This is a genomic window from Candidatus Glomeribacter gigasporarum BEG34 (genome assembly GCF_000227585.1).
Lineage (GTDB): Bacteria > Pseudomonadota > Gammaproteobacteria > Burkholderiales > Burkholderiaceae > Glomeribacter > Glomeribacter gigasporarum_B.
Genome location: NZ_CAFB01000045.1, coordinates 1 through 44,320, shown reverse-complemented (window position 1 = coordinate 44,320; position 44,320 = coordinate 1). Strand labels below are relative to the sequence as shown.

Genomic DNA, 44,320 nt, shown 5'->3' with positions numbered 1-44,320 from the left:
GGCTTTGCCGCTTGCAGATACTGATGAAGATTTTCTTCCGCTGCATCCGGGCGGTTCTGTTCGATATGAATGCGCGCCAGTCCCATCAGCGGCGCTGGATCATTGGGGCTTTGAATATGCAGCGCCTGAAATTCTCGCAGTGCATCATCCAGTTGCCGGTTGGCAAGATAGATTTGCGCGAGCGCCAGGCGCGCCGCGCGTCCGGAATGCGGAGCGTCGCGGCACCAAACGCGCGCCGCGGCAAGGGCATCGGAAGGACTGCGCGCGTAAAGGGCAATTTCCGCTGCGCGCTGCGCCATGCGGGGGTCATGCGTTTCGCGCGCCAGCATCAGATAGGTTTGGTAAGCCGGCGCGAACAGATTGCGTTGCACCGCAATCTCGGCAGCCAGAACGCGAAATACGATCTGGCTGGTAAGCGCAAGCGGCGGCAAACTGTCGCGCTCTGTATCGTGATTCCCGCCCGACTCTGCTGAAACCTGTGCGCGATCTGGCTGCGCGACCGCGGCGCAGCCATTGACCCATAAGGCCAATATGAACGCTGCCGACGGCGGAACGACGCAGTACAAGCCACTGAAAAATGCTCTAATATGTCGAGCCAAAGAAGAACATGGACAGAAAGAGAAAGAACCAGACATTGCGAAGATGAGAGCCAAATGAACAAACAACGCTTGTTAACCGAAGACGAAATCCTGAAAATGGATGATAAAGAGTATATGAACAAGCGGCAGCTTGCCTTCTTCAAGCATCGCCTTGAACAGTTGCAGAATGAATTGCTCAACAATGCGGGCCAGACCGCTGAGCACTTGCGCGCAAACTCGATTGTGCCAGACCCGACAGACCGGGCCACGATAGAGGAAGAGCACGCGCTTGAGTTACGCACCCGCGACCGGGAACGCAAATTGCTGAAAAAAGTCCAGCAGGCGCTGGCGCGAATTGAATCCGGGGAATATGGCTGGTGCGAAGAAACGGGCGAGACAATCGGCATTGCGCGCCTTCTCGCGCGACCCACTGCGACGCTTTCGCTTGAAGCCCAGAAGCGGCGCGAGTTGCGTCAGAAACTGTTCGGCGATTGAGTCACTCTAAACGCTTTAACGGTACGCTGGGAAACGGCGCGTTAACTCCCCCACCTGTTCGCGCACCCGTTTAAGCGTGACCGAATCGTCAGGCGCATCCAGAATATCCGCAATCAGATGCGCAACGCGCTCGGTTTCAAAAGTTTTAAAGCCGCGCGTGGTGATGGCAGGCGAACCCAGACGGATGCCGCTGGTCACAAATGGACTTTCCGGGTCGTTTGGGATGGCGTTTTTGTTCACTGTAATCTGCGCAGCGCCTAGCGCAGCTTCAGCCGCTTTTCCAGTGATCTGCTTCGGGCGCAGATCAATCAGCATCAAATGGCTTTCCGTGCGTCCTGAGACCACGCGCAATCCCCGTTTGGCGAGCGTTTCCGCCAGAATGCGCGCGTTATCCAGCACCTGTTGCTGATAAGTCTTGAATTCAGGCGTGAGCGCTTCCTTGAATGCGACCGCCTTGGCTGCAATCACATGCATCAGCGGGCCGCCCTGAATTCCGGGAAAAATGGCCGAATTGATCGCTTTCTCGTATTTGGATTTCATTAGAATCACGCCGCCGCGCGGCCCGCGCAGACTTTTGTGCGTTGTTGTCGTGACAAAATCCGCGTGCGGCACAGGATTCGGATAGACGCCAGCGGCGATGAGTCCTGCATAATGCGCCATATCCACCATCAACAAGGCGCCCACCGACTGCGCGATGCGCGCCAGACGCTCAAAATCGATTCGTAGAGAAAAGGCCGATGCGCCGGCAATGATCAATTTTGGCGCGCGCTTTCTGGCAATTTGTTCAGCAGCCTCATAATCGAGGTCCTCTGCTTCATTCAGTCCATAAGGAACGATGTTGAACCATTTGCCCGACAGATTGACCGGGGAGCCATGCGTTAAATGTCCGCCATGCGCAAGGCTCATCCCCATGATTGTATCGCCGGGTTTGAGCATCGCGAAAAATACGCCCTGATTCGCTTGTGAACCGGAATGAGGCTGCACGTTTGCCGCCTCCGCGCCATAGAGCGCGCAAACGCGCTCTATCGCAAGTCGCTCAACCACATCGACGAACTCGCAGCCCCCATAATACCGTTTGCCGGGATAGCCTTCCGCGTATTTATTCGTGCATTGCGAACCCTGCGCCGCCATCACTGCAGGACTGGCGTAATTTTCCGAAGCAATCAACTCAATATGCGCTTCCTGCCGCCGTTCCTCCTGTTGAATCGCGCTCCATACTTCAGGATCGGCTTGCGTGATGGCGGATGGGTTTTTGTCAAACATAAGGCGTCGTTTTTCAGGTGAGCGTGGCAGCTTCTGCGTATTGCGCCGCTTGCCGGCTGCGTCTGAATAGTACGCACGTCGCAGCCAGGCCGCAAGCCGCCGCGCACGACATCCACAGGCCCGGCGCTGCCTTGTTGCCGCTGACGTGCACCAGCCAGGTCGCAATTGCAGGCGTAAAGCCGCCAAAAAGCGCGGTAGCCAGACTGTATGCCAGCGAAAAGCCTGTGGTTCGTATCTTGGCTGGCATGATTTCGGTCAGCGCAACAATCATCGCGCCGGTATAGCCGCCAAACAGGAAAGAGAACCAGAGCAGCACACTCAGCATGCGCGCGAAAGAAGGGGCGGCGACCAGCCAGGACATCGCTGGATAAGCCGTCAGTATGGCCAGAACTGTAAATGCGAGCAGGAGCGGGCGGCGACCGACCCGGTCCGACAGAGCGCCCATCACAGGCAGCCAGAACAGGTTTGAAGCGCCAACGCACAGGGTGACGATCAGCGAATCCAGGGAAGAAAGCTGCAAAACCTGTTTGCCAAAGGTTGGGGTATAGGCGGTAATGGTGTAAAACGTCACCGTCGTCATCATAATGAGCAATGTACTCGTCAGAATAAGACGCCAATTTTGGAAGATGGATGTCAGGATTTCGCCAATGCTTGGATGGTGTTTGTTAGCCTGAAAAGCCTCCGTTTCGCGCAATGAGCGGCGAATTACAAAAATGAACGGCACGATCAGACACCCAATCACAAATGGAATGCGCCACGCCCACGCGTCAATATCCAATGGAAATAATTGGTGTATCACCACGCCAATCAAAGCGGTAAACATCACCGCGACCTGTTGGCTGCCCGATTGCCAGGCGCAGTAAAACCCCTTGTTCCCCGGCGTTGCAATTTCGCTTAAATAGACGGATACATTTCCAAGCTCAGCGCCCGCAGAGAAACCCTGCAACAGGCGTCCGAGCAAGACAATACAGGGCGCAGCCAATCCAATCGCGGCATAGCCTGGGGTCACGGTAATCGACAGTATGCCAAGCGCCATCAGAGCAAGAGTCAGAATCAATCCTTTGCGGCGGCCATAACGGTCTGTATATGCGCCCAGCACAATGGCCCCAAGCGGGCGCATCAGAAAACCGGCGCCGAATACGGACAGTGACAGCATCAACGAGGTATATGCATCCTGAGTCGGAAAAAAAGTATGGGTAATCGCTGCAGCATAATAACCGTACAGAATAAAATCGTACATCTCAAGGAAATTACCGGTGACAACCTTGAAAATGCGACGAGTTTTCGATTCATCAGATGAAAGAGTAGTTGGCATAAATCCCTCCAATCCGGCAAGCGCAATTTCTTGCTTTCTTGCAATGGACGTTAGATGTTGATAACCTCTCTGTGAGAGGCGACTGCAGCATTTCAAAAAAATCCATTCTCTGGTAGGAGCTTGAGCTTAATGCTGAGTAAGAACGCTCTTTCTTAGAACCTGTTCACGATCTTTCTGCGCGCCCGTGGCCTGTGTCGGGAGGTCACAGGAATCCTCACATATATCCAATATGCTCCGGTTCCTGAGCTCCGTCCTTCCCTGTCTGACGGGCGCTCGTGGCAGATCGTAGTTAGGCGGGTGAGTCGCCATCTCACATCATCAAATCGGAACCGAATCGGTATCCAGCGCTACCGGTTGTGCGGTTTTGTCCAACGTCTGTTTCATCTGATTGCGATCCAGCTGCTTCTCCCAGGCCGAGATGACGATAGTGGCGACGCCATTGCCGATAAAATTGGAGATCGCGCGCCCATCGGCCATAAAACGGTCGATGCCAAGCAACAATACCATTCCGGAGAGGGGTACGGTCGGTACGACCGACAAGGTGGCGGCCAATGTGATAAAGCCCGCGCCCGCCACGCCGCTTGCGCCTTTGGAGGTGAGCATGGCCACTGCCAGGAGCGTCAGTTGCTGCATGAGCGTTAGATCAGTATTTGTCGCCTGTGCAATGAACAGCACGGCCATTGTCATATAGAGGTTCGTTCCGTCGAGATTGCATGAATACCCAGCAGGCACGACTAGGCCCACGACTGAACGCGAGCAGCCCAGGCGTTCCAGTTTGTTCATCAACGCAGGCAGCGCCGCTTCAGAGGAAGAGGTGCTGAACACAATCAGCAATTCATCCTTAATATGCGCGATAAAGCGAAGCAGGCTAAAGCCAGCGATACGGGCGACCCCGCCGAGTACGATGGTGATGAACAACAGTAAGCTCAGGTAAAAAACGCCGATCAGTTTGAGTTGTGGCAGAAGGGAGGCCAGACCGTAGTGGCCGATCGAAAAGGCGATTGCGCCAAATGCGCCTATCGGTGCGACTTTCGTAATGATGCGCATGATGCCGAAAAAGACGCGGGAGAGCGCATTGATCAGCGTGAACACCGGCTGGCCGCGTTCGCCTGCCAGGGAAAGCGCATATCCGAACAACACGGCAATCAGCAGGATTTGCAACATGTCCCCGCGCGTAAACGCGCTCACTAGCGTATCGGGAATGATGTGCAGTAAGAAACTAGAGATCGTCTGGCCTTGCGCTTTCTGTGCATAGGACGATACGATGTTCGCATCGAGCGTGGAAGGATCGACATTAAAGCTTGCGCCGGGCTTAAGCAGATGCGCCGCGCCGAGTCCAATCAGCAACGCAAGCGTTGAGATCGTCTCAAAATACAATAATGCCTTGCCGCTGACACGCCCTACCTGCTTCATATTCTGCATGCCCGCAATCCCTGAGACGACCGTACAGAACACCACCGGCCCAATCACCATTTTGATCAGCTTGATAAAGGCGTCTCCCAACGGTTTCATCTGCACCGCAAACTCTGGCGCAGCGGTGCCCAATGCGATGCCTGCTGCAATGGCGAAGAGCACCTGTATGTATAAAGGTTTGAGCCAGTTTTTCATGACTTCTCTTGAAAGGCAGTCATTGCGTGTTTTCACATAAAGGTATGGTGACTGAATCCGCAGCGATGGGTTTCTGACCAGCCGCGTGCCCGGTATATCCCTTCCGGTTTCCAGCGCTTCCTGGATGGCTTTTTTATCCGGCGGGGGGGTTCAGGCTGGCGCATGAATTGGGCTGGAATCTGCCGTGCGTCATCGATCTGCACGGCGGCGGGTGATTGCGAATCGCAATGTTGAAATACGGACATTCCACCTTCTGACGCCCCGCATGGCGCATGTTGTCGAACAGGTATTGCTTAATGCGCGTCACACGGTTCTCGATGGCTTTGCGGCGTTTAGCCATGTTCATTTTTTGAGCATGTTGAGAAAAGACCGGACATAGACCTAATCGGGATCATTGTAAACGATATGCGATAAATATCAATCATCTGGATGAACGCATCCGCGGATGGACACAGCAGAATTTTTGCTATGCCATCCGACCAAGCAAAAGCTGAATTTGCAGAAAGATTGAAATTTGCGCTCAGGCGAAGCTCAACGCTAGTGAAAGGCGCAACGGATTTGGCGCGGCTTTTCAACTTGCGGCATCACACCGCTTCGGATACGGATACCGGTATTTCAGTCCAGAGTACGCATAAATGGCTCACGGGTCGCTCGATTCCAAAGCCCGACAAAATTGAAACGCTTGCAACGTGGCTGGACGTGAGCGCGCATTGGCTGCATTACGGTTCCCCTCCTGCAGACCCATTCAAAAACCAGGATGAAGAGGACAAGCCACTCAAATATTCTCCGTCTCCAGAAGCGCTGACACTGGCGAAGAAGATTGACACATTGCCGGAGCATCAGAAATATTTGATTGCGGAATTAGTGACCCAGTTTTACGGAAAGAAACCGAAATAGCGCATTTTTCAGTGATTTTCCCTGCGTCACTTCGCGCTCGCGCCAGTGGCAGATCGGCTGAAAAATGCGCTAGCGCTATGTTTCTGGAGGGCGTTCAAAAATCTCGCGCAATGCAATCTGGAGTTTCGCGTGAATCCGGACAAACCAGCGCCACAGAACCAGAAGCAGGAGCGCTGCGCAACTGAGCGCGATGATCAAGAGTTCAACCGGCGGAAGAATGCCGCTGCTTAATGCCGCAACCATTAAAAATATCCCGATCATCGCCGTTGCGGGCACCAGTTCGGCGAGCGCGCGACGGATCGATGCGGTGAACTTTCCCGTGGCGGCTGGCTGTACGCTGATCTCAGCCAGCAATAGCGCGAGAGATTTGAGCTTGCGGTAGACCGCGACCAGAAAGGGTAGAGAGATCGCAAGCGCTGCGCTCCACAGCAGGACGCTGCGCACGGGCGGCCTCAGCGTCCAAGTGATGAGCCATGAATGCGCGTATTTTGCAAAGTAGGTGACGCTGACAAAAATGGCGGCCACAAAGGCAAGGTTGATGGCGATTTGCGTCAGGATATTGCGTATCAATTTAAGCACGGCTGCGCGATCGCCGCTCGGCTGCAAACTGGAAAGCCATTGGGTATAGCTGGAAAATAGGCTGACCAATGCGGGGGAAAGCGCGGTGGCAATCCGCCGGGTCAGCGGGTCCGCGGCGCGAATCAGATACGGCGTGAAGAATGTGGTCAGCGCGGATACAGCCACTGCGATGGGATAAAGAAAACCGCTCGTGACGCGCAAAGACTGACCCAACGAAGCGATAATGAACGAGAATTCGCCAATCTGCGCCAGGCTCATCCCGATGCGCATCGATGTGCGGCCATCCTGCCCGGCGGTGAAAGCGCCCAGACCGCAGGAAAGAATTTTTCCGAATACGACCACTGCGGTAATGATAGCGATCGGCCCCGCATAGTCCACCAGAACATGCCAATCCAGCATCAGCCCGATCGCAATGAAAAAGATCGCGCTGAACATATCGCGCAGCGAGACCATCAGCCGCTCGATCGCGTGCCGCGCGCGCGATTCGGCCATAATGGCGCCAATCAGGAAAGCGCCGAGCGCGATGCTATAGCCCAGCTTGACCACCAGCAGACAAAAGCCGAAGCACACGCCGAGAATCGTCACGAGCAGGATTTCATCGCGTCTGAAGCGCGCAACCGTGTGCAGCAGACGCGGCACTGTCATCAGGCCGATAATCAATGAAACGGTCATAAACAGCAGCAGACGCGCAAGCGTGGTGAAGGCATGCGTTGTTTCCACCGCGCCGCTGCTCGCGACGCCTGAGAGCAACGCAATCATCGCAATCGCGAGAATGTCTTCCACAATTAAGATGCCGAATACCACTTGCGCAAAACGTTCGCGTTTCAGTCCCAGTTCGTCGAGCGCCTTGACAATGATGGTCGTCGATGAAATCGCCAGCATCGCGCCCAGAAAAAGCGCATCCATCGTTTTCCAGCCGAAACTGCGCCCGATTTCATAGCCCAGCCATAACATCAATATGATTTCCGCCAGCGCTGCAACAATCGCGGTCGTGCCGACTCTCGCCAGTTTGCGCAGACTGAATTCAAGACCGAGCCAGAACATCAGAAAAATGACGCCAAGCTCTCCCAGGGTACTAATCGTCGCTTCATCATGAATCAGTTCAAAAGGGGGGGTATAAGGGCCGATAATGACGCCCGTCACAATATATCCAAGCACAACGGGCTGTTTAAAACGATGAAAAATCACGGTGACGATGCCCGCGATTAACATAATGACCGCCAGGTCCTGAATAAAGCCGATCGTGTGTGGCATAAAAAGCGCAAAGGAATAAAAGGAGTGCTAATGAATAACAATATCTCTATCGTTAACGTTCGCTGCCTGCTTGCAATATTAGGAATATTAAGCCTGATGAGCCTGGGCGGCGCACTGTATCTGCAATTTGTTCATCATCAGGACCCGTGTCCGCTATGCATTTTGCAGCGCTACGCCTATGTATGGATTGCGGTATGTGCATTTCGAGGCGCATTCACGCGCCGCCCGCGCGTGCGCTGCATTGCCGCAACCGGGATATTGATTGCGGCGGCGGGCGGGCTTGCAACGGCTGCGCGCCAACTCTGGCTGCTTCAGCACCCCACATTTCATTGCGGCTTCGACGCATTGCAGCCTATTGTGGATCATTTTCCGCTCGCGCATTTGTGGCCGTCGGCATTTAAAGTCGCTGGATTCTGCGAGACCGTCTATCCGCCTATTCTGGGACTTTCGCTGCCCGCGTGGTCACTGGTCGCGCTTTTATTGATTTTTGCAGCCGCGGCCTTTGCACTGTGGCGTAGTGTGAGCCAGTTGCGGCAATGAGGCGCTGCGCCGACCCGCGCGGCTGTGCGAAACGCCTGTCAGTGTCTAAAATGCCGCACGCCGGTAAACACCATCGCAATTTGATGTTCATCCGCGGCGGCAATGATTTCATCGTCGCGAATCGACCCTCCCGGTTGAATCACACAGCGCGCGCCTGCGGCCGCAACAACATCCAGGCCATCCCGGAACGGGAAAAAGGCATCCGATGCGACCGCAAAGCCCGTTTCCTTTGAGCCTGTATACTGCGCTTTGCCGCCAGCGATACGCGCTGCATCGAGGCGGCTCATTTGACCCGCGCCAATTCCATAGGTCATGCCGCGCGCACCAAAGACAACGGCGTTGGATTTCACGAACTTCGCGATCTGCCATACAAAGCGCAGGTCGTCCATTTCCTGCGGGCCTGGATGCCGTTTTGTCACGACGCGCCATTCGTCCGGCTGCGCCTGGCAGGTATCGAAGCTTTGCACGAGCAAGCCGCCGCCGACTCGTTTGAGGTCGACAGCCTGGCTTTGACTGTCCACGCCGGCGAGTGGAATTTCAAGCGCGCGCAGATGCTGTTTGGCAGCAAGCCATTGTCTTGCTTCGTCGCTGAATGCGGGCGCGATCAGCACTTCAACAAAATGGGACGCGAGCGCGCGGGCGGCGTCGGCGTTCATTTCCCGGTTAAACGCGATAATTCCGCCAAAGGCGGCAGCCGGATCCGTCTGCAATGCTTTGGCAAACGCCTCCGCAGGCGACTCAGCCAGCGCCGCGCCGCACGGATTGGCGTGCTTGACAATCACGCACGCGCAAGCATTCAGCGTCTTCACGCATTCCCATGCCGCATCAGCATCGGCCAGATTGTTGTACGACAGCGCTTTGCCTTGCCATTGGCGGTAGGTTGAGAGCGCACCAGCAGGCATGTTTAGATCGCGGTAGAACGCGGCCTGTTGATGCGGATTTTCTCCGTATCGTAGATCCTGCACTTTTTCAAAGCTCAGATTCAGTATCGCTGGATAGGCGCAGCAAGACGCATGCGGCGGCGCTTCATCTAAACAGGTCAAATAATTTGTAATCGCGCCGTCATATTGCGCGGTATGCGCAAAGGCTTTGGCCGCAAGCCGGAAACGGGTCTGACTGCTGACTGCATTGCCGTTTGCGCGTATTTCGGCCAATAGGGTTTCATAGTCATCCGGATCGGTCACGACAGTGACATCCCGATAATTCTTCGCGGCAGCGCGCAACATCGCCGGCCCGCCGATATCGATCTGTTCAAGCGCGTTTTCAAGCGTGCAATCCGCCTGCGCAATGGTCTGCGTAAATGGATAAAGATTGACCGCCAGCAGATCAATCCTGCCAATGCCATGTTCTTCCAGCGTGCGGCAATGCGCGTCCGAATCGCGCCGCGCGAGCAGCGCGCCATGAACCTTGGGATGCAGCGTTTTGATGCGCCCGTCCAGTATCTCAGGAAAACCCGTGTAATCCGCAATGCCGGTGACAGGAATACCCGCGCGCGCTAAATATTGCGCGGTGCCGCCTGTAGAGAGGAGCGCAATGCCCCGCGCTGCGAGCGCGCGGGCAAACTCGACGATTCCCGTTTTATTGGAAACGGACAGAAGCGCTTGTTGAATCATTGTGGAATTATTTAAGCAGCCCGTACAGTTGCAGCTTTTTGCGTAGCGTGTTGCGGTTGATGCCTAAAGATTCAGCGGCTTGCGACTGATTGCCCTGCGCCCGTTCAAGCAGATATTCGAGCATCGGCTTCTCAACGCACGCAACGATCATTTTATAAATATCGTGCGGACGCGAGCCATTCAGATCCAGGAAATATTGATCCAGACTGCTGCGCACGCATTGTTCAAGCTGATGTTTACTCATGCTCCAGAGAATCAATGATCACATCATGCGCGCCAAAACTCTTCCGGTAAATTTCAAGCTTTTTATAAAAGCGGTAGAACTGCGGATCGCGTTTATAGACGTCCGCCTCGATGAGCGCAGCCTGCGCATCGCCTTCCCCTTTGAGCCTCTGCGCCTGCCGGTACGCCTGCGCAAGATGCGCTTCCCTTTCTTTCTGCGCAGAAGCGCGAATGTCCGCCGCTTCCAGCGCGCCGGCTGAACGGAGCCGATTCGCCGCCTGTTGATACTGCGCTTCCATATGCGCGGAGACGTCTGTATCCTCCATATGCGCATTCAGCCTGATGACGCGCGCATCCGTAATCTCAATTCCGAGCTTGCGCGCCTCTACCATAGCACGCTCACGGATTGCGCGGCCCATTGGATCATTTTCAGCCATCAATTGAGCGGCGGAGCGCCGGGAAATGAATGCGCGCGCCGCCGCATCAGCGTATTCGGAAAGTTGTAATTCAGCGCGCCTGAGATCGTTGCCAAAGCGGCGGATATACAGGCGAGGCTCCATGATGCGCCATTGAATCCCCCATTGGATGCCCATCTCCTTTTGATCTGCGCAGCGCGCGCGCAAAACATCCGCGCGATTCAGCGCCCGCATCCGTTTGTCCAGAGTTAAAACCTGCGCAAAGGGAAACGGCCATTTGAAATACAGGCCCGGCGTATGAATCAAACGCGGTTGCGCCTTTCCCAGGGTGGAAACAATGGCATAGGTGCGCTGGTCAACGATCAACACCGTCGAAGCGATCCATATGAGGATCAGCGCAATCAGAGTCATCACGCCTGTGATCAATCGGTTCATTTCACTCACTCAACCCCTGCGTTTCTGCGCCTGCGCTTGAGAAACGCTTCCCACCGCACTGGCGCTTTGTCTAGGGATATTTCTTTTGTCTGGGCGGATTTTTCAGCAGAGGGGGCAACGGATTTTTCCGCGCTTTGTGTTTTTTGTGAGGATGCGTTCTGCTCAGACTGTTTTTCAAGCGGAAGAACGAACATCTGTTGAGCCGCTTTGCCGTTCGCCAGAACCTTGCGTGAGTGCGCATACATTTCCCGCAGGGTCTCTAAATACAGGCGGGTGCGGGTGAGCTCCGGCATCTGCGCATAGGCGGCGAGCACCTGCTTGAAGCGCTCGCTTTCACCGTGCGCGGTCGAGATGAGATGTGCTTTATACAGTCCGGCTTCATCGACCATCTGCTTTTCTTCAACCTGCGTTTGCGTCTGAATGCGCTGCGCATCTGCAACCGCTTCCCTTCTCTGGCGCTCGCATTCCTGCGCAGCTTTCACCGCTTCTTCAAATGCCATCTTCACTGACCCGGGCCATTGCGCTTTCCGCTCTGCGATGCCGGTCACCAGAATACCGCTACGGCGCGCATCCAGAATTTCCTGGGTTTTCCGGATGAGTCTGGATGAAAGACGGCTGTGGTCCGGATTCAGCGTATCTTCAAGCGTGAGCGCGCCAAAAATCTCGCGTATGGCCGCCTCGCCGGCCTGAATCACATTCAGATAGGCGGCGCCGGCATGGTGAAAGAGGAAAGCATGCGGATCCGTCACCCGATAATGAAGCGCAAAATGCATATCCGCCAAGCCGCCATCCTGGGTCAATATCAGCGCATCCGCGCTGCGCCTTGCCGCTCCCGCTCGACTTGCGCCAATTTCTACCGTATGCGTTGCGGTATCCACAAATTCATGTGACTGAAATGGGGAAGGCCAATGCCATCGCAATCCAGGAGAGGTCATGGTTTGATAAGCGCCGAACTGCAAGACCACTCCCGTCTGGCTTGAACCGACCATGTAAAAGCTGCTGCCGAGCCAGGCCGCGGCCATCAGACTGCACATTGCGCTGATCGCCGCGCGCAAACGGTTTCGGCGCTGCTTGCCAGATGGAGGACCTGAATCTCCTTTTAATTTGCGCTTGCGAAAGCGGAACAGATGGGCGGCGCGATGGTTAAACCGATGCCAAAGCTCATCGAGATCGGGCGGAGCGCCGCGTCCGGGCGTCGGCTTTGGCACTGGTTTTGGCGCTTTATCTGGCTGGGGCCGCGCATTATTTTTTTCCGGCTCTTTCGGCCCGTTCTGGCTAAACTGGACATGATCACGGCCCCGATTTGAAGTCTTCATGGATAAAAACCAAAAATCGGCATATAAACACTCACAGGGGCGCGGTCGCAACCGCTTCAGCCATTGCACCGCGAAGCGCGCCAAGGCCCTGCCCGGTACGCGCGCTTAAAAAAACGCGGCGGATTCTACCATGCGCATCCCGCTCGGCCGCGCCGCTTGATGCGAGCTCTGGAACCGCTTCAGGAACAGCGTCCATTTTATTCCAGACAAGGATCTGCGGAATATCCGCCGCGTCCAGCGCGCTCAGGACCTGTTGCACCTGTTCCGCCTGCTCGCGCCGCGCGGGGTTGGAGGCATCGACGACATGCAGCAATAAATCCGCATGCACCATTTCTTCAAGCGTTGCGCGAAATGCGGCGACCAGTTCATGCGGCAAATCCTGAATAAAGCCCACCGTATCGGACAAAACGCCTTGGGTTGCATCGCTTAGGTAAAAGCGTCGTGAAGTGGTATCCAGCGTTGCAAACAATTGATCCGCGCAATAGGCTTGGGCGCGCGTGAGTGCATTAAAAAGCGTCGATTTACCCGCGTTGGTATAACCGACCAGAGAGACTGAAAATACAGCGTTACGGACGCGCCGGCGGCGCTGCGTGCGGCGCTGACGATGCAAACGGTCTAGACGCGCCTTCAGCGTCTTAATCCGTTCGCCAATCAGACGGCGATCTGTTTCAAGCTGGGTTTCGCCCGGCCCGCGCAGGCCAATGCCGCCTTTCTGGCGTTCAAGGTGCGTCCAGGCGCGCACCAGGCGCGTCTTCAGATAATGCAATTGCGCCAGTTCGACCTGACATTTCCCCTCATGGCTGCGCGCCCGCTGCGCAAAAATATCGAGAATCAATGTCGTCCGGTCCACAACCCGGCGTTCCAGTCTGTATTCCAGATTGCGCTGCTGGGCCGGAGTCAACGCATGATTGAAAATCACAAGATCAATATTCTGCAGTCCAAGCGCCGACTTCAACTCATCCGTTTTGCCGCCCGGCAAAAAAAGAGCGGCATCCGGCGCTCTCCGGCGCGCGGTGATCAATGCGGCCGGAATTGCGCCAGCGCTGCGCGCCAGCAGACGCAGTTCATCCAGACTCGCCTGAAAACCGCCTGTTCCGAAATCAATGCCGACCAGCGCTGCGTTGATCATTGGAGCGGAGCGTTGCTTAGAACCTGTTTATGATCTTGCTGCGCGCCCGTGATCCTGCGTCGGGCGGTGCTCGGAATCCTCACATATTCATATATGCTCCGGTTCCTGCGCTCCGTCCTCCTTGGCTTACAGGCGCTCGCGACAGATCGTAAACAGGTTCTTAGGGACCTAGACTTCATCGCGCTCCATATCGGGATTTTGCAGATTCAATGTCATCGGGCGCGATGGAACAATGGTTGAAATGGCGTGTTTATAGACCATTTGCGTCACTGTATTTTTGAGTAATACCACGTATTGATCAAAGGAATAAATATTTCCTTGTAACTTAATGCCATTCACCAGATAAATCGAAACGGGCACATGCTCTTTGCGCAGTGCGTTCAGAAATGGGTCTTGTAACAAATGCCCTTTATTGTTCATTACATCACTCCGTGTTTAGAAAATCATGGACACTATAGCTGATCTAGAGCATTTTTCAGTGATTTTCCCTGTGTCGCTTCGCGCTCGCGAAAGTGCAATCTCACTGAAAAATGCTCCAAGCTTTGTTTCTTTATTCAGTATAGGGATTTTTTCCCGTGCGCAGAATCAACCGAAGCGGAGTGCCCACTAACGGAAAAGCAGCGCGGAAACGTTTCTCAAGGTAGCGCTGGTAGGCAGGCGTGAGGGCATCCAGCGCATTGCCGTGAATCACGATGGCGGGCGGGTTGTGTCCGCCCTGATGCGCATAACGCAGTTTTGGCCGTATCAAGCCTGAGCGGCGCGGCGGCTGGAATCCGGCAGCCGCGCGCAAGGCGAGCGTGAGTTTGGGCGTCGGCAGTTTGCACATCCCGGCTTGATAAGCGGCATCGACCGAACGCATCAGAGGCTCAAGTCCGGTTTTCCGAAGCGCCGAGATAAAGTGAAATTCTGCAAAGTCGAGAAAAGGCAATTTACGCCTGAGGGCGACTTTTGCGCGTTCGCGCTGATAGCTATCCAGGCCGTCCCATTTATTCACGCCGATCACCAACGCACGCCCTTGTTCGACCACGAAGCCGGCAAGATGCGCATCCTGTTCGCTGATCTCCTGACGCGCGTCGAGCAGCAACACCACCACATGCGCTGCGGCAATGGATTGCATGGTTTTAATCACAGAAAATTTTTCAATCGCCTCAGACACTCTGGCGCGGCGCCGCACGCCCGCGGTATCGATCAATTGGTAGTCCCGCCCTTGCCATTGGAAATCAATCGCAATCGAATCGCGCGTGGTGCCGGGGGCATCGGAAGCAATGACGCGCTCTTCTCCAAGCAGCGCATTGATGAGTGTGGACTTGCCGACGTTCGGACGGCCTGCCACAGCGATTCTGATACCCCGCCCCTGGCGATCTTCGCCTTCTTCTTCTGTATCTGTTTGCGCTTCACGGCCCTGACAGGCAGCCTCAAGCGCCGCTTCGATCATTGCGGACACGCCATTGCCATGCGCCGCTGAAATGGGATGCAGCTCGCCTAGGCCAAGCGCATAAAAATCAGCCGCCAGTACGTACGCGGCCGCATTCCCCTCCGCTTTGTTTAAAATGACGCACAGCGGGCGGCCCGTCTTGCGCAGCCAGGCGGCAATCCATTCATCCTGCGGCGTCAAGCCCTGGCGCGCATCGACGATAAAAAGAATGCAGTCCGACTCATCGACCGCCTGGCGCGTCTGCTGCGCCATCTGGCGGATGATGCCGCGCCGCGCAGCAGGCTCAAAACCGCCGGTATCCACAATCCAATATGGCCGCGAACCGGCGCGTCCTTCGCCATAATGACGGTCGCGCGTCGTGCCCGCAAAATCAGCGACGAGCGCATCGCGCGAGCGCGTCAGTCGGTTAAAAAGGGTGGATTTCCCGACATTGGGACGACCCACGAGGGTAATGACGGGTTTCACTATTAGAGCTTTTTCAGCGAGATTGCCCAAGGAGCGAGCGTGAAGACAGTATGAATAATACGGCGAGCGCGAAGCGACGCAGGGCAAGCCGCTGAAAAAGCTCTAATACGGTCGAAATGCATACAGCCCGCCCCTCTGCGTCTGCACAATCAAAGTACGGCCTGCAAATACAGGGGGGCAGTAATTGCGCTGCCATCGGTTTTCGCGCGCGCAATCAGTTCGCCATTTTGAAGCGATAAGAAGTGCACAAAGCCTTTGTAATCACCGGCAACCACCGCTGGAGCATTTTTCAGCGGCTTGCCCGGTGTCGCTTCTGCGTGTTCGGTATTCGGGATCGCTGAAAAAGGCTCTAGGCCCGCAATCGCGGGCGCGCTCAACGCCCGGTTTTTCAGTTGGGCGTTTTTCCAGATCCGCTGGCGGCTGGCGGTGTCGTAGAGTGAAATCACCGCGCGCTCATCGACGGCGATCAGCTTGGACTCATATTGCGCAAGTCCTGCATAACTGGATAACGGCTGCTCCCAAAGGACTTGTCCAGTCTGGACCTCCATGCAACTGATGCTGCCCTGAAAAGTCACCGCGCATATTTCACGGTTTATCCGCACTGGCGCGCCGGCCACATCGTTCATGCGTTCAGAGTCGGTCACGCCGCGCGGGTAGGAGACAGGACTTTGCCACTGCGCAGCGCCGTCCGCCAAACGGATCGCAGCGAGCGCGCCATCCGGGAAACCGGCCAGCACAAGCCCGGCGTCCGCGAAAACCATGTCTTCCGTGATTCGCAGACTCAGCGGCGCCGCCTCATGCCAGAAGGTCCATTTCCGCGCGCCCGTTTGCGCATCGAACGCGGTGATACGTCCATCATTCGTGCGCGCAACGACAACGCTCCGCCCAACCAGCGGCGGCGTGATGATCTCGCCCTTCAGCCCTTTCTTCCAGAGCAATTGACCCTCCCGCCCCAGTACATACACCTGGCCGTCCACACTGCCGACCGCGGTATGCGCGCCATCGCTGCCAACGCCTGCGGATAGCTTTGTATTCAGTCGGGCGCGCCAGATGACCGCGCCGCGACTGGCATCCATTTTCACGACCGCGCCATTGGCGGCCGCCGCATAAACGGCGTTATCGACCACAGCCGGCCGGAATAAATAGGGTTTTGCGTTGCCAATATTCGTCTTCCACGCCTGCTTTAATTCAAGTGAGGGCTTGAATTCCGTCAGCGGAGCCGGAACACGGCGCGAATCCGGCGACGCGCAGGCGGCGAGCAATGCTGCGCATCCTACGGAAACAGCAAAAAGGACAAAGCGTTTAAGACGAATAAAGGAATGCATAGTTCAGAGAATAAAAAAAGTTCTAAGAACCTGTTCACGATCTGTCACGAGCGCCTGTCAGCCAAGGAGGACGGAGCGCAGGAACCGGAGCATATACATCATATGTGAGGATTCCGAGCACCGCCCGACGCCGGCTCACGGGTGCGCAGTAAGATCGTGAACAGGTTCTAACCGCCCAGCGCATTCAGCTTTAACTGCACCCACTGCCGCGCAGCGGTATTTTTTGCGTCCAGGGATTGCAGCGCGTCCCGATACGCTGCGCGCGCCTGTTCCCGTTGACCTTGCGCCGCGAGCGCATCGCCGCGCTGCTGCGCGCGCAGCGCGGCGAACGCAGGCGTAGACGCCCCAGAATTCAATACGCGCAGGGCCTCATCGTACGCTTTTTCCTCAAGCAATAAAGCCGAGAGCCGCAAGCGCGCAATTTGCCGGTATTCCACATCAATCGCAACATCTGCCGCCCATTGCAATTGCACCTTCGCGGCCTGCGCGTTCGCCGCCTGATACAGCGCTTTGGCGGCGGCCAGCGCGCCCATCTGCGCGTAGGGCGTGCGACCAAATCGGTTTTCAAGTTCCGTTGCGATGCGCGCGATGCGCGTCTCCTTCTTGTCTACAGAAGAGGCGGGTTCGGACGAGATCGTCTGCTGCAATTGCTCGTATAACACAGCGGCGCGCGCCGTTTGGCGTTGTTGCCAGTATTTCCAGCCAAAAATAGCCACCGCGACAATCAGCGCCGCCGCCAGAGCACAGAGCGCCCGCTTGCCCCAACGCGCCCGCCAGACGGCCAGGCGCTCCGGAAGGTATTGCGTGTATGGGTTCATCATCCTCCTTTTTCAAATAGATCGCGGCTCAAACACTCAACCGCAATGCGCCGCTGCGCCGCGTTCCCCTCCAGCGCATCGGCAGCGCGCCGCAGCGCTTTAATCGTCACCGTACCGCTGTTGACCTCATCTTCGCCAATGATCACGGCGTATTGCGCGCCGCTCGCATCGGCATGCTTCATTTGCGTCTTGAAGCGCACCGGAGCGCCATCGCCGCTGCAATGCTGAACGACGCTTAAGCCCGCCGCGCGCAGCCGCTCCGAAACCGCAAAAGCCTGCGTCCGCGCGGCTTCGCCCTGATGCAGCACATAGGCATCGCAGTGCGGTTCAGGCCGCGCGCCTGGATCATTTTCCTTGAGCAACTCCAGAATGCGCTCCACGCCCAGCGCCCATCCGCATGCGGGCGCAGGTTTGCCGCCGAGCTGCTCAATCAGCCGATCGTAACGGCCGCCGCCCGCGACGCTGCCTTGCGCGCCAAGCCGGTCTGTAACCCATTCAAAAACCGTGAGATTGTAATAGTCCAACCCGCGCACCAGCCGCGGGTTGAGGGTGAAAGAAATACCGTTTGCCTGCAAAATCCGGCGCAGCGCCTCAAAATGCGCGCGCGACGCCTCGCCCAGAAAATCCATCAGTCTAGGCGCGCCGCGCATGATGTCTTGTAGCGCAGGGTTCTTGGTATCAAGAATGCGCAGCGGGTTGGTTTCCAGACGCCGCTTTGCATCTTCGTCCAATAATTCAATATGCCGCTTCAGATAATCGGCCAGCGCGGCGCGGTGCGCGGCGCGCTCATCCAGTTGGCCCAGGGTATTCAGCTCCAGACGCAGCCCTTGCAGTTGCAGACAATCCCATAAACGCTGGCCCGCCAGAATAATCTCGGCATCCACATCCGGGCCGGCGAATCCCAGCGCTTCAACACCGAGCTGATGAAACTGGCGATAACGTCCGCGTTGCGGACGCTCATGCCTGAACATCGGCCCGCTGTACCATAAACGCTTGGGCCCATCGTAAAGCAGATGATGCTCAATGGCGGCGCGCACAATGGCCGCGGTATTTTCAGGGCGCAAGCTCAGTTGCTCTCCATTGAGCGCATCGGTAAAACAATACATCTCTTTTTCGACGATATCGGTCGCCGCGCCAATGCTGCGCGCAAAAAGCGATGTATGCTCGACAATCGGGGTGCGGATGCGCTGATATCCGTAAGCGCGCAGCGTTGTTTGCGCCGCATCTTCAAAATGCGCCCAAAGCGCCGCCTGCTCCGGCAGGATATCGTTCATGCCTTTGACGCTGGCAAGCCGGAGCGGCTTTTGATCGGGGTGTAGCATGCGCGTTTTATTTATGCTCTAGGCTGCGTTGCCATCACTGTTGCCATAGCGCCGCTCAACATACGCATTCACCATGCCTTCAAATTCTTCGGCAATCCGTTCACCGCGCAGCGTGGCGACTTTTCTGCCGTCGATAAAAACGGGGGCGGCGGGATGTTCTCCGGAACCCGGCAGGCTGATGCCGATATCCGCATGCTTGGATTCTCCGGGGCCGTTTACGATGCATCCCATCACGGCCACTTTCATATCGGCAACGCCTGGATAGCGGTCGTGCCAGACCGGCATCCGCGCGCGCAGATAGTCTTGAATATGCGCGGCAAGCGCCTGGAAATAGGTGCTGGTTGTCCGTCCGCAGCCTGGGCACGCGGTCACCATCGGCGTAAAAGCGCGCAATCCCATCGTTTGCAGAATTTCCTGCGCAACGACGACTTCTGTGGTGCGCGGCGCGTCCGGCTCCGGCGTGAGCGAAATGCGGATCGTATCGCCAATGCCCTGTTGCAGCAAAACAGCGAGCGCCGCCGTGGATGCGACGATCCCTTTTGAACCCAGTCCCGCCTCGGTCAGTCCAAGATGCAGCGCATAATCGCAGCGCGCCGCCAGTTCACGATAGACGACAATCAAATCCTGCACGCCGCTGACCTTGCAGGACAGAATGATCTTCTCAGGCGCGAGCCCAAGCTCAACCGCGCGTTCAGCGGAGCCAATGGCCGATTCAATCAAGGCTTCGTACAGCACGCTTTGCGCATCCCAGGGCTGCGCGCGGCGCGCGTTATCATCCATCATCTGCGCCAGCAAGTCCTGATCCAGACTGCCCCAGTTCACGCCAATGCGGACCGGTTTTTCATGCCGGCAGGCGCATTCAATCATCTGCGCGAATTGCGTATCGCGTTTTGCGCCCTGTCCAACGTTGCCGGGATTAATCCGGTATTTCGATAACGCCTGCGCACAACCGGGATAATCCTTTAGAAGCAAATGCCCGTTATAGTGAAAATCTCCAATCAGCGGCGCATCGATTCCCATCCGGTCCAGTTGCTCGCGTATTCCGGGCACCGCCTGCGCCGCCTGCGGCGTGTTGACCGTGATTCGGACCAGCTCAGAGCCCGCCTGCGCAAGTTCCTTGACCTGGATTGCAGTCGCAATGGCGTCGACGGTGTCCGTGTTGGTCATCGACTGAACACAGATCGACGCAGCGCCGCCAATGACCACGCAACGCTCGCCCCAGCGGACTTCAACCGGCCGGCAGACGCGGCGTCGGGCCGGGCCGCCTGATACAGGCAGCGCGTTGTCTGTGTACAGCGCAGTCTGCTGAGCCAATGACATGATCTCTCTCCCTCTAAGAATCTGTCCACACATTGTAGCGAGCGGACATCAGGTATAGCCAAGCGACTTTAATTTGAGACAAGGAAGCAGCTGCGAAGACAGTGCTACCTCCCGACACAGGCTCACGGGCGCGCAGTAAGGCGTAAACAGGTTCTAGAGCATTTTTCAGTCGATTTACCCGAGGAGCGAGCGCGAAGCGACATAGGGAAAATCACTGAAAAATGCTCTAAGGCAGGCTGAAGCGGGCCACATGACTACCCTGCCTCCCTTTATACTTCGATGGCTCAACCGGCTCGCCATCAAGCTCCAGAGACTCCAGTCCCGCCACATTGCCGACGACGACATCCACCGGCGGCTGCGCCTGTATATCGCGTTCTTCCCCGGCGCTTAACAAACCTGTGTACACGCTCTGGCCGTCTTCTCTTTGACGCACGCTAATCCAGGTATTCTGTGAAACCTTAAAGTGCAAGACCGACGGAATATCGGATTGAACATGATTTTCAGCGGGCGGGGCCTCTGCCGTATGCGGACTGTCGAGGCGGTCGACCGCAGAAGCGGCGGACTCGACTGGAAAATGCGCTGGCGCGGACGTGTCAGGAGAGTGCGTATCGGGCGCGTTGATTTCTTTCTGAGGACTCTCCGTGACCGTCCTTGAAGCCGGTGGGCGCGGATATATTTCCCGTTCAGTATATTGACGAAATAGCCATGCAACCAGCAGTAATACACACGCGCCCGCTCCGCCCCACAAGCCGTAGCGGGCAGTCCATGAACGATGGCGTCTAGGCAGTTTGACCCCGTCTGAGCCGGGCAACTCAAGAGGTGTTCCAGGCAAATCATGCGCTTGACGCAGTTCGCCTACCAATGGCGCTGGATCGACATCCAGCATTTTTGCGTAACTACGCACCATGCCGATCACAAAAGCCATTTCGGGCAGACTGTCTAGATTACCCGCTTCAAGCGCACGCAGCCTGATGACTGGAACTTTAAGATGCTCAGACAAATCTTCCATTTTCCAGCGCCGCGCCTCGCGTAATTGTGCAAGTTTGCGGCCAACCGAGCGCATCGCTTCCTGCTCCGGGCGCGGCTTGGCTTCAGACAGACGCATTGCCTTATCCGCTGTAGCGCTCTTGACTGTTATCCGATCTTCTGGGCTTGGAAGTTGTTTATCCATTCATCAATCCTGAGCGTTGAGAATGTATCTAGAGCATTTTTCAGCGGCTTGCCCGGCGTCACTTCGCCATTCCGTGTGTTCGGGATCGCTGCGGGGGCGCGAAAGTAGCAATCTCACTGAAAAATGCTCTAGAACCTCTAAATGGCTTCTAGCAAAGCCGTCATCGGCGTCAACAGAATCTGGATCAAAGCGTGGCCAAATGCAATCAGCGGACTCACCCATATCCTGCCCAGCATGCCGGTTGCGATCAGTGCGATCACAATCCATATACCATAAGGCTCAAGGCGCGCGAGCGCAAGCGTATAACGCGCCGGCAGCAATGCGCTCAGAATGCGGCCGCCGTCCAGCGGTAACAAGGGAAACAGATTCAGCGCATAGAAGACGAGGTTGATCGACACGCCCGCCGCCGCCATCAAAACCAGAAAAGGCTCAGTGATTCCAGCCGCATGCAGCACAATGCCCCAAAGCGCCCATAGCGCTGCTTGCAGGAAATTGCATCCTGGCCCGGCAAGCGCGACCCACACGCTATGCCAGCGGGGATTGCGCAGTTTGTGGAATGCAACGGGCACAGGTTTTGCATAACCAAATAGAAAAGCGCCTCCGGTTGCAAAATACATTAGGAGCGGGATGGCAATGGTCCCGATGGGATCAATATGCCTGAGCGGATTGAGGCTGACTCTGCCCAGCAAATACGCGGTTGAATCGCCAAAAATCCGCGCGACATAGCCATGAGCTGCTTCGTGCAGAGTAATCGAAAATAATAGGGGCAAGGCATAAACCGCGATCGTCTGGATTAGATTGTTCATGGAAACATTGTAGCAAGCGCGCTTGCACGCCGCCCGCTAGAGCATTTTTCAGCGGCTTGCCCTGTGTCGCTTCGCGCTCGCCGTATGAGCTCGCTGCGGGGTCGCCTCCATCGCTACGCGATGGAGACCTGCTCCGCCCGCATCGATCTCCATACTGTCTTCGCGCTCGCTCCTTGAGCAATCTCACTGAAAAATGCTCTAGACCAAGAATTGCGCCGCAATGCCGCCAAACAGTATCGCCCCCAGCCAGCTATTGTGTCTGAACGCAGCCAAACATCGCCGCGCATCGCGGGCGCGAATCAGCGTGCAGTGATAGATCGCGCATGCACCGGCGCCGATCCAACCCAGCCAGAACGGCCATAAAAAATGGAGCGCAATGCCAAACACTGCATAGATCGTCAAAAATAATGCATAAGAAATCATCACCGCGCGCACATCATCAGCGCCAAAGGTCATCGCCGAGGTGCGAATGCCGATGTTCAGATCGTCTTCCCGATCCGCTATTGCATATTCGGTGTCATACGCCATTGTCCAGTACATATTTGCCGCGAGCATCGCCCACGCTACAAGCGGGACCTGATTCTGAACGGCGGCGAATGCCATCGGGATGCCAAAGCCGAATGCGATGCCCAGATACGCTTGCGGCAACGCAAAGAAGCGCTTGGTATACGGATAGCTCACCGCAAGGAAGAGCGCGGCGAAGGATAAGGCGCGCGTGAGCGCATTCAGTTGCAAAAGCAGCGTAAAGGCGATCAACGCCAGCGCCGCGGCGCAGACCAGCGCCTGGCGCGGCGCCAGTTTTCCGCTCGCAAGAGGCCGCGCGCAGGTGCGCTGCACATGCCGGTCAAAATGACGGTCGGCATAATCGTTCAAGGCGCAACCCGCCGAGCGCATCAATACTGTTCCGGCGATGAAAATGAGCAGCAGCGTCAGCGGCGGCCGTCCATCCGACGCAATCCAGAGCGCGCTGAGCGTCGGCCAGAGCAGCAACAGGCTACCGACGGGCTTATCAAAGCGAATCAATTGCAGATACAGGGTACAGCGGGACCAAAAAGTAGAATGACGCATTTGTTTAACCGAGCCGGTTCTTGCTGTTCATTAAAGCCTGTTCCGATCTTACGGAAAATTCCCGTTATAATAGACTGATGAGCGATTGATCCATATTTGTACGCTTATGGAAACTCAGAGCATGCGTGTCACTCAGGGAGGGCGTTTAGTACTGCCCGCATTTGTCAGAAAAATATTCAATATACATGCAGGCGGCCGGCTGAATGTTCAGATTGTTGAAGGCGAAATCCGGCTTCAACCCCGTCAAGAAGCGCTGCGCCGGATTCAGGCGCTCGTTCGCCACCGGATTCCAAAAGGCCAATCACTGGCAGATGAATTGCTTGCCGACCGGCGCGCGGCAGCTCAGCGGGAAGCCAATCAAGCGGCGCGCTCAACCTAAACTTCATGCAACACTACCACGGTACAACCATTGTTTCAGTGCGGCGCGGCGCGCAGGTGGCGCTCGGCGGAGACGGTCAGGTCACGCTTGGCCATGTGGTCGTCAAAGGCGGCGCGCGCAAAGTCCGGCGTATTTATCACGATAAGGTGCTCGCCGGTTTTGCGGGCGGCACCGCCGATGCGTTTTCTCTACTCGACCGCTTTGAAGGCAAGCTTGAAAAATACCAGGGCCATTTGATGCGCGCGGCGGTCGAACTCGCAAAGGATTGGCGCACCGACCGGATGCTGCGCCGTCTTGAAGCGATGCTGATCGTTGCGAACGTTGAAACGACCCTCGTCTTGACCGGTAACGGCGATGTGCTCGACCCTGAAGACGGCATCTGCGCAATCGGCTCAGGCGGCGCATACGCGCAGGCCGCGGCGCGCGCGCTGGCGCACAATACGGAATTGAGGCCGCGCGAGATCGTGGACAAATCGCTGGAAATCGCCGCTGAGCTCTGTATTTATACAAACCAGAACCGTGTCATTGAGACGCTTGATTAGAGCATTTTTCAGCGGTTTGCACGGCATCGCTCGCGCTCGCCGTATGAGCTCGCTGCGGGGTCGCCTCCATCGCTACGCGATGGAGACCTGCTCCGCCCGCATCGATCTCCATACTGTCTTCGCGCTCGACTCCTTGTGCAATCTCACTGAAAAATGCTCTAAAGGCTTTTTTTAAAAATCATATGAGTACGATGACCCCGACCGAGATTGTCTCGGAACTTGATAAACACATCATTGGACAAAGCAAAGCCAAACGCGCCGTTGCAGTGGCGCTGCGCAACCGCTGGCGGCGCCAGCAGATTGAGGAGCCGCTGCGTCAGGAAATCACGCCGAAAAATATTCTGATGATCGGCCCGACCGGCGTGGGAAAAACCGAAATTGCGCGCCGGCTCGCCAGATTGGCAAATGCGCCGTTCATCAAGATTGAAGCGACCAAATTTACCGAAGTCGGCTATGTGGGGCGGGATGTGGATAGCATCATTCGCGACCTGGCCGATATTGCCGTTAAACAGACGCGCGAGGCCGAAATGCGCAAAGTGCGCAGCAAAGCCGAAGAGCTGGCCGAAGACCGCATTCTCGACATTCTGCTGCCGGCCGCCAAAAAACCGGATCAGGCAACAGATGCGCAGCCCGAGGGCGAAAGCGCAACGCGGCAGAAGTTTCGCAAACGGTTGCGCGAAGGCAAGCTGAACGATAAGGCCATCGATCTCGAACTGGAAGCGCCCGCTGCGAGCATGAATATTGTGGGGCCGCCCGGCATGGAGGAAATGACCGAGCAAATCCGCTCCATGTTCTCCAATCTGAGCAGCGGCCGCAAAGTGCAGCGCAAAATCCGCATTCAGCAGGCGATGAAGCTTCTGATTGAAGAAGAAGCGTCCAAAATGCTGAATCCGGAAGAAATCAAGGCCGCAGCAGTTCAGAATATCGAGCAGAATGGCATTGTTTTTCTGGATGAGGTCGATAAAATCGCGTCGCGCAGCGAAATCAGCGGCGCTGAAGTCTCCCGTCAGGGCGTGCAGCGCGATTTATTGCCGCTGGTTGAGGGCACAGCGGTCAGCACCAAATACGGAATGATCAAAACCGATCATATCCTGTTTATCGCCAGCGGCGCTTTTCATCTTGCCAAACCGAGCGATCTGATTCCTGAATTGCAGGGGCGCTTTCCAATCCGGGTCGAGCTCGATTCGCTTTCGATTGAAGATTTTGAGTCGATTCTGGTGCGCACCGATGCGAGTCTCGTCAAGCAGTATCAGGCGCTTCTGGGTACAGAAAACGTGCGCCTGGATTTTTTGACTGATGGCATCCGGCGGCTCGCCGAAGTCGCTTGTTTGGTGAACGAGAAAACCGAAAATATTGGCGCGCGGCGGCTGTATACGGTCATTGAAAAGCTGCTCGAAGAAGTCTCGTTTACCGCCGGCCAGCAAAGCGCCCCGAACGCCGTGACTATTGATGCTCAGTATGTCGATACCGCGCTGGCGGATATTGCACAGAACGAAGATTTGTCACGCTATATACTTTAGAGCATTTTTCAGCGGCTTGCCCTGTGTCGCTTCGCGCTCGCCGTATGAGCTCGCTGCGGGGTCGCCTCCATCGCTACGCGATGGAGACCTGCTCCGCCCGCATCGATCTCCATACTGTCTTCGCGCTTGCTTCTTGTGCAAGCTCACTGAAAAATGCTCTAGATCGAAGGAGGACACTTCCATGTCTATTTACACCACCCTGCAACGCCTCAATATTGAACTGCCCGCCGCGGCGCCGCCGGTGGGCGCTTATTTGATGAGCGCTCAAAGCGGCGCGCTTGTGTATCTGTCCGGCCATATCGCAAAAAGACGGCCGGCTGCGGGCCGGTAAACTCGGCGCAGACATGACAACTGAAACGGGACGCGCGGTTGCGATTGATCTGCTCGCCACCCTGCACGCGCATACGGGCGATCTGAACCTTGTGAGGCGCATCGTGAAATTGTCCAGTCTCGTCAACGCAACACCCGGCTTTACCGAGGCGCATCTGGTCACGAACGGCGCTTCAGAACTGCTGGTTGAAGTGTTTGGCGAAGCGGGCAAACACGCGCGCGGCGCTTTTGGTGTCGCGCAGTTGCCGCTTGGCGCATGCGTGGAGATTGAATTAATCGCTGAAGTGGCATCACGCTCATAAACTCACCAGCGTTTTCTCATAGCGCGTTGCAAACGCGCCTAAATGGCTTGATTTTATTAGACTGAGCCTGAATACGCCGGCGCCACCAGATAACGGTATTCCGCGCCGAGCCGCACACTACGCCGTGTGGTCAAGCGCGGATACAGCGTTCAATCCCGATCTGCGTGCATCAGACAATGGAAATGAGAGTTTCGCGCCTGAACGGCTGGTGCGCAGTGGATGTTCTTCAAGCTGCGGCGCGCGCGTCAAGCGTGCCGGATCAGAAGACAACGCCGCCTCTGCGCCGTCTGCGGCCAGCGAGCCGCTAGCAAATACCGTGAGCAGAAAAACGAGAGAAAGCCGGAACGACAAATGAGACGGCATGCGTGGCACAATCGGAGCCGGAAATGAACGCCCGTATTGGAAATAGGAAAAAACAGGACGGCGAAATGATACCCGTCTTCCTGAAACAGACAACGCCTGTTTCAGGATTGAACTCATGTTACGCACGCTCTTCCTTGCGCGCCTGCTTTGCTTTACCCCCTCACCCTGTCCTTCTCCCCCTTCAGAATATGGACTTTGATTTAATCATCGTCGGCGCGGGTCCCGTGGGGCTGGCGGTTGCGCGCGGACTCGCGCAGCGCAGCGCAACGCGCGCGCTCTCCGTTGCGTTGATTGATCAACACGGCGCAACGCCCATCGACGATCCGCGCACGCTCGCGCTCTCGCACGGCAGCCGGATGTTGCTTGAGCCGCTCGGCTGGCCCGCCGCTACAACGCCGATCAAAGGTATTCATGTCTCGCAGCGCGGGCATTTCGGCCGCACATGGATCGACTGCCGCGCGTATGACTTGCCGGCGCTCGGCTACGCCGTGTCATACGGCGCACTGATGCGCGCACTGGCCGAAAGGATTGAAAACGCAGCATCGCTGCATCGCTTCACGCGCACAACCGCGCATGCGCCCATTCAAGAGACTGAACGCGTCACGCTCCCAATCGAGACGGAAGACGGGCCGCGGCGGTTGCGCGCGCGTCTTCTGATTCACGCCGCGGGCAGCGCCTCAGCCATTGCATCGGTCAAAGGCGCGCGCAGCAAGGGGCGAGACTATCCACAAAGCGCGCTGCTTGGCTTTGTGCGCGTTGAAACGCCGCGGGCCTATTGGGCCTGGGAGCGCTTTACCGCTGAAGGGCCGCTCGCGCTCTTGCCCATCAGCCGCGTACAGCCCGCGGATTATGCGTTTGTCTGGTGCGGCGACCCGAATGACACGCAACGCCGCATGGCGTGCGGCGCCGACGCGGCGCGCGCCGAACTCCGCGCGATATTCGGCGGACGGATGGGATGCGTGATTTCAATTGACCGGCGCGCCGTCTATCCGCTGCGTTTGCAGCGCGTTGAGCCGCGCGTTCAGGGACGCATTGTGGTCATCGGCAACGCCGCGCAGACGCTGCATCCGGTTGCGGGTCAAGGATTGAATCTGGGTGTGCGCGATGCGTGCGCGCTCGTCGATGCACTTTCAAATGAGGGCGCAACGCCGCAGGCGCTCGCCTGCTTTGCGCGCCGCAGACGGCTCGACCGAAAAATCACCGTCACGCTCACCGATGGGCTCGCGCGCACGTTCAGCGATGGCCGCGCTGAACGCTTCGCGCCCGTTTACGGCGCGGCGCTCACGATGCTGGAATGTTTGCCGCCGATCAAAGGCGCGCTTGCGCGGCACATGATCTTCGGGCAGCGGCGTTGACGAATGACCCGCCGCCCGAAATGCATGCGCTAGCGGGATGTTTCCTGCGCGGGCAGAATCTCTATCGCTTGTCCTTTGGAATCGACGGACTGAACACCCATCGATGAACGCTGCATCGTCTGCATTTCCGGACCAATTTGCACCGGAATCGATACGATATGGCTTTGATTGTTCATCGTTATAAAGACATTCAAATAGAAGCGCCCTGGGCGAATCGCGCGCAGCTGGACCGTATCCTTCACGATCCCGTTCTCTTGCGTGAGCAGCTTGACCTTGTCCGAAGATTCCAGCGCCAAGCCTTTATCTCCTTCATCGACGGTGTACATCACGTCCAACGTCTGCTTGCCGCGCGTCGTCTTGAATTCCAGTTCAAGCGCGGTTGTGCCCGCTTTCTTCAGATGGTTGCCGGAGAGGGCATGCACATCCACCGGCGCGTGCGCTGAAGTCGCAACGGCGAGCGGCGCATGCCCGCTCATCCAAACGAGCAGAACCGCCATCATCCAGCTCGGTTTCCATTTGATCACCATTTTCATAACAACCTCATTGTTGAGTCAGCGTGATGTTGAAGCATTTGTCGTTTGTATCCTCCTCCGGCCAACGCCCTTGCGTTACCGCAGCCACATAGTTTCCAACTTCTAGAGCGCTATCGATCTGCAGAGGGCCCGGTCTCGCCGCACTTCGCCCCCAAATGCTCTTTCCTTGTTTGAGTGCCCGAATCGAGGGTTGCACTGTTGTGTCCGTATCATTTTTAATCGTTAAACGATAACGACCGGCTGTCGGAATATTGAAACGCAGATACCGGTGGTTGGACAATTTATTCAAACTTTTCTTGTCGCTATCCAACTTTTTAGTTGCGCAAACGTTAAGGGGGGTACCAACCTTCAATTCGGTATAAATGGGGAGAACCCAGTCTTTATCCGCTTCTTTGATCTCTGTCGGCCGGGCTTGTTTCGTCCCATACGCATCCAGTATACTGCCCTTGACCTGAGTGGCGCTGTCCAGAATTGTGTCCAGCTTGGCCTGGTCTGCTGCATCGAGTCGCTTGCGTAACTCAGTCGCGAATGAATGCAGACTGGTAAATGCCGGCGTCTCCCTGTATTCCTTGCTCACCAGCGTTTGATAGATTCCGGGCCACGTCTTCTCAGGCATGGATGAATAAAACCGGTAAAGCGCATTGTGCACCGCCGATTCACCATACCAAGTCTTCGGATCAGTCGGACGCGGTTCTATTACCGAATAACCCGGAGGGCCCTCAGCCTGTTGCTTACCCATCGGCCTCAGATGCTTTGGATCGTTCCTAAATATGCTGGATAAAGCGTTTGCGAGTCCTTCCCCAAACGCAACGCGCATATCTAGATTGTTGCCAAAGCTATGCGCTCCGCCGATGCTATCCGAACGCGATGCAAAATGCTCGAAATAGTGCGTCCATTCATGCAGAAGCACCGCTTCCGTGTATTCCATCGTCTCAACATCTTCCTTGCCAACCAGATACATGCCTGCTCCAAGGCCGCCATGACTGACATAAGCAGGAGCCCCACTCATCTCGCCCTTTGCGTGACAGACCTGTCCATCTTCCTTACAGTCTGCAACTCTGTTCTGTGGACTCCAGTAAATAATGAACGAATCGAATTTGCGGTTCTTATCCATTTCCAGCATACGCTGCACGGCCAGATAAATCGTATCCAGAATTGCAAACGGCGGCGCCACGCGCTTAGTCCCATCATACTTGTCGCCGGTCCAGCCGGAGGCCGCATGCAGATCATGCACGCTATTGGCCGCCCCGCTGTCAAATCCTGAACCATTCATCACATACATCGGCGCGGTTTTCGGATCGGCGGCATATTCGTCTGATACATTATTGCGCACCACAAAATCCCAGCGTGCGCCCTCTTGCGTATCGCCTTTCAATTGCGCGGACACGCGCAACGTCATTTGCGTCATCGAAGGCACTTGCAGCGTGTAGCGGCCGCTTTCATCGGTCACTGTCTGCGCCAGCGCCGCGTTCCGCGCGTCAATCGCTTCGACCCGCATTCCGCGAACCGGCTGTCGGCTTGTTTGATCGTAGTCGAGCTTGGTACGGAGCCGCCTCCTGCCCCCCCCTATATCCTGCCACCACTCCACCGCCGGCACCCGATCATATGTAATCTGGCCTGAGAGCTGGACTTTCTCGGGGATTTTCTCGGGCGGAGGGGTTCCACCGCCTGGAGGGGTTCCACCACCCGGAGGGGTTCCGCCCCCTGGAGGGGTTCCACCGCCTGGAGGCGTTCCACCGCCTGGAGGCGTTCCACCGCCCGGAGGGGTTCCGCCCCCTGGAGGCGTCCCACCGCCCGGAGGCGTTCCACTGCCTGGAGGGGTTCCGCCCCCTGGAGGCGTTCCACTGCCTGGAGGCGTCCCACCGCCCGGAGGGGTTCCGCCCCCTGGAGGCGTTCCGCCGCCCGGAGGCGTCCCACTGCCTGGAGGCGTCCCATCACTCGGAGGCGTTCCATCGCCCGGAGGCGTTTCGCCATCTCCTGGGCCTTGCGGACCATGAGGCCCCTGATCGCCCTGTTCACCGTTCGGGCCTTGCGGGCCAATTTCATCTAGATCGCTGTCGCTGCAGCCCGCTACCGCCACCAGCAGCAGCGCAATCCAGCCTGCGCGCAGGCAACGACGCAATGATTTTGCTAACATAATGCGCACCCTCCTGAGTAGAATGAAGCGCTCCGCATCGTATCAGGCAACCCCTGCCAAAATCAGATGCATACCTGAGCGCCTGTCCAAAAACGGACGATCTTTCGCTACAGTTTTTGACCAGATTTTGAAAATGACAAAAATGATCCGCCCTGATGAATGCCCGCTCACGCGCGGAATCTCACCGCTCTTTGCTCAAACTTGATCTGCGCGCTAGCGGGCGGTTTCCTGCGCGGGCAGAATCTCTATCGCTTGTCCTTTGGAATCGACGGATTGAACGCCCATCGATGAACGCCGCGTCATCCGCTCCGGACCAATCTGAACCGGAATCGATACGACGTGGCTTTGATCGTTCATTGTCATAAAGACGTTCAGGTAGAAACGCCCAGGACGCAGCGCGCGCAGCCGGACCGTGTCTGTGGCGGCGCCGTTCTGTTGCGTCACAATCCGGGTTTTGTCCGAAGATTCCAGCGCCAAGCCTTTATCTCCTTCATCGACGGTGTACATCACGTCCACCGTCTGCTTGCCGCGCGTCGTCTTGAATTCCAGTTCAAGCGCGGTGGTGCCCGCTTTCTTCAGATGGTTGCCGGAGAGGGCGTGCACATCCACCGGCGCATGCGTAGGCGTCGCCACCGTCAACGGCGTATACCCGCTGATACAGGCGATCCACAGTGCCGCTGCTTTCAGTTTCCATTTCATAGCGCGCCTCATGTCTATCTCATTGGGTTAAGGTAATGTCGAAGCATTTATCGTTTGTGTCCATCTCCGGCCAAGGCTCTTCTTGTCGCCGGTCCAGCCGGAGGCCGCATGCAGATCATGCACGCTATTGGCCGCCCCACTGTCAAATTCTGAACCATTCATCACATACTCAAGATGGGAAATGACCCGTATCATACGATTAGCAAAACCCTTCTGAAATAGGGTAATACACTGAAATTATGGTCAGCGCGCTTTAAAAATGTTTTAAGCGCTCTTATTCTCTATTCCTGTACGACATCGACGCCCGCTGGCCATTCAAAATGGAAGGCGCGCTCAGTCAGCGTTGGATTCTGTTCAAGCGCGCTCAAGGTCAACACGGTGACGTTGCCGAATACGTCGTGCAATTTCATCGACGCCGGCTGGCCGTTTCGAAAACCGATCAAAATCTCTTTTGATACGACGATTCGTCTATCTTTTTCGGCGTTATTTCAAGCCATTCAAGCCCATCGCGCGCGGCCAGCGGATGCAGCGCATACTCACGCAGACTACCCTCACAACTGATACGCCTTAGATCAGGCAGAATCTGAGCAGTATTCATAGGGTTCACCTCACCGATGTCTTTTCATTATTTAAGGTTAATTCTATTTAGTAAGGGGTTCTCTAGTGCATTCCATAATTAACTTTTGTCGTTAAAAGAATAAATGCCTGTTTATTTTGCCTCATGTGCCAAAATGCAAAGAGACCACTGTCTCGACACACAAAATTTCTGACAGGCTTGTATACTCCTCGCACTCCGCTTTTCACTGAAGCCCCTAATGGAGTAGACCCCGCCTCTCACTGCTGCCCAAAACAACAAACACAGATTTTATGAGCACCAGGCCGCCAGCACGGCGGTGCGAAATGCCTGATAAATTTCCGCAATGCACCTCACTCTCAGCCAATTCCTATCTGAAGCGCGGCGCGCACAGGGCGCTCCGGACGCCTGTCTGCAACAGTTGATTGAAACCGTTGCGGATGGATGCAGAACCATTGCTGCCCAGGTGAATCAAGGCGCGCTCGGTTGCACGCTTGGCAGCGCTGGGCAGGAAAATGTACAGGGCGAAATCCAGCAAAAACTGGACCTGATCGCCAATGAGATTCTGCTTGAAAAAGCAGCGGCCAGCGGCGCGCTCGCAGCAATCGCGTCCGAAGAAATGGCGCAGATTCATCTCATCCCGGACGGCGGCGCACAGCGCGCATATCTGCTGCTGTGCGACCCGCTCGACGGTTCCTCCAATATCGATGTGAATGTCTCTATCGGTACGATTTTCTCCGTACTGCGCTGCCCGCGCGGCGAACCGCTGACGGAACGCGCATTTTTGCAGCCAGGCGCGCAACAGGCAGCCGCCGGTTATGCTGTCTACGGCCCGCAAACGCTGTTTGTACTCACCACCGGCGAGGGCGTTCATGGTTTTACGCTGGATCGCGGTACAGGGTTATGGCGGCTTACGCATCCGGCGCTGCGTATTCCTGAGCAGACGCACGAATACGCGATCAATGCATCAAACACGCGGCACTGGTACGCGCCCGTGCAGCGTTATATCGACGAACTGATGGCCGGCAAAGACGGCGTGCGGCAAAAGGATTTCAATATGCGCTGGATCGCGTCGATGGTCGGCGATGTCCACCGGATTCTGATGCGGGGCGGCATTTTCATGTATCCGTCCGACCGTCGCGCGCCATTGCGACCGGGCAAATTACGCCTGATGTATGAAGCCAGCCCGATCGCGTGGCTCGTCGAACAGGCGGGCGGCGCGGCAACCAACGGTTATCAACGCATTCTCGAGCTTGTTCCCGGCCAGCTACACGAGAGAGTCGCGGTTTTTCTCGGCTCCAGACAGGAAGTGGAGCGCGTCACCCATTATCACCACGCCGTGTAGAGCATTTTTCAGCGTCCAGGTTTTCAAGGCGGCGCGCCAGACCGCGGCGCCTAAACCGCAGCGCCTTCCCTTCCCGCGCAATACGCGCCCATATCGCGCGCTTTTCCTCAGCGCTAAAAAACACCCAATTCGAGACTTCAAACGCGGTCCGGCCGCAGCCTCTGCATACCTCGTCAAAGAGCGCCGAACATACGCCAATGCAAGGACTATCCGGAAGATCATAAAGATTGGACATAGACTTGTTTAGATCGCGTATCATTCGCGCTTTTTAACGGCAGACAAAGGAGGTCAATAATATGATTCGCATCATCTCTGGCCAACGGGGCTTGTTCTTTTCAACCCTGCAGATTATCCGCAGAATGGCGCTCTTGAGTCTGGCAAGCGCCTCATTATGGGGCGCTGCGCCTCAGGCCCATGCAAAAGAGTCATATCTCAATATTTATAACTGGTCGGATTATATTGCCGAGCACACCATTTCCGATTTTGAAAAACAGACGGGCATCAAGATCAATTATGACGTGTTTGACAGCAATGACACCTTGAATGCCAAACTGCTGACTGGCCATTCAGGTTATGACATTGTCGTGCCAACCACGAATTATGGGGGCCGCCAACTCGCCGCCGGCCTGTTTGCGCCGCTCGACAAATCGAAGCTGCCGAACCTGAAGCATCTCGATCCGAATTTGATGGCGCTGATCGCAGACGCCGATCCGGGTAACCGTCACTTCGTTCCGTGGGCCTATCAGACGACTGGCTTGGGCTATAACCTGACTCAAGTCAAGAAAATTCTCGGCCCGAAGGTCGATCTCGCGCGCTGGGATATTTTCTTCAAACCTGAAACTATGTCGAAGCTGAAAAGCTGCGGAATTTCAATGCTCGACGCGCCCGATCAGGGCTTTTCGGTGGCGCTGCATTATCTTGGCCTGCCGCCCGACAGCCACAATCCGGAAGACTATCAGCGCGCGCTCACCCTGCTCAAAAAAATCCGTCCCTTTATCACCTCGTTTAACTCATCGGCCTATATCAACGAGCTGGTCGGTGGGGATATCTGTCTTGCATTTGGCTGGTCTAACGACATCAAGATTGCGAAGCAGCGCACGCTCGAAGCCAAAAAACCCTATCAGATTGAATATGTGATTCCAAAAAGCGGCGCGCCCATCTTCTTTGATGTGATGGCAATTCCAAAGGACGCGAAAAACAAAGATGCGGCGCACCAATGGATCAATTACATTGAAACGCCGCAAGTGCATGCTGCAATTACGAACACCATCTTCGCCGCAAGCGCCAATACCGCTGCTCAACAGTATGTGGACAAAAGCATTGCCAACGATACGGCGGTCCATCCTTCCGCCGAGGCGATCCGCTCGTTCTTTCTGCTCAAGCCAATGCCGCCTGAAATCATGCGTTTGATGACGCGGCTGTGGACTGAATTTAAAACGGGTACGATTAGGGTCGGTTCAAGGTGTCATAAAAGGTCGTTAAGGGATGAACGCAAACGCGAATGTATGGCTGAATCCGCAGGACGCAACCAACGATTTTGTGCAGGTGATCGATGTCGTCAAGCAGTTTGGCGCGACGACCGCCATTTCGCATGTCCATCTATCGATCCGCAAAAAGGAAATTTTTGCGCTGCTGGGCAGTTCAGGCTGCGGAAAATCGACCCTGTTGCGCATTCTGGCCGGCTTTGAGACGGCGACCTCAGGCCGGATTCTGATTGACGGGGAGCATATTGCGAAGCTCCCGCCGTACCGGCGGCCGGTCAATATGATGTTTCAGTCCTATGCGCTTTTTCCGCATATGACGGCCGAAGCCAATATTGCATTCGGGCTGAAACAGGAAAAAAGGAGCAAGGCGGAGATTCGCGAGCGCGTTGCCAGCGCGCTCGACCTGGTGCAGATGGGCCGCTTTGCAAACCGTAAGCCGCATCAATTGTCCGGCGGACAGCAGCAGCGCGTGGCGCTCGCGCGCAGTCTGGTCAAGCGTCCGAAACTGCTGTTGCTGGACGAACCGATGTCGGCGCTGGACAAGCAAATCCGGCAGCGCACCCAACTGGAATTGATCGATATTCTGGAGCAGGTCGGCGTCACGTGCATGATGGTGACGCACGATCAGGAAGAAGCGATGGTGATGGCGGACCGGATTGCGGTGATGACCGAAGGGCGCATTGTGCAGATCGGCACGCCGCATGAAGTCTATGAAAATCCCAATAGCCGTTTCTGCGCCGAATTTATCGGCTCGACCAATTTGTTCTCCGGCAAAATTATCGAAGACGAAGCCGACCATGTGCTGATTGAAAGTCCGGCGCTCTCTCGCCGTCTGTATATCGACCACGGCGTGACTGAACAATTGGGCATGGAAGTCATCATTTCGCTGCGTCCGGAACGCGTTGCGGTGAGCTGGACGCCGCCCGCGCGGGATTACAACTGGGATCATGGCAAGGTGGACCATATCGCCTATCGCGGCGACTATACGCTCTACCACATTGTGCTGGACTCCGGGAAAAAGGTCGCTGCCAATGTGTCCAGTCTCGCCTTATCCGAGATGCGGCCGCCGACCTGGGACGAACAGGTATTTGTCAGTTGGAGTCCGGATTCGGGCGTTGTGTTGGCTCAATAGGGCGCGCATCATGAGAGCGTTCATTCAGCGCCTGATGCCATCCGGCCGCACGCTGGTCATCGCCGGGCCCTATCTTTGGCTGCTGCTCTTCTTCTTTGCGCCTTTTCTGCTGGTCCTCAAAATCAGTTTCGCCAGTCTGCAATTCGGCGTTCCGCCCTATACCCGTCTGAGCGCCCTGAAAGACAGCGTACTGCATATCACGCTGAACTTATCCAATTATGTATTTCTGGCGGCGGACAGTCTGTATCTCGCGACCTATCTCAATTCATTAAAAGTGGCGTTTATGTCAACGCTGCTGTGCGCGCTGATGGGCTACCCGATGGCGTATTACATCGCGCGCTCGAACCCGCGCACCCGGAATTTATTGATGATGGGCATCATGCTGCCCTTCTGGACTTCATTTTTGATCCGCATCTATGCCTGGATCGGCATTCTGAAAAACAATGGCTTGCTCAACGATGTATTGCTGTGGGCGGGTTTAATCGATACGCCCGTCGAACTGTACCGTACCGATATCGCCGTGTATATCGGCATGGTCTACTCATATTTGCCCTTCTTTGTGATGCCGCTCTATGCGCATCTCGTCAAAATGGATTTAAGGCTGCTTGAAGCGGCGTACGATCTGGGCGCGCGGCCCTGGAAAACTTTTATTCAAGTGACATTGCCGCTGTCAAAAAACGGCGTGATTGCCGGCGGTCTGCTCGTCTTTATCCCGGCGGTTGGCGAATATGTGATTCCTGAACTGCTCGGCAGCGCGGATACGCTGATGATTGGCCGAGTGATGTGGAATGAGTTCTTTAATAATGCGGACTGGCCAATGGCGGCCGCGGTAACCTGCGCAATGGCGCTGTTGCTGCTGGCGCCAATGGCTATACTTCAGTACTCACAAGCTAAGGAACTGAACCGGGGCTAAAGCGATGATCAGACCAAACCGTTCGCTGCGTCTGACTGCATTGGGCATTGGTTTTTTCTTTCTCTATGCGCCGATCATCAGCCTGATGGCGTATTCGTTCAACGAGTCGCAACTGGTGACCGTATGGACGCGGTTTTCACTGAAATGGTACAAGGCGCTCTTCCACGACCAGGAACTGCTCGACGCTGCCTGGCTGTCGTTGCGCATTGCGATGATGACCGCATTCGCCTCGGCGGCGCTTGGCACCTGGGGCGGTTTTGTACTGGCGCGGATGGGGCGTTTCCGCGGCTTTGCCTTATATAGCGCGATGATCAATGCGCCGCTCGTGATTCCGGAAGTGATGCAGGGTATTTCCTTGCTGCTGCTTTTTGTCGCGCTTGGCAACTGGATCGGCTGGCCCGCCGGACGCGGCATGCTGACCGTTTGGATCGGTCATGTGATGCTGTGCATTTCCTATGTCGCCATTATTGTGCAATCACGGCTGCGCGATTTAAATCCGGCGCTTGAAGAAGCCGCGCTTGATTTAGGCGCTGCGCCTGTGAAGGTTTTTTTCACCGTCACGCTGCCGCTGATTTCTCAGGCGCTGATTGCAGGCTGGCTGCTGTCCTTTACGCTCTCGATTGACGATCTGGTGCTGTCTGCCTTCCTGTCCGGTCCAGGCTCGACGACCCTGCCGCTGGTCGTATTCTCCCGCGTGCGCCTCGGCCTGAAACCGGAAATCAATGCGCTCGCTACACTATTTATTGTCGTGATTACGTTTGGTATTATTTTGATGAATCAAGCGATGCAAGCGCAGGAACGGCGCCGCATGATGCCTGGCTTTTAAGCGAGGTCGTCTGCATTCAATCCAGTCAGCGGCGTTGTACTTTCCATTATGTCGCTATGGGCAATATTGCTTGTATTTCCAAGTGGCTCGCTTAATTGAGAACACGGCCTAAGGCATTTCTTGAATAGAGACATCAGATGCATTGTCGAACAATGCTATATGGTACTCTATAAAAACTTTTAAAAACATAATTATAGTGTTGGAGAAAATTCATGGCAAATATAATTTTGTCAGAAACGACCGCCAGTATTTCCGAGCTGAAAAAGAACCCTATGGGTACCGTCGCTGCTGGGGAAGGTGCTCCAGTCGCCATTCTTAATCGAAATCAAACGGCTTTTTACTGCATTCCGCCCAAAGTCTATGAAGCCTTGATAGATCGGCTAGAAGACATTGAGCTAAATGCCATCGCCGATGCACGCAAGGATCAACCTGAAATTCCGGTTAAGCTCGATGAGCTATAATTTTAAATTCAAGGAAGAAGCGCTCAAGGAGTGGAGCAAGCTGGACAGCCGCTTACGCGACCAGATCAAGAAAAAACTGCAGGAACGGTTAATTCATCCACGAGTACCAGCCTCGAAGCTATCAGGCCAGAAGGATAGATACAAAATCAAACTCCGCCATGTCGGCTACCGCTTAGTGTATGAAGTCCGCGATAACGAGCGAGCGGTGGTCGTCGTTGCCATAGGAAAGCGTGAGCGTAACGCTGTCTATAAGATGGCGGCAAAACGCTAAATGAACTTTTCTTCCGAAGTGATGAAATGATTCTATAATTTTGAACGTATGTGATGTACATAAATATGCCTTTTCCGCGTTTGGCATCGGACTTGGCTTTGAGCGCTTAAGCGGTGACAATAAAAAACCCCTTGAAGATGAATCAGCAGCGGCGCATCTTTGCGATTGTCGGCGCATCCTCAGGCAATCTTGTCGAATGGTTCGACTTCTATATTTACGCATTTTGCGCGCTCTATTTTGCACCGGCCTTCTTTCCAGAGGGCGATTTAACCGCCCAACTGATGAAAACCGCGGGCGTATTTGCGGCGGGTTTTCTGATGCGGCCGATAGGCGGCTGGTTATTTGGCCGTCTTGCGGACCGGCGCGGCCGTTACGCCGCGATGATGCTTTCAGTGTTGATCATGTGCGGCGGCTCTCTGGTGATTGCGCTTCTGCCGGATTACGCGCATATTGGAAATGCCGCGCCCGCTCTGCTGCTCGTTGCGCGCTTATGCCAAGGACTCTCCGTTGGAGGGGAATACGGAGTCAGCGCAGCGTATATGAGCGAGGTCGCATTGGCAGGCCGGCGCGGGTTTTTTGCCTCGTTTCAGTATATGACGCTGATTGGCGGACAATTGCTTGCGCTGCTGGTCATTGTATTTCTGCAACTCTGCTTATCCGAGACCCAATTAAAAGCATGGGGATGGCGCATACCGTTCGCGATCGGCGCGCTTGCCGCGCTGATTTCATTACTGCTGCGCCGTTCATTGAGCGAGACGGTCTCTGCGCGGCTCCGACAGCGCAAGGAAACGGGAACGCTGCGCGGCTTACTCCAGCATAAACGCGCTTTATTCACTGTGCTGGGTTTTACGGCCAACGGCTCGCTGTGCTTTTATACGTTCACCACCTATATGCAGAAGTATCTGGTGAATACCGCTGGGATGTCCGCCCAGTCTGCCAGCGTGATCATGACCGTTGCGCTTCTTGCCGCAATGTTATTGCAACCCATATTTGGCGCGCTCTCTGACCGGATTGGCCGGCGGATGTCGATGATTGTCTTCAGCGCATTGGCGACCCTGTGTACAGCGCCTATTCTGTATACCTTAAAAAGCGTGTCGAATCCCTATGCAGCGTTCGGCATTGTGATGATTGCGCTGGCGATCCTCAGTCTGTATACCTCGATTAGCGGCCTGTTGAAAGCGGAGCTATTTCCAGCCGCAGTGCGCGCGCTCGGCGTGGGTTTGCCATACGCGGTTGCAAACGCGGCCTTCGGCGGAACCGCCGAATATATCGCGCTGTGGATGAAATCTCGCGGCGTTGAATCGAGCTTTTACTGGTACGTCACGGTATTATGCTTGATGAGCTTGCTGATCGCGTGGCGGATGCCCGATCCGCAGCGTTGCGGTTATTTGAGAGATTGAGCGTCACTATATATTGGCTCGCCCGCAAAATTGTCGAATTTTGTGTATTGACCCAAAAAGGTCAGCCGCGCGACGCCGGTCGGGCCATTGCGCTGCTTGCCAATGCCGATCTCGGCAATGCCTTTGTCCGGACTGTCAGGGTTATAGACTTCATCGCGGTAGATAAAGAAAATCACATCGGCGTCCTGCTCGATGGCGCCGGATTCGCGCAAATCGGCCATCATCGGACGTTTATTGGGGCGTTGTTCGAGGCTGCGATTCAATTGCGAAAGCGCAATCACCGGCACATTCAGCTCTTTTGCCAGACTCTTCAGCGCGCGCGAAATCTCGGAAATTTCAGTCGCGCGGTTTTCACCGGTCGATGCCGCCGACATCAGTTGCAGATAATCGACAATGATCAAACCCAATTGCCCGCACTGACGCGACAAGCGCCGCGCGCGGGCGCGCAGTTCAAGCGGATTGAGGGCCGCCTGCTCATCGACAAAAATCTGCGCCTCGCTCATTCTCCGCACCGCATGCGTGAGCTTTCGCCAGTCTTCATCGCTCAGTTTGCCCGTCCTTAAGCGGTGCGCGTCCAGCCGCCCCACCGAGCCCAGCATGCGCAACGCCAGTTGCGTTCCGGGCATTTCCATCGAAAATACCGCAATCGGCAATCCGTACTCAATCGCAACGTATTCGCCCATATTCATCGCCAGCGAAGTCTTGCCCATCGATGGACGGCCTGCGACAATAATCAATTCGCCGCCGTGCAGGCCCGATGTCATCCGGTCCAGATCAATAAAACCGGTCGGCGTGCCCGTCACATCGGTCGGGTTTTCCTGATGATAGAGCGTATCGATACGCTCGACGACCTGCGTCAATAAGGGTTTGATTTCGACGAAACCCTGAGAGCTGTGCGCGCCCTCTTCGGCGATTGCAAATACCTTCGATTCCGCTTCATCAAGCAACTGGCGCACTTCCCTGCCTTGCGGATTCAATGCGTCGCCCGCAATCTCATCCGCGACGGTGACGAGTTTGCGCAATACCGCGCGGTCCCGAACAATCTCTGCATAGCGGCGGATATTGGCCGCGCCGGGCGTGTTTTGCGCAAGCGCATTGAGGTAGGCCAAATCCCCCGCCTCGCTGGCTTTGCCTGATGAGCTCAGAGATTCAAATACGGTAATCACGTCCGCTGGACGCGAAGCCGCAATCAATTTGCCGATATGCTGGAAAATCAGCCGGTGGTCATATCGGTAAAAAGCGCTTTCTTGCAAAAAATCGGCGATGCGGTCCCATGCGCTATTGTCGAGCAGCAAACCGCCGAGCACCGATTGCTCCGCTTCGATCGAATGCGGCGGCACTTTGAGCGATTCGACCTGGATATCCTGAGAAGGCGCGTTCATATATGCTCAATGTTCTATTTTATTTATGAGCTTTATTTTGTGAGCATTTATGAATTGGATCCATCCGTAAAGATAAAAGGGGAATGGATGCGCTTTTTATTGCTAGGCAGACTCCCCTAACACGGACACCACAATCTCCACCGCCACATCCGTATGCAATCCAATCTGCACCGGATAATCGCCGATCCGCTTGAACGGCCCCTCCGGCATCCGGATTTGCGTTTTTGCGATATCATGGTTCTGCGCTTTCAAAGCCTGTGCAATATCCTGATTTGTCACCGAACCAAACAGGCGTCCATCGACGCCAGATTTCTGAGTGATCTGCAGCGTCAGCCCGGCTAATTTTTCGCCCAACTGTTGCGCATCGGCCAGCTTTTCCGCGGCGATTCTTTCAAGCTCCGCGCGCCGCGCTTCAAATTCCTGAATGGCAGCGGGCGTGGCGCGGCACGCCTTTTTAAACGGAATCAAAAAGTTGCGCGCATAGCCTTTTTTCACTTTGACCAGACTGCCCAGCGCGCCCAGTTTAGACACTTTTTCGAGCAAAATCACTTGCGTGTGAGGCATTTAAATCTCTCCTTGTGGCTTCCGAGCGCCGCCCGACGCAGGCTCACAGGCGCTCATGGTAGGTTCTAGAGCATTTTTCAGTGAGATTGCCACTGGCGCGAGCGCGAAGCGACACAGGGCAAGCCACTGAAAAATGCTCTAAGCAGCGTGCAGATCAGTATACGGCACTAACGCAAGAAAACGCGCCCGTTTAATCGCCTGGTCCAGCTGCCGCTGATAATGCGCCTTTGTTCCAGTCAGACGCGCCGGCATAATTTTCCCATTCTCGCCCAGCAACTCTTTTAAGGTTTCAACATCCTTGTAATCAATCCTCTGGACGCCCGCCACCGTAAAACGGCAGAATTTCTTCCGTTTAAACAGCGGATTCTGTTGTGTGCGGCGGCGCTCAAATTTTTTCTTGCCTGCAAAGCGGGCCATATCTTCTACTCTCCTTGAATGATGTTGAACTCAGTCACATGAAATATCCACGCGCGCGCGCGGCGTTTGCGCGGCGCAATAAAGCCGGTAAACAAAAAGGGCTGATTGAGCGCGCACCGCTCAAGCGCGCCGCTCAACTCTCCTGCCGCAATTGCGGGAATATTCATGTCAATCTGGCGTGGAATACCTGCTTCCGCAACCTGTGAACAATGATGCAATAAACAATTGACAACCGGCATTCCCGCAGGGGTATACCGCACCGGCGCGCGTTCAACAATACGGCCTTCGAAAACCCATCGATTTGTCATCCGCTATGCATTCGAGCGCGGCGCGTCCTTATCCCTCATCATCGGCGAAGGGCCCGTTTCAGCCTGTTTCATTCTGACGGTCAGATGACGCAGCACCGCATCGTTAAATTTGAACGCCTGCTCAAGTTCATTCAGTGTCTGCTGGTCACATTCAATATTGATGCAGACATAATGCGCTTTCACGAGTTTCTCGATGGGATAAGCCAACTGGCGGCGTCCCCAGTCTTCAATCCGGTGCACGCGCCCGTTGTGCGCAATCACCGTGGCTTTATACCGCTCGACCATCGCGCCAATCTGCTCACTTTGGTCCGGATGCACAATAAAGACGATTTCATAATGGCGCATGCGCGCTCCTTCCTTATGGGATAGACCGCCCGACAGCGCAACCGCGCCGGTGCGGCAAGGCAAATTCTATCATTGTATCCAGAAATGCACCTCCGGGTAAATGAGAAGTGCTTCTAGGTAAATAAGGACTTGATCGGTACAATGCTGGCCTTTTTTTCAAACTTGTATCAGAACAAACGGGCAATGACCGCCGCGCGCAATAGTGCGCAGGATGCGCCCGTAGATGCACTTGTGATTGGAGGCGGTTTTTACGGCGCTGCGATTGCGGTTTATCTTGCCAGGCAGCGCGGACTCAAGCGCGTCCTCCTGGTCGAGCGGGAAGCCGCATTACTTGCCCGCGCTTCCCATCGCAATCAGGCGCGCGTTCATAACGGCTATCATTATCCGCGCAGTTTGACCACCGCGTACCGGAGCCGGGTGAATTCTCCGAAATTTGTTCAGCGCTGGCCGCAGGCGATTCAACGGGACTTCACCGCGCTCTACGCGATTGCGCGCCGTAATTCCAAAGTCACCGCCAGGCAGTTTGAGCGTTTTTGCCGCGATATTGGCGCTCCTATTCAACCGGCGGACGCTGCGCTGTGCGCACTTTTTGAACCGCGTCTGATCGAAAATGTCTTCCTGGTTGAAGAGTATGCATTTGACGCTACCCGGCTTGCACAGCAGGTGAAGCGCGAGCTTCATCAGGCAGGCGCGCTGATTCAGCTTGAAACGCGGGCAATGGCGGTTTTCCGGGGAGGCAACCGCCGGTTGCGCGTCGTTCTGCAAACAGGAAACAGAGACGAGCGCGCTGTGGATTGCGCCTATGTGTTTAACTGCGCTTACAGCGGCCTTAACCAGTTGAAAGGAGATTTTCCCGGCGCAGGCTCCATACCCTGTCACATGTTCGATATACGCCGCATGTGCACTGGACGGATGAAGCCGGCATTGACCCTTATCAGGCGCTTGACCGTTATGAGCGGGCAACGCGCATCGACCGTATGATCCGGGATGCGGGCCGCTATCTTCCGGCGGTACGGGATGTGGAATATACCGGTTCCCTGTTTGAGATCAAGACGGTCTTAATGAAAAATGAGGCGGACGACGGCCGGCCGATTCTGTTTGAAAAATATCCGGAATTGCCGGGATGCTTCTCGATCTTGGGCGGGAAGATGGACAATATTGATGATGTGCTTGAAAAGCTGGATGCAGAAATGCAATGACGAACGCATTGATCGGATTCACCGGATTCGTTGGCAGCACGCTGCTTCAGCAAGCGCGTTTTGAGGCGCTTTACCGTTCAACGAATATTGGAGAGATTGAAAACAAAGCCTTTGATATCGTGGTTTGCGCAGGCGCGCAGGCTCAAAAG

47 protein-coding genes and 4 pseudogenes are annotated in these 44,320 nt (G+C 55.8%); 18 read left to right on the top strand and 33 right to left on the bottom strand.

What is annotated here, in order from left to right; genetic code table 11:
- Positions 1-635 (bottom strand): tetratricopeptide repeat protein (locus CAGGBEG34_RS05775; protein WP_238984995.1); only part of this gene is annotated, 635 nt, incomplete at its 3' end.
- Positions 636-653: 18 nt separating this feature from the next.
- On the opposite strand from CAGGBEG34_RS05775, the gene dksA reads away from it, so the two are divergent.
- The gene (gene dksA / locus CAGGBEG34_RS05770; protein WP_006682858.1) at positions 654-1,073 is read left to right on the top strand and encodes an RNA polymerase-binding protein DksA; all 420 of its coding nucleotides are present in this window, start codon (positions 654-656) and stop codon (positions 1,071-1,073) included.
- A gap of 15 nt (positions 1,074-1,088) precedes the next feature.
- Here dksA and glyA read toward each other — a convergent pair whose 3' ends face one another.
- The 4 genes from glyA to CAGGBEG34_RS05750 form a co-directional block, all read right to left on the bottom strand.
- Positions 1,089-2,336: a serine hydroxymethyltransferase gene (gene glyA, locus CAGGBEG34_RS05765; protein ID WP_006682857.1), complete on the bottom strand. Its 1,248-nt coding sequence runs from the start codon at positions 2,334-2,336 to the stop codon at positions 1,089-1,091.
- Between the two features lie 13 nt (positions 2,337-2,349).
- Positions 2,350-3,651, bottom strand: coding sequence for an MFS transporter (gene tcuC / locus CAGGBEG34_RS05760; RefSeq protein ID WP_006682856.1), 1,302 nt, complete (start codon positions 3,649-3,651; stop codon positions 2,350-2,352).
- Positions 3,652-3,969: 318 nt separating this feature from the next.
- Entirely contained in the window at positions 3,970-5,259 is a 1,290-nt protein-coding gene (locus CAGGBEG34_RS05755; protein WP_006682855.1) for a dicarboxylate/amino acid:cation symporter, read from the bottom strand.
- 133 nt (positions 5,260-5,392) lie between these two features.
- On the bottom strand, positions 5,393-5,605 hold the full coding sequence (locus CAGGBEG34_RS05750; RefSeq protein ID WP_050009335.1) for a siphovirus Gp157 family protein: 213 nt from the start codon (positions 5,603-5,605) through the stop codon (positions 5,393-5,395).
- Between the two features lie 122 nt (positions 5,606-5,727).
- Here CAGGBEG34_RS05750 and CAGGBEG34_RS05745 point away from each other — a divergent pair, with 122 nt between their 5' ends.
- Positions 5,728-6,156, top strand: a complete 429-nt coding sequence (locus CAGGBEG34_RS05745) for a transcriptional regulator (RefSeq protein WP_006682854.1) — start codon at positions 5,728-5,730, stop codon at positions 6,154-6,156.
- 75 nt (positions 6,157-6,231) lie between these two features.
- On the opposite strand, the gene CAGGBEG34_RS05740 is transcribed toward CAGGBEG34_RS05745, so the two are convergent.
- On the bottom strand, positions 6,232-7,989 hold the full coding sequence (locus tag CAGGBEG34_RS05740; RefSeq protein WP_006682853.1) for a cation:proton antiporter: 1,758 nt from the start codon (positions 7,987-7,989) through the stop codon (positions 6,232-6,234).
- Positions 7,990-8,019: 30 nt separating this feature from the next.
- Here CAGGBEG34_RS05740 and CAGGBEG34_RS05735 point away from each other — a divergent pair, with 30 nt between their 5' ends.
- The gene (locus CAGGBEG34_RS05735; RefSeq protein ID WP_042688197.1) at positions 8,020-8,529 is read left to right on the top strand and encodes a disulfide bond formation protein B; all 510 of its coding nucleotides are present in this window, start codon (positions 8,020-8,022) and stop codon (positions 8,527-8,529) included.
- Between the two features lie 38 nt (positions 8,530-8,567).
- Here the strand turns inward: CAGGBEG34_RS05735 and purH are convergent, their stop codons facing one another.
- The 14 genes and pseudogenes from purH to ubiA form a co-directional block, all read right to left on the bottom strand.
- The gene (purH, locus tag CAGGBEG34_RS05730) at positions 8,568-10,142 is read right to left on the bottom strand and encodes a bifunctional phosphoribosylaminoimidazolecarboxamide formyltransferase/IMP cyclohydrolase (RefSeq protein ID WP_006682851.1); all 1,575 of its coding nucleotides are present in this window, start codon (positions 10,140-10,142) and stop codon (positions 8,568-8,570) included.
- Positions 10,143-10,149: 7 nt separating this feature from the next.
- On the bottom strand, positions 10,150-10,386 hold the full coding sequence (locus tag CAGGBEG34_RS05725) for a Fis family transcriptional regulator (RefSeq protein ID WP_006682850.1): 237 nt from the start codon (positions 10,384-10,386) through the stop codon (positions 10,150-10,152).
- Positions 10,379-11,215 (bottom strand): protease modulator HflC, encoded by an 837-nt coding sequence (hflC, locus tag CAGGBEG34_RS05720; RefSeq protein WP_006682849.1) that lies wholly within the window; start codon positions 11,213-11,215, stop codon positions 10,379-10,381. The genes CAGGBEG34_RS05725 and hflC overlap by 8 nt, the downstream gene beginning before the upstream one ends.
- Positions 11,216-11,220: 5 nt before the next feature.
- Positions 11,221-12,531 (bottom strand): FtsH protease activity modulator HflK, encoded by a 1,311-nt coding sequence (gene hflK / locus CAGGBEG34_RS05715; protein WP_006682848.1) that lies wholly within the window; start codon positions 12,529-12,531, stop codon positions 11,221-11,223.
- A 31-nt stretch (positions 12,532-12,562) separates the two neighbouring features.
- Positions 12,563-13,660, bottom strand: a complete 1,098-nt coding sequence (hflX, locus tag CAGGBEG34_RS05710) for a GTPase HflX (RefSeq protein ID WP_006682847.1) — start codon at positions 13,658-13,660, stop codon at positions 12,563-12,565.
- A gap of 168 nt (positions 13,661-13,828) precedes the next feature.
- The gene (gene hfq / locus CAGGBEG34_RS05705; RefSeq protein ID WP_006682846.1) at positions 13,829-14,080 is read right to left on the bottom strand and encodes an RNA chaperone Hfq; all 252 of its coding nucleotides are present in this window, start codon (positions 14,078-14,080) and stop codon (positions 13,829-13,831) included.
- A gap of 130 nt (positions 14,081-14,210) precedes the next feature.
- Entirely contained in the window at positions 14,211-15,560 is a 1,350-nt protein-coding gene (gene der / locus CAGGBEG34_RS05700; RefSeq protein ID WP_006682845.1) for a ribosome biogenesis GTPase Der, read from the bottom strand.
- Between the two features lie 102 nt (positions 15,561-15,662).
- Positions 15,663-16,885: pseudogene (gene bamB / locus CAGGBEG34_RS05695) on the bottom strand (outer membrane protein assembly factor BamB).
- Positions 16,886-17,052: 167 nt separating this feature from the next.
- Complete coding sequence (locus CAGGBEG34_RS05690) at positions 17,053-17,706, bottom strand: tetratricopeptide repeat protein (protein ID WP_006682843.1); 654 nt, start codon at positions 17,704-17,706, stop codon at positions 17,053-17,055.
- Entirely contained in the window at positions 17,703-19,025 is a 1,323-nt protein-coding gene (hisS, locus tag CAGGBEG34_RS05685) for a histidine--tRNA ligase (protein ID WP_006682842.1), read from the bottom strand. Before hisS ends, CAGGBEG34_RS05690 begins: the two co-directional genes overlap by 4 nt.
- Before the next feature lie 18 nt (positions 19,026-19,043).
- Positions 19,044-20,345: a flavodoxin-dependent (E)-4-hydroxy-3-methylbut-2-enyl-diphosphate synthase gene (gene ispG / locus CAGGBEG34_RS05680; RefSeq protein WP_006682841.1), complete on the bottom strand. Its 1,302-nt coding sequence runs from the start codon at positions 20,343-20,345 to the stop codon at positions 19,044-19,046.
- 226 nt (positions 20,346-20,571) lie between these two features.
- Positions 20,572-21,516 (bottom strand): helix-turn-helix domain-containing protein, encoded by a 945-nt coding sequence (locus CAGGBEG34_RS05675; protein WP_006682840.1) that lies wholly within the window; start codon positions 21,514-21,516, stop codon positions 20,572-20,574.
- A gap of 137 nt (positions 21,517-21,653) precedes the next feature.
- A complete protein-coding gene (locus CAGGBEG34_RS05670; protein WP_006682839.1) occupies positions 21,654-22,322 on the bottom strand; it encodes a site-2 protease family protein in 669 nt (222 codons plus the stop codon).
- Between the two features lie 198 nt (positions 22,323-22,520).
- Positions 22,521-23,390: a 4-hydroxybenzoate octaprenyltransferase gene (gene ubiA, locus CAGGBEG34_RS05665; protein ID WP_042688195.1), complete on the bottom strand. Its 870-nt coding sequence runs from the start codon at positions 23,388-23,390 to the stop codon at positions 22,521-22,523.
- 121 nt (positions 23,391-23,511) lie between these two features.
- On the opposite strand from ubiA, the gene CAGGBEG34_RS05660 reads away from it, so the two are divergent.
- From CAGGBEG34_RS05660 to hslU, 3 genes are all read left to right on the top strand, one after another.
- A complete protein-coding gene (locus CAGGBEG34_RS05660) occupies positions 23,512-23,769 on the top strand; it encodes an AbrB/MazE/SpoVT family DNA-binding domain-containing protein (RefSeq protein WP_006682837.1) in 258 nt (85 codons plus the stop codon).
- A gap of 5 nt (positions 23,770-23,774) precedes the next feature.
- The gene (gene hslV / locus CAGGBEG34_RS05655; RefSeq protein ID WP_006682836.1) at positions 23,775-24,311 is read left to right on the top strand and encodes an ATP-dependent protease subunit HslV; all 537 of its coding nucleotides are present in this window, start codon (positions 23,775-23,777) and stop codon (positions 24,309-24,311) included.
- 182 nt (positions 24,312-24,493) lie between these two features.
- Positions 24,494-25,831 carry an ATP-dependent protease ATPase subunit HslU gene (gene hslU / locus CAGGBEG34_RS05650; protein WP_042688193.1) on the top strand — a complete coding sequence of 446 codons (1,338 nt, stop codon included), beginning with the start codon at positions 24,494-24,496 and terminating at the stop codon, positions 25,829-25,831.
- Here hslU and CAGGBEG34_RS10180 read toward each other — a convergent pair.
- Positions 25,814-26,008, bottom strand: a complete 195-nt coding sequence (locus CAGGBEG34_RS10180) for a hypothetical protein (protein WP_238984994.1) — start codon at positions 26,006-26,008, stop codon at positions 25,814-25,816. The genes hslU and CAGGBEG34_RS10180 overlap by 18 nt on opposite strands.
- Before the next feature lie 4 nt (positions 26,009-26,012).
- Between CAGGBEG34_RS10180 and CAGGBEG34_RS05645 the strand changes: the two are divergent.
- Positions 26,013-26,463: pseudogene (locus tag CAGGBEG34_RS05645) on the top strand (RidA family protein).
- Between the two features lie 117 nt (positions 26,464-26,580).
- Here CAGGBEG34_RS05645 and CAGGBEG34_RS05640 read toward each other — a convergent pair.
- Positions 26,581-26,943 carry a hypothetical protein gene (locus tag CAGGBEG34_RS05640; RefSeq protein ID WP_158641809.1) on the bottom strand — a complete coding sequence of 121 codons (363 nt, stop codon included), beginning with the start codon at positions 26,941-26,943 and terminating at the stop codon, positions 26,581-26,583.
- Positions 26,944-27,014: 71 nt separating this feature from the next.
- On the opposite strand from CAGGBEG34_RS05640, the gene CAGGBEG34_RS05635 reads away from it, so the two are divergent.
- Positions 27,015-28,181 (top strand): UbiH/UbiF/VisC/COQ6 family ubiquinone biosynthesis hydroxylase, encoded by a 1,167-nt coding sequence (locus CAGGBEG34_RS05635; RefSeq protein ID WP_006682833.1) that lies wholly within the window; start codon positions 27,015-27,017, stop codon positions 28,179-28,181.
- A 29-nt stretch (positions 28,182-28,210) separates the two neighbouring features.
- Here the strand turns inward: CAGGBEG34_RS05635 and CAGGBEG34_RS05630 are convergent, their stop codons facing one another.
- From CAGGBEG34_RS05630 to CAGGBEG34_RS11040, 5 genes are all read right to left on the bottom strand, one after another.
- Complete coding sequence (locus CAGGBEG34_RS05630; protein WP_006682832.1) at positions 28,211-28,714, bottom strand: hypothetical protein; 504 nt, start codon at positions 28,712-28,714, stop codon at positions 28,211-28,213.
- A 7-nt stretch (positions 28,715-28,721) separates the two neighbouring features.
- Positions 28,722-30,851, bottom strand: a complete 2,130-nt coding sequence (locus CAGGBEG34_RS11330) for a hypothetical protein (RefSeq protein WP_006682831.1) — start codon at positions 30,849-30,851, stop codon at positions 28,722-28,724.
- Between the two features lie 213 nt (positions 30,852-31,064).
- Positions 31,065-31,550, bottom strand: a complete 486-nt coding sequence (locus tag CAGGBEG34_RS05610; protein WP_006682830.1) for a hypothetical protein — start codon at positions 31,548-31,550, stop codon at positions 31,065-31,067.
- A gap of 281 nt (positions 31,551-31,831) precedes the next feature.
- Complete coding sequence (locus tag CAGGBEG34_RS11945; RefSeq protein WP_275226150.1) at positions 31,832-31,960, bottom strand: LolA-like protein; 129 nt, start codon at positions 31,958-31,960, stop codon at positions 31,832-31,834.
- Positions 31,961-31,989: 29 nt separating this feature from the next.
- Positions 31,990-32,148: a hypothetical protein gene (locus CAGGBEG34_RS11040; RefSeq protein WP_158641808.1), complete on the bottom strand. Its 159-nt coding sequence runs from the start codon at positions 32,146-32,148 to the stop codon at positions 31,990-31,992.
- A gap of 322 nt (positions 32,149-32,470) precedes the next feature.
- Here CAGGBEG34_RS11040 and CAGGBEG34_RS05605 point away from each other — a divergent pair, with 322 nt between their 5' ends.
- Positions 32,471-33,469: a class 1 fructose-bisphosphatase gene (locus CAGGBEG34_RS05605; protein WP_006682829.1), complete on the top strand. Its 999-nt coding sequence runs from the start codon at positions 32,471-32,473 to the stop codon at positions 33,467-33,469.
- 49 nt (positions 33,470-33,518) lie between these two features.
- Here CAGGBEG34_RS05605 and CAGGBEG34_RS05600 read toward each other — a convergent pair.
- Positions 33,519-33,704 (bottom strand): annotated as a pseudogene (locus CAGGBEG34_RS05600) (DUF1289 domain-containing protein); the annotation flags it as partial.
- Between the two features lie 124 nt (positions 33,705-33,828).
- Between CAGGBEG34_RS05600 and CAGGBEG34_RS05595 the strand changes: the two are divergent.
- The 7 genes and pseudogenes from CAGGBEG34_RS05595 to CAGGBEG34_RS05565 all read left to right on the top strand — a co-directional run.
- Positions 33,829-34,911, top strand: a pseudogene (locus CAGGBEG34_RS05595) (polyamine ABC transporter substrate-binding protein); the annotation flags it as partial.
- A gap of 43 nt (positions 34,912-34,954) precedes the next feature.
- On the top strand, positions 34,955-36,085 hold the full coding sequence (locus CAGGBEG34_RS05590) for an ABC transporter ATP-binding protein (protein WP_006682827.1): 1,131 nt from the start codon (positions 34,955-34,957) through the stop codon (positions 36,083-36,085).
- Between the two features lie 10 nt (positions 36,086-36,095).
- The gene (locus CAGGBEG34_RS05585) at positions 36,096-36,998 is read left to right on the top strand and encodes an ABC transporter permease subunit (protein WP_042688189.1); all 903 of its coding nucleotides are present in this window, start codon (positions 36,096-36,098) and stop codon (positions 36,996-36,998) included.
- 7 nt (positions 36,999-37,005) lie between these two features.
- Complete coding sequence (locus tag CAGGBEG34_RS05580) at positions 37,006-37,824, top strand: ABC transporter permease subunit (protein WP_042688199.1); 819 nt, start codon at positions 37,006-37,008, stop codon at positions 37,822-37,824.
- A gap of 212 nt (positions 37,825-38,036) precedes the next feature.
- Entirely contained in the window at positions 38,037-38,285 is a 249-nt protein-coding gene (locus tag CAGGBEG34_RS05575) for a type II toxin-antitoxin system Phd/YefM family antitoxin (protein ID WP_006682824.1), read from the top strand.
- Entirely contained in the window at positions 38,275-38,556 is a 282-nt protein-coding gene (locus tag CAGGBEG34_RS05570) for a type II toxin-antitoxin system RelE family toxin (RefSeq protein WP_006682823.1), read from the top strand. Before CAGGBEG34_RS05575 ends, CAGGBEG34_RS05570 begins: the two co-directional genes overlap by 11 nt.
- A 137-nt stretch (positions 38,557-38,693) precedes the next feature.
- Positions 38,694-39,956 carry an MFS family transporter gene (locus CAGGBEG34_RS05565; protein WP_006682822.1) on the top strand — a complete coding sequence of 421 codons (1,263 nt, stop codon included), beginning with the start codon at positions 38,694-38,696 and terminating at the stop codon, positions 39,954-39,956.
- Here the strand turns inward: CAGGBEG34_RS05565 and CAGGBEG34_RS05560 are convergent.
- The 5 genes from CAGGBEG34_RS05560 to rpsF all read right to left on the bottom strand — a co-directional run bounded on the left by CAGGBEG34_RS05560 (position 39,941) and on the right by rpsF (position 42,972).
- Positions 39,941-41,338, bottom strand: a complete 1,398-nt coding sequence (locus tag CAGGBEG34_RS05560; protein WP_006682821.1) for a replicative DNA helicase — start codon at positions 41,336-41,338, stop codon at positions 39,941-39,943. The genes CAGGBEG34_RS05565 and CAGGBEG34_RS05560 overlap by 16 nt on opposite strands.
- 102 nt (positions 41,339-41,440) lie before the next feature.
- Positions 41,441-41,902, bottom strand: a complete 462-nt coding sequence (gene rplI / locus CAGGBEG34_RS05555) for a 50S ribosomal protein L9 (RefSeq protein WP_006682820.1) — start codon at positions 41,900-41,902, stop codon at positions 41,441-41,443.
- Between the two features lie 138 nt (positions 41,903-42,040).
- Positions 42,041-42,319: a 30S ribosomal protein S18 gene (gene rpsR / locus CAGGBEG34_RS05550; protein ID WP_006682819.1), complete on the bottom strand. Its 279-nt coding sequence runs from the start codon at positions 42,317-42,319 to the stop codon at positions 42,041-42,043.
- Between the two features lie 5 nt (positions 42,320-42,324).
- Positions 42,325-42,627, bottom strand: coding sequence for a primosomal replication protein N (gene priB / locus CAGGBEG34_RS05545; RefSeq protein ID WP_006682818.1), 303 nt, complete (start codon positions 42,625-42,627; stop codon positions 42,325-42,327).
- A gap of 3 nt (positions 42,628-42,630) precedes the next feature.
- The gene (gene rpsF / locus CAGGBEG34_RS05540) at positions 42,631-42,972 is read right to left on the bottom strand and encodes a 30S ribosomal protein S6 (protein ID WP_006682817.1); all 342 of its coding nucleotides are present in this window, start codon (positions 42,970-42,972) and stop codon (positions 42,631-42,633) included.
- Between the two features lie 183 nt (positions 42,973-43,155).
- Here rpsF and CAGGBEG34_RS05535 point away from each other — a divergent pair, with 183 nt between their 5' ends.
- A complete protein-coding gene (locus CAGGBEG34_RS05535) occupies positions 43,156-43,953 on the top strand; it encodes an FAD-dependent oxidoreductase (protein ID WP_238984993.1) in 798 nt (265 codons plus the stop codon).
- A complete protein-coding gene (locus tag CAGGBEG34_RS11740; RefSeq protein WP_238984992.1) occupies positions 43,950-44,171 on the top strand; it encodes a hypothetical protein in 222 nt (73 codons plus the stop codon). The genes CAGGBEG34_RS05535 and CAGGBEG34_RS11740 overlap by 4 nt, the downstream gene beginning before the upstream one ends.
- The last annotated feature ends 149 nt before the right edge of the window (positions 44,172-44,320 follow it).

What these genes read in the sequence shown, in the direction of transcription:
- dksA (WP_006682858.1), top strand. Translation starts at nt 654, where the DNA reads ATGAACAAACAACGCTTGTTAACCGAAGACGAAATCCTGAAAATGGAT.
- glyA (WP_006682857.1), bottom strand. Translation starts at nt 2,336, where the DNA reads ATGTTTGACAAAAACCCATCCGCCATCACGCAAGCCGATCCTGAAGTA.
- tcuC (WP_006682856.1), bottom strand. Translation starts at nt 3,651, where the DNA reads ATGCCAACTACTCTTTCATCTGATGAATCGAAAACTCGTCGCATTTTC.
- CAGGBEG34_RS05755 (WP_006682855.1), bottom strand. Translation starts at nt 5,259, where the DNA reads ATGAAAAACTGGCTCAAACCTTTATACATACAGGTGCTCTTCGCCATT.
- CAGGBEG34_RS05750 (WP_050009335.1), bottom strand. Translation starts at nt 5,605, where the DNA reads ATGAACATGGCTAAACGCCGCAAAGCCATCGAGAACCGTGTGACGCGC.
- CAGGBEG34_RS05745 (WP_006682854.1), top strand. Translation starts at nt 5,728, where the DNA reads ATGCCATCCGACCAAGCAAAAGCTGAATTTGCAGAAAGATTGAAATTT.
- CAGGBEG34_RS05740 (WP_006682853.1), bottom strand. Translation starts at nt 7,989, where the DNA reads ATGCCACACACGATCGGCTTTATTCAGGACCTGGCGGTCATTATGTTA.
- CAGGBEG34_RS05735 (WP_042688197.1), top strand. Translation starts at nt 8,020, where the DNA reads ATGAATAACAATATCTCTATCGTTAACGTTCGCTGCCTGCTTGCAATA.
- purH (WP_006682851.1), bottom strand. Translation starts at nt 10,142, where the DNA reads ATGATTCAACAAGCGCTTCTGTCCGTTTCCAATAAAACGGGAATCGTC.
- CAGGBEG34_RS05725 (WP_006682850.1), bottom strand. Translation starts at nt 10,386, where the DNA reads ATGAGTAAACATCAGCTTGAACAATGCGTGCGCAGCAGTCTGGATCAA.
- hflC (WP_006682849.1), bottom strand. Translation starts at nt 11,215, where the DNA reads ATGAACCGATTGATCACAGGCGTGATGACTCTGATTGCGCTGATCCTC.
- hflK (WP_006682848.1), bottom strand. Translation starts at nt 12,531, where the DNA reads ATGAAGACTTCAAATCGGGGCCGTGATCATGTCCAGTTTAGCCAGAAC.
- hflX (WP_006682847.1), bottom strand. Translation starts at nt 13,660, where the DNA reads ATGATCAACGCAGCGCTGGTCGGCATTGATTTCGGAACAGGCGGTTTT.
- hfq (WP_006682846.1), bottom strand. Translation starts at nt 14,080, where the DNA reads ATGAACAATAAAGGGCATTTGTTACAAGACCCATTTCTGAACGCACTG.
- CAGGBEG34_RS05690 (WP_006682843.1), bottom strand. Translation starts at nt 17,706, where the DNA reads ATGATGAACCCATACACGCAATACCTTCCGGAGCGCCTGGCCGTCTGG.
- hisS (WP_006682842.1), bottom strand. Translation starts at nt 19,025, where the DNA reads ATGCTACACCCCGATCAAAAGCCGCTCCGGCTTGCCAGCGTCAAAGGC.
- ispG (WP_006682841.1), bottom strand. Translation starts at nt 20,345, where the DNA reads ATGTCATTGGCTCAGCAGACTGCGCTGTACACAGACAACGCGCTGCCT.
- CAGGBEG34_RS05675 (WP_006682840.1), bottom strand. Translation starts at nt 21,516, where the DNA reads ATGGATAAACAACTTCCAAGCCCAGAAGATCGGATAACAGTCAAGAGC.
- CAGGBEG34_RS05670 (WP_006682839.1), bottom strand. Translation starts at nt 22,322, where the DNA reads ATGAACAATCTAATCCAGACGATCGCGGTTTATGCCTTGCCCCTATTA.
- ubiA (WP_042688195.1), bottom strand. Translation starts at nt 23,390, where the DNA reads ATGCGTCATTCTACTTTTTGGTCCCGCTGTACCCTGTATCTGCAATTG.
- CAGGBEG34_RS05660 (WP_006682837.1), top strand. Translation starts at nt 23,512, where the DNA reads ATGCGTGTCACTCAGGGAGGGCGTTTAGTACTGCCCGCATTTGTCAGA.
- hslV (WP_006682836.1), top strand. Translation starts at nt 23,775, where the DNA reads ATGCAACACTACCACGGTACAACCATTGTTTCAGTGCGGCGCGGCGCG.
- hslU (WP_042688193.1), top strand. Translation starts at nt 24,494, where the DNA reads ATGAGTACGATGACCCCGACCGAGATTGTCTCGGAACTTGATAAACAC.
- CAGGBEG34_RS05640 (WP_158641809.1), bottom strand. Translation starts at nt 26,943, where the DNA reads ATGAGTTCAATCCTGAAACAGGCGTTGTCTGTTTCAGGAAGACGGGTA.
- CAGGBEG34_RS05635 (WP_006682833.1), top strand. Translation starts at nt 27,015, where the DNA reads ATGGACTTTGATTTAATCATCGTCGGCGCGGGTCCCGTGGGGCTGGCG.
- CAGGBEG34_RS05630 (WP_006682832.1), bottom strand. Translation starts at nt 28,714, where the DNA reads ATGAAAATGGTGATCAAATGGAAACCGAGCTGGATGATGGCGGTTCTG.
- CAGGBEG34_RS11330 (WP_006682831.1), bottom strand. Translation starts at nt 30,851, where the DNA reads ATGTTAGCAAAATCATTGCGTCGTTGCCTGCGCGCAGGCTGGATTGCG.
- CAGGBEG34_RS05610 (WP_006682830.1), bottom strand. Translation starts at nt 31,550, where the DNA reads ATGAAATGGAAACTGAAAGCAGCGGCACTGTGGATCGCCTGTATCAGC.
- CAGGBEG34_RS11945 (WP_275226150.1), bottom strand. Translation starts at nt 31,960, where the DNA reads ATGAAATTGCACGACGTATTCGGCAACGTCACCGTGTTGACCTTGAGC.
- CAGGBEG34_RS11040 (WP_158641808.1), bottom strand. Translation starts at nt 32,148, where the DNA reads ATGAATACTGCTCAGATTCTGCCTGATCTAAGGCGTATCAGTTGTGAG.
- CAGGBEG34_RS05605 (WP_006682829.1), top strand. Translation starts at nt 32,471, where the DNA reads ATGCACCTCACTCTCAGCCAATTCCTATCTGAAGCGCGGCGCGCACAG.
- CAGGBEG34_RS05590 (WP_006682827.1), top strand. Translation starts at nt 34,955, where the DNA reads ATGAACGCAAACGCGAATGTATGGCTGAATCCGCAGGACGCAACCAAC.
- CAGGBEG34_RS05585 (WP_042688189.1), top strand. Translation starts at nt 36,096, where the DNA reads ATGAGAGCGTTCATTCAGCGCCTGATGCCATCCGGCCGCACGCTGGTC.
- CAGGBEG34_RS05575 (WP_006682824.1), top strand. Translation starts at nt 38,037, where the DNA reads ATGGCAAATATAATTTTGTCAGAAACGACCGCCAGTATTTCCGAGCTG.
- CAGGBEG34_RS05570 (WP_006682823.1), top strand. Translation starts at nt 38,275, where the DNA reads ATGAGCTATAATTTTAAATTCAAGGAAGAAGCGCTCAAGGAGTGGAGC.
- CAGGBEG34_RS05565 (WP_006682822.1), top strand. Translation starts at nt 38,694, where the DNA reads ATGAATCAGCAGCGGCGCATCTTTGCGATTGTCGGCGCATCCTCAGGC.
- CAGGBEG34_RS05560 (WP_006682821.1), bottom strand. Translation starts at nt 41,338, where the DNA reads ATGAACGCGCCTTCTCAGGATATCCAGGTCGAATCGCTCAAAGTGCCG.
- rplI (WP_006682820.1), bottom strand. Translation starts at nt 41,902, where the DNA reads ATGCCTCACACGCAAGTGATTTTGCTCGAAAAAGTGTCTAAACTGGGC.
- rpsR (WP_006682819.1), bottom strand. Translation starts at nt 42,319, where the DNA reads ATGGCCCGCTTTGCAGGCAAGAAAAAATTTGAGCGCCGCCGCACACAA.
- priB (WP_006682818.1), bottom strand. Translation starts at nt 42,627, where the DNA reads ATGACAAATCGATGGGTTTTCGAAGGCCGTATTGTTGAACGCGCGCCG.
- rpsF (WP_006682817.1), bottom strand. Translation starts at nt 42,972, where the DNA reads ATGCGCCATTATGAAATCGTCTTTATTGTGCATCCGGACCAAAGTGAG.
- CAGGBEG34_RS05535 (WP_238984993.1), top strand. Translation starts at nt 43,156, where the DNA reads ATGACCGCCGCGCGCAATAGTGCGCAGGATGCGCCCGTAGATGCACTT.
- CAGGBEG34_RS11740 (WP_238984992.1), top strand. Translation starts at nt 43,950, where the DNA reads ATGATCCGGGATGCGGGCCGCTATCTTCCGGCGGTACGGGATGTGGAA.